This window comes from Diaphorobacter sp. (genome assembly GCF_050251835.1).
Classification (GTDB): domain Bacteria; phylum Pseudomonadota; class Gammaproteobacteria; order Burkholderiales; family Burkholderiaceae_C; genus JBFXIE01.
The window spans coordinates 1-55,748 of record NZ_JBFWLZ010000014.1; the positions used below are offsets into that span (position 1 = coordinate 1).

Annotated in this window: 54 protein-coding genes (1 of these 54 running past the window's edge); 31 read left to right on the plus strand and 23 right to left on the minus strand. The window is 67.8% G+C overall.

Annotated elements, in window-relative coordinates; translation table 11 throughout:
• Positions 1-168 precede the first annotated feature (168 nt).
• Genes AB7E35_RS06855 through AB7E35_RS06865 form a run of 3 tightly spaced genes read right to left on the minus strand, consistent with a single transcriptional unit; the run spans position 169 to position 4,030 of the window.
• Complete coding sequence (locus tag AB7E35_RS06855) at positions 169-1,509, minus strand: UDP-glucose dehydrogenase family protein (RefSeq protein WP_428162219.1); 1,341 nt, start codon at positions 1,507-1,509, stop codon at positions 169-171.
• Complete coding sequence (locus AB7E35_RS06860) at positions 1,506-2,516, minus strand: NAD-dependent epimerase (RefSeq protein ID WP_428162220.1); 1,011 nt, start codon at positions 2,514-2,516, stop codon at positions 1,506-1,508. The genes AB7E35_RS06855 and AB7E35_RS06860 overlap by 4 nt, the downstream gene beginning before the upstream one ends.
• Positions 2,513-4,030 carry an ArnT family glycosyltransferase gene (locus tag AB7E35_RS06865; RefSeq protein ID WP_428162221.1) on the minus strand — a complete coding sequence of 506 codons (1,518 nt, stop codon included), beginning with the start codon at positions 4,028-4,030 and terminating at the stop codon, positions 2,513-2,515. The genes AB7E35_RS06860 and AB7E35_RS06865 overlap by 4 nt, the downstream gene beginning before the upstream one ends.
• A 117-nt stretch (positions 4,031-4,147) precedes the next feature.
• Here AB7E35_RS06865 and AB7E35_RS06870 point away from each other — a divergent pair, with 117 nt between their 5' ends.
• Entirely contained in the window at positions 4,148-5,179 is a 1,032-nt protein-coding gene (locus tag AB7E35_RS06870; RefSeq protein WP_428162222.1) for a glycosyltransferase family 2 protein, read from the plus strand.
• Positions 5,176-6,132, plus strand: a complete 957-nt coding sequence (locus AB7E35_RS06875) for a lysylphosphatidylglycerol synthase transmembrane domain-containing protein (RefSeq protein WP_428162223.1) — start codon at positions 5,176-5,178, stop codon at positions 6,130-6,132. Before AB7E35_RS06870 ends, AB7E35_RS06875 begins: the two co-directional genes overlap by 4 nt.
• A gap of 49 nt (positions 6,133-6,181) precedes the next feature.
• On the opposite strand, the gene AB7E35_RS06880 is transcribed toward AB7E35_RS06875, so the two are convergent.
• The 5 genes from AB7E35_RS06880 to rsmI all read right to left on the minus strand — a co-directional run bounded on the left by AB7E35_RS06880 (position 6,182) and on the right by rsmI (position 11,273).
• The gene (locus AB7E35_RS06880; RefSeq protein WP_284465184.1) at positions 6,182-6,550 is read right to left on the minus strand and encodes a response regulator; all 369 of its coding nucleotides are present in this window, start codon (positions 6,548-6,550) and stop codon (positions 6,182-6,184) included.
• 44 nt (positions 6,551-6,594) lie between these two features.
• Positions 6,595-7,161 carry a chemotaxis protein CheX gene (locus AB7E35_RS06885; protein WP_428162224.1) on the minus strand — a complete coding sequence of 189 codons (567 nt, stop codon included), beginning with the start codon at positions 7,159-7,161 and terminating at the stop codon, positions 6,595-6,597.
• The gene (locus tag AB7E35_RS06890; protein WP_428162225.1) at positions 7,158-7,865 is read right to left on the minus strand and encodes a methyl-accepting chemotaxis protein; all 708 of its coding nucleotides are present in this window, start codon (positions 7,863-7,865) and stop codon (positions 7,158-7,160) included. Before AB7E35_RS06890 ends, AB7E35_RS06885 begins: the two co-directional genes overlap by 4 nt.
• A gap of 20 nt (positions 7,866-7,885) precedes the next feature.
• A complete protein-coding gene (locus AB7E35_RS06895) occupies positions 7,886-10,225 on the minus strand; it encodes an ATP-binding protein (RefSeq protein WP_428162226.1) in 2,340 nt (779 codons plus the stop codon).
• A 109-nt stretch (positions 10,226-10,334) separates the two neighbouring features.
• Positions 10,335-11,273 (minus strand): 16S rRNA (cytidine(1402)-2'-O)-methyltransferase, encoded by a 939-nt coding sequence (gene rsmI, locus AB7E35_RS06900; RefSeq protein ID WP_428162227.1) that lies wholly within the window; start codon positions 11,271-11,273, stop codon positions 10,335-10,337.
• Here rsmI and AB7E35_RS06905 point away from each other — a divergent pair.
• The 3 genes from AB7E35_RS06905 (at position 11,273) to AB7E35_RS06915 (ending at position 13,005) form a co-directional block, all read left to right on the plus strand.
• Positions 11,273-11,671 (plus strand): YraN family protein, encoded by a 399-nt coding sequence (locus tag AB7E35_RS06905; protein ID WP_428162228.1) that lies wholly within the window; start codon positions 11,273-11,275, stop codon positions 11,669-11,671. The two genes, rsmI and AB7E35_RS06905, sit on opposite strands and share 1 nt — an antisense overlap.
• 84 nt (positions 11,672-11,755) lie before the next feature.
• Positions 11,756-12,352, plus strand: a complete 597-nt coding sequence (locus AB7E35_RS06910; protein WP_428162229.1) for an SIS domain-containing protein — start codon at positions 11,756-11,758, stop codon at positions 12,350-12,352.
• The gene (locus tag AB7E35_RS06915; protein WP_428162230.1) at positions 12,349-13,005 is read left to right on the plus strand and encodes a BON domain-containing protein; all 657 of its coding nucleotides are present in this window, start codon (positions 12,349-12,351) and stop codon (positions 13,003-13,005) included. Before AB7E35_RS06910 ends, AB7E35_RS06915 begins: the two co-directional genes overlap by 4 nt.
• 20 nt (positions 13,006-13,025) lie before the next feature.
• On the opposite strand, the gene AB7E35_RS06920 is transcribed toward AB7E35_RS06915, so the two are convergent.
• From AB7E35_RS06920 to AB7E35_RS06935, 4 genes are all read right to left on the minus strand, one after another.
• Positions 13,026-13,964 (minus strand): NAD(P)-dependent oxidoreductase, encoded by a 939-nt coding sequence (locus tag AB7E35_RS06920; protein ID WP_428162231.1) that lies wholly within the window; start codon positions 13,962-13,964, stop codon positions 13,026-13,028.
• A gap of 90 nt (positions 13,965-14,054) precedes the next feature.
• The gene (locus AB7E35_RS06925) at positions 14,055-15,191 is read right to left on the minus strand and encodes a PilT/PilU family type 4a pilus ATPase (RefSeq protein ID WP_428162232.1); all 1,137 of its coding nucleotides are present in this window, start codon (positions 15,189-15,191) and stop codon (positions 14,055-14,057) included.
• Positions 15,192-15,236: 45 nt separating this feature from the next.
• Positions 15,237-15,866 (minus strand): cyclic nucleotide-binding domain-containing protein, encoded by a 630-nt coding sequence (locus AB7E35_RS06930; protein WP_428162233.1) that lies wholly within the window; start codon positions 15,864-15,866, stop codon positions 15,237-15,239.
• A gap of 75 nt (positions 15,867-15,941) precedes the next feature.
• Positions 15,942-16,985, minus strand: coding sequence for a type IV pilus twitching motility protein PilT (locus AB7E35_RS06935; protein ID WP_428162234.1), 1,044 nt, complete (start codon positions 16,983-16,985; stop codon positions 15,942-15,944).
• A gap of 40 nt (positions 16,986-17,025) precedes the next feature.
• Between AB7E35_RS06935 and AB7E35_RS06940 the strand changes: the two genes are divergently transcribed.
• From AB7E35_RS06940 to AB7E35_RS06950, 3 genes are all read left to right on the plus strand, one after another.
• Positions 17,026-17,742: a YggS family pyridoxal phosphate-dependent enzyme gene (locus AB7E35_RS06940; protein WP_428162235.1), complete on the plus strand. Its 717-nt coding sequence runs from the start codon at positions 17,026-17,028 to the stop codon at positions 17,740-17,742.
• A gap of 41 nt (positions 17,743-17,783) precedes the next feature.
• Entirely contained in the window at positions 17,784-18,920 is a 1,137-nt protein-coding gene (locus tag AB7E35_RS06945) for an aminotransferase class V-fold PLP-dependent enzyme (RefSeq protein ID WP_428162236.1), read from the plus strand.
• A gap of 72 nt (positions 18,921-18,992) precedes the next feature.
• Positions 18,993-20,375, plus strand: coding sequence for a DUF445 domain-containing protein (locus AB7E35_RS06950; protein ID WP_428162237.1), 1,383 nt, complete (start codon positions 18,993-18,995; stop codon positions 20,373-20,375).
• 111 nt (positions 20,376-20,486) lie between these two features.
• Here AB7E35_RS06950 and AB7E35_RS06955 read toward each other — a convergent pair whose 3' ends face one another.
• Positions 20,487-22,715, minus strand: coding sequence for a malate synthase G (locus tag AB7E35_RS06955; protein ID WP_428162238.1), 2,229 nt, complete (start codon positions 22,713-22,715; stop codon positions 20,487-20,489).
• Between the two features lie 231 nt (positions 22,716-22,946).
• Here AB7E35_RS06955 and AB7E35_RS06960 point away from each other — a divergent pair, with 231 nt between their 5' ends.
• Both AB7E35_RS06960 and AB7E35_RS06965 read left to right on the plus strand, forming a co-directional pair.
• Positions 22,947-23,888: a LysR family transcriptional regulator gene (locus tag AB7E35_RS06960; protein ID WP_428162239.1), complete on the plus strand. Its 942-nt coding sequence runs from the start codon at positions 22,947-22,949 to the stop codon at positions 23,886-23,888.
• Positions 23,889-23,931: 43 nt separating this feature from the next.
• On the plus strand, positions 23,932-24,387 hold the full coding sequence (locus tag AB7E35_RS06965; RefSeq protein WP_428162240.1) for a DUF2214 family protein: 456 nt from the start codon (positions 23,932-23,934) through the stop codon (positions 24,385-24,387).
• A gap of 84 nt (positions 24,388-24,471) precedes the next feature.
• On the opposite strand, the gene AB7E35_RS06970 is transcribed toward AB7E35_RS06965, so the two are convergent.
• A complete protein-coding gene (locus tag AB7E35_RS06970) occupies positions 24,472-24,804 on the minus strand; it encodes a PsiF family protein (protein WP_428162241.1) in 333 nt (110 codons plus the stop codon).
• A 124-nt stretch (positions 24,805-24,928) separates the two neighbouring features.
• Here AB7E35_RS06970 and argS point away from each other — a divergent pair, with 124 nt between their 5' ends.
• The 10 genes from argS to AB7E35_RS07020 all read left to right on the plus strand — a co-directional run bounded on the left by argS (position 24,929) and on the right by AB7E35_RS07020 (position 34,604).
• On the plus strand, positions 24,929-26,632 hold the full coding sequence (argS, locus tag AB7E35_RS06975; RefSeq protein WP_428162242.1) for an arginine--tRNA ligase: 1,704 nt from the start codon (positions 24,929-24,931) through the stop codon (positions 26,630-26,632).
• Between the two features lie 12 nt (positions 26,633-26,644).
• A complete protein-coding gene (locus tag AB7E35_RS06980) occupies positions 26,645-27,292 on the plus strand; it encodes an SPOR domain-containing protein (RefSeq protein ID WP_428167290.1) in 648 nt (215 codons plus the stop codon).
• A 60-nt stretch (positions 27,293-27,352) separates the two neighbouring features.
• Positions 27,353-28,009: a thiol:disulfide interchange protein DsbA/DsbL gene (locus tag AB7E35_RS06985; RefSeq protein WP_428167291.1), complete on the plus strand. Its 657-nt coding sequence runs from the start codon at positions 27,353-27,355 to the stop codon at positions 28,007-28,009.
• A gap of 149 nt (positions 28,010-28,158) precedes the next feature.
• Entirely contained in the window at positions 28,159-28,821 is a 663-nt protein-coding gene (lptA, locus tag AB7E35_RS06990; protein WP_428162245.1) for a lipopolysaccharide transport periplasmic protein LptA, read from the plus strand.
• A gap of 83 nt (positions 28,822-28,904) precedes the next feature.
• A complete protein-coding gene (lptB, locus tag AB7E35_RS06995; RefSeq protein WP_428162252.1) occupies positions 28,905-29,636 on the plus strand; it encodes an LPS export ABC transporter ATP-binding protein in 732 nt (243 codons plus the stop codon).
• Positions 29,637-29,698: 62 nt separating this feature from the next.
• Positions 29,699-31,288: an RNA polymerase factor sigma-54 gene (locus AB7E35_RS07000; RefSeq protein WP_428167292.1), complete on the plus strand. Its 1,590-nt coding sequence runs from the start codon at positions 29,699-29,701 to the stop codon at positions 31,286-31,288.
• A gap of 18 nt (positions 31,289-31,306) precedes the next feature.
• Entirely contained in the window at positions 31,307-31,750 is a 444-nt protein-coding gene (locus AB7E35_RS07005; RefSeq protein WP_428162247.1) for an acyl-CoA thioesterase, read from the plus strand.
• The gene (locus AB7E35_RS07010) at positions 31,747-33,069 is read left to right on the plus strand and encodes a THUMP domain-containing class I SAM-dependent RNA methyltransferase (protein ID WP_428162248.1); all 1,323 of its coding nucleotides are present in this window, start codon (positions 31,747-31,749) and stop codon (positions 33,067-33,069) included. The genes AB7E35_RS07005 and AB7E35_RS07010 overlap by 4 nt, the downstream gene beginning before the upstream one ends.
• A complete protein-coding gene (locus tag AB7E35_RS07015; RefSeq protein WP_428167293.1) occupies positions 33,059-33,544 on the plus strand; it encodes a putative toxin-antitoxin system toxin component, PIN family in 486 nt (161 codons plus the stop codon). The genes AB7E35_RS07010 and AB7E35_RS07015 overlap by 11 nt, the downstream gene beginning before the upstream one ends.
• A gap of 229 nt (positions 33,545-33,773) precedes the next feature.
• Positions 33,774-34,604: a UPF0149 family protein gene (locus AB7E35_RS07020; RefSeq protein ID WP_428167294.1), complete on the plus strand. Its 831-nt coding sequence runs from the start codon at positions 33,774-33,776 to the stop codon at positions 34,602-34,604.
• A 32-nt stretch (positions 34,605-34,636) separates the two neighbouring features.
• Here AB7E35_RS07020 and AB7E35_RS07025 read toward each other — a convergent pair whose 3' ends face one another.
• The 7 genes from AB7E35_RS07025 to apaG form a co-directional block, all read right to left on the minus strand.
• Positions 34,637-35,200, minus strand: coding sequence for a CinA family protein (locus AB7E35_RS07025; protein ID WP_428167295.1), 564 nt, complete (start codon positions 35,198-35,200; stop codon positions 34,637-34,639).
• Between the two features lie 5 nt (positions 35,201-35,205).
• A complete protein-coding gene (locus AB7E35_RS07030) occupies positions 35,206-35,775 on the minus strand; it encodes a phosphatidylglycerophosphatase A family protein (protein WP_428167296.1) in 570 nt (189 codons plus the stop codon).
• A 142-nt stretch (positions 35,776-35,917) separates the two neighbouring features.
• Positions 35,918-36,892 carry a thiamine-phosphate kinase gene (gene thiL, locus AB7E35_RS07035; RefSeq protein ID WP_428167297.1) on the minus strand — a complete coding sequence of 325 codons (975 nt, stop codon included), beginning with the start codon at positions 36,890-36,892 and terminating at the stop codon, positions 35,918-35,920.
• An 18-nt stretch (positions 36,893-36,910) separates the two neighbouring features.
• Positions 36,911-38,035: a YbdK family carboxylate-amine ligase gene (locus tag AB7E35_RS07040; RefSeq protein ID WP_428167298.1), complete on the minus strand. Its 1,125-nt coding sequence runs from the start codon at positions 38,033-38,035 to the stop codon at positions 36,911-36,913.
• A complete protein-coding gene (locus tag AB7E35_RS07045) occupies positions 38,025-39,275 on the minus strand; it encodes a cation:proton antiporter (protein WP_428167299.1) in 1,251 nt (416 codons plus the stop codon). The genes AB7E35_RS07040 and AB7E35_RS07045 overlap by 11 nt, the downstream gene beginning before the upstream one ends.
• Positions 39,276-39,490: 215 nt before the next feature.
• On the minus strand, positions 39,491-41,473 hold the full coding sequence (locus AB7E35_RS07050; protein WP_428167300.1) for a site-specific recombinase: 1,983 nt from the start codon (positions 41,471-41,473) through the stop codon (positions 39,491-39,493).
• On the minus strand, positions 41,470-41,877 hold the full coding sequence (gene apaG, locus AB7E35_RS07055; RefSeq protein ID WP_428162997.1) for a Co2+/Mg2+ efflux protein ApaG: 408 nt from the start codon (positions 41,875-41,877) through the stop codon (positions 41,470-41,472). Before apaG ends, AB7E35_RS07050 begins: the two co-directional genes overlap by 4 nt.
• 42 nt (positions 41,878-41,919) lie before the next feature.
• On the opposite strand from apaG, the gene rpe reads away from it, so the two are divergent.
• Positions 41,920-42,603: a ribulose-phosphate 3-epimerase gene (gene rpe, locus AB7E35_RS07060; protein ID WP_428162998.1), complete on the plus strand. Its 684-nt coding sequence runs from the start codon at positions 41,920-41,922 to the stop codon at positions 42,601-42,603.
• 23 nt (positions 42,604-42,626) lie between these two features.
• Positions 42,627-43,352, plus strand: coding sequence for a phosphoglycolate phosphatase (gene gph / locus AB7E35_RS07065; RefSeq protein WP_428162999.1), 726 nt, complete (start codon positions 42,627-42,629; stop codon positions 43,350-43,352).
• Between the two features lie 42 nt (positions 43,353-43,394).
• On the opposite strand, the gene AB7E35_RS07070 is transcribed toward gph, so the two are convergent.
• A complete protein-coding gene (locus tag AB7E35_RS07070; RefSeq protein WP_428163000.1) occupies positions 43,395-45,143 on the minus strand; it encodes a methyl-accepting chemotaxis protein in 1,749 nt (582 codons plus the stop codon).
• A 418-nt stretch (positions 45,144-45,561) separates the two neighbouring features.
• On the opposite strand from AB7E35_RS07070, the gene trpE reads away from it, so the two are divergent.
• The 9 genes from trpE to AB7E35_RS07115 all read left to right on the plus strand — a co-directional run bounded on the left by trpE (position 45,562) and on the right by AB7E35_RS07115 (position 54,981).
• Complete coding sequence (gene trpE, locus AB7E35_RS07075) at positions 45,562-47,061, plus strand: anthranilate synthase component I (RefSeq protein WP_428167301.1); 1,500 nt, start codon at positions 45,562-45,564, stop codon at positions 47,059-47,061.
• Positions 47,058-47,402: a chorismate mutase gene (locus tag AB7E35_RS07080; protein ID WP_428167302.1), complete on the plus strand. Its 345-nt coding sequence runs from the start codon at positions 47,058-47,060 to the stop codon at positions 47,400-47,402. Before trpE ends, AB7E35_RS07080 begins: the two co-directional genes overlap by 4 nt.
• On the plus strand, positions 47,399-47,980 hold the full coding sequence (locus AB7E35_RS07085; protein WP_428167303.1) for an anthranilate synthase component II: 582 nt from the start codon (positions 47,399-47,401) through the stop codon (positions 47,978-47,980). Before AB7E35_RS07080 ends, AB7E35_RS07085 begins: the two co-directional genes overlap by 4 nt.
• A 94-nt stretch (positions 47,981-48,074) precedes the next feature.
• Positions 48,075-49,109 (plus strand): anthranilate phosphoribosyltransferase, encoded by a 1,035-nt coding sequence (trpD, locus tag AB7E35_RS07090; RefSeq protein ID WP_428167304.1) that lies wholly within the window; start codon positions 48,075-48,077, stop codon positions 49,107-49,109.
• A 45-nt stretch (positions 49,110-49,154) separates the two neighbouring features.
• Entirely contained in the window at positions 49,155-49,955 is an 801-nt protein-coding gene (gene trpC, locus AB7E35_RS07095; protein ID WP_428167305.1) for an indole-3-glycerol phosphate synthase TrpC, read from the plus strand.
• Positions 49,956-50,150: 195 nt separating this feature from the next.
• Positions 50,151-52,832: a diguanylate cyclase domain-containing protein gene (locus AB7E35_RS07100; protein ID WP_428167306.1), complete on the plus strand. Its 2,682-nt coding sequence runs from the start codon at positions 50,151-50,153 to the stop codon at positions 52,830-52,832.
• Positions 52,833-52,880: 48 nt separating this feature from the next.
• On the plus strand, positions 52,881-53,639 hold the full coding sequence (locus tag AB7E35_RS07105) for a uracil-DNA glycosylase (protein WP_428167307.1): 759 nt from the start codon (positions 52,881-52,883) through the stop codon (positions 53,637-53,639).
• 27 nt (positions 53,640-53,666) lie between these two features.
• Positions 53,667-53,936: a DUF2798 domain-containing protein gene (locus AB7E35_RS07110; protein WP_428167308.1), complete on the plus strand. Its 270-nt coding sequence runs from the start codon at positions 53,667-53,669 to the stop codon at positions 53,934-53,936.
• A gap of 145 nt (positions 53,937-54,081) precedes the next feature.
• Positions 54,082-54,981: an alpha/beta fold hydrolase gene (locus AB7E35_RS07115; protein WP_428167309.1), complete on the plus strand. Its 900-nt coding sequence runs from the start codon at positions 54,082-54,084 to the stop codon at positions 54,979-54,981.
• Between the two features lie 44 nt (positions 54,982-55,025).
• Here AB7E35_RS07115 and AB7E35_RS07120 read toward each other — a convergent pair whose 3' ends face one another.
• Positions 55,026-55,748: the 3' portion of an AraC family transcriptional regulator gene (locus AB7E35_RS07120; protein WP_428167310.1), read on the minus strand. 291 nt of this gene lie beyond the right edge of the window; only the last 723 of its 1,014 coding nucleotides appear in the window; its start codon lies beyond the right edge, outside the window; it ends in the stop codon at positions 55,026-55,028.

Genomic DNA, 55,748 nt, shown 5'->3' on the forward strand with positions numbered 1-55,748 from the left:
GGTGGGCTTGCGCGACTGCTCGAATCCGTTGTTTTGATCTGCGGCCATTGCCAGGGTCTGCTGCTTCATCTGCGGATAACGTTTGAGAAGCGACAACGGTGGACCTTGATCAGCATTGCCTTAACGTCTGACCTTGCGCGGGCGACCGCCTGCGCGGCGGTCGGCGGTTCAGGCGGTCGGCTTCAGCGCAGGCCGGCCGATCGACACGTAGCCCAGACCATGCCGGGTCACAGTGGCGGGATCGTACAGGTTGCGGCCGTCGAACACCAGGCGGTCCTTGAGCAACTGCGCCATTTGCTCGAAGTCGGGAACGCGAAAGATTTTCCATTCGGTGACGATGGCCAGCACATCCGCGCCCTGCAGTGCCTCAGCGGGGCTGGCGCACAAGGTCAGGTCGGGGCGCGGGCCGAAGATGCGGTGCGCCTCGTCCATGGCCACCGGGTCGTGCGCGCGCACCTGCGCGCCCGCCGCCCACAGCGCGTGCAGCAGGGTGCGGCTGGGCGCCTCGCGCATGTCGTCGGTCTCGGGCTTGAAGGCCAGGCCCCACACGGCAATGGTCTTGCCCTGCAGGCTGCCGCCGTAGTGGGCAATGATGCGGTCGGCCAGCACCTGGCGCTGGGCATCGTTGCGGCGCTCTACGGCCAGCAACACCTCGGGTGCAAAGCCGATGGACTGCGCGGTGTGGATCAGCGCCTTGACGTCCTTGGGAAAGCAGCTGCCGCCGTAACCCACGCCGGGGTAGATGAAGTGGTAGCCGATGCGCGGGTCGCTGCCAATGCCGCGGCGCACGGCCTCAATGTCGGCTCCCAGCCGTTCGGCCAGGTTGGCCATCTCGTTGATGAAGCTGATCTTGGTGGCCAGCATGGCGTTGGCCGCGTACTTGGTCAGTTCGGCGCTTTTCACGTCCATCAGCACGATGCGGTCGTGGTTGCGGTTGAACGGCGCGTACAGCTCGCGCAGCTGGCGCTCGGCCTGCGGGCTGCTGGTGCCGATGATGATGCGGTCGGGCCGTTTGCAGTCGGCCACCGCCGCGCCTTCCTTGAGGAATTCAGGGTTGGAGACCACCTCGAAGGCGATGTCGGCGCCGCGCCCTGCCAGCACCGCACGCACCGTGTCGGCCACCTTGTCGGCGGTGCCCACCGGCACGGTGGACTTGTTGACGATGATCTTGGGCGCGGCCATGTGCGTGGCAATGGTGCGCGCCACGGCCAGCACATGCTGCAGGTCGGCGCTGCCGTCTTCGTCCGGCGGCGTGCCGACGGCCAGGAAGATCAGCGCGCCGTGGGCCACGCCTTGTGCGGCGTCGGTGGTGAAGCGCAGGCGCCCGGCGGCCTGGTTGGCCTGCACCATGGGTTGCAGCCCCGGCTCGTGGATGGGCACCTGCCCGGCCTGCAGCGCGGCCACCTTGGACTGGTCGATGTCAACGCACACCACGTCGTGGCCTACGTCGGCCAGTACCGCGCCCTGTACCAGACCGACGTAGCCGGTGCCAAAAACTGTGACTTTCATGGCTTGTAGAAATCCTTGTACCAGTGGACGAAGTGCGCCACGCCTTCCTGCACGGGCGTGGCCGGCGCAAAACCGGTCCACGCCGCCAGGGCCGACGTGTCGGCGGCCGTGCTGTGCATGTCGCCGGGCTGTATCGGCATCATGTTCTTGCGCGCCGTGATGCCCAGGGCCGACTCCAGCGCGGTGATGTAGTCCATCAGCACCGTGGGGGTGCTGTTGCCGATGTTGAAGATGCGATACGGCGCGCTGCTGGTGCCGGGGTGGGGCACCAGCGGGTCGTGGTCGGCAGCCGGGGTGGCGGGCTTGTCCAGCACGCGCAGCACGCCCTCCACGATGTCGTCGATGTAGGTGAAGTCACGCACCAGCTGGCCCTGGCCGTACACGTCGATGGGCTCGCCCGCCAGCATGGCGCGTGTGAACTTGAACAGCGCCATGTCTGGCCGCCCCCAGGGGCCGTACACCGTGAAAAAGCGCAGGCCGGTGGTGGGCAGGCCGTACAGGTGGGCGTAGCTGTGGGCCATCACCTCGTTGGCTTTCTTGGTGGCGGCGTAGTAGCTGATGGGGTGATCCACCGCGTCGCGCTCGCTGTAGGGCAGTCGGGCATTGCCGCCATAGACGCTGGAGCTGCTGGCAAACACCAGGTGCGCCACCTGCTGCGCGCGGCAGCCCTGCAGGATGTTGCCAAAGCCCAGCAGGTTGGAGTCGGTGTAGTCGTCGGGCTGGTCGATGGAGTAGCGCACGCCTGCCTGCGCCGCCAGGTGCAGCACGCGGGTGGGGCGCACGCGTTCAAACAGCGCGCGCATGGCCTGCCTGTCGGCCACGTCGGTGCGCTCGAAGGTGAAACCGGGGTGCTGCAGCAGACGCGCCAGGCGTGCTTCTTTCAGGCTGACCTCGTAATAGGCGTTGAGGTTGTCTATGCCCACCACCTGCTCGCCGCGCGCCAGCAGCGCCTGCGCGCAGTGCATTCCGATGAAGCCGGCGCAGCCGGTGACCAGGGTGACGCTCATGGTTGCCTTTGCGGGGGTTGCCAGATGTATTCGTAGTGCGCGGGGGGCGTGCCTTCGCGCACCATGCGAAATGGTAGCCGGATGGACTGTACCGGCTGCGGCGCAATGCCTGCCTGCGCCTTGGTCCACCAGTCGGGCTCCACGCGGTCGGTGCGCGAGATGAGCAGCATGCCGGCGCCGGCACGCTGGCTGCGCGCGGCGTGGCCGGCCACGCAGGTGGCCACGTCTTCTTCGGCTGATGTGCAGGCATCCACCGGGGCATCGGGAAAGCGCAGACGCAGCATGCCGGCCATCATGTGATCCGCCGCGATGATGGGGCTGGTACCGTCGTACCCGGCCTGGCGCAGTGCGTCGGCCAGCTGCAGGGCGGGGTGGTTCAGCTCGTCCACATCGCCGCGCAGGCCGCTGATCCAGGGCCTGGCGCCGGCCGCGATGAGGATGGCCACCGCCACCACTGCAATGGCGGCGCTGTAGCGCCCGCCGCGCGCGTGGCGCTGCAGCTCGGGGCGCGCCGCAAAGGCCGCCAGGGGCAGCACGCACAGCAGCGGCACCACCCAGCGCCCCTTGAAGCTGCTGACCCCCGCAAACACCACCATGCCCAGCAGCGCCAGCATGACCAGCAGCAGGTAGCGCATGAACACCCGGTGCATGGGCGCGGACGCGGGCGCCAGCGGCGGGCGCCACCAGGCCGAGCGAAAAGCCCACAGCGCAATCAACGCCCACAGCGCCACGGTGCCCGCCACGCCCTGGCCCAGCATCTGCCCCAGGCCGCTGACCATGCTGCCTTGCGGCTGAATGTTCATCTTGCCGATGGTCTCAGCCGTGGCTTCGGCCAGGTGCGATGCCAGCCAGACGGCATGCGGCAGCACCACGGCCAGCCCCACCACGGGCGCCCACCACCAGCCGGGCGACAGCAGCGCGCGGCGGGTCTCTGGCACGGACAGCGCCGCCACCAGCATGGCGGCGGCCACGAGCGCAAAGCTGTACTTGGCCAGCAGCCCGCAGCCGCACACCAGCCCCAGCAGGGCAAAGTCGCGCTGGCGGGGCTGGCGGGCGATGCGCAGCAGCAGCCACCAGGCGCCGCAGGTCATGGCCGTGACCAGGATGGTGTGGGTCTGGTCGCGCACCGAGGCCCAGCCCAGCGGCGGCAGCAGCAGCATGCCGGCCGATGCCCAGAACGCGCCGCGCTCGTCCAGCAGCTCGCGCCCGGCCAGGTACATCAGCGCAAAAGCCAGCGCCAGCAGCGAATGTTTGAGCGCCGACAGCGCCAGCACGCTGGGCCCCAGCACTTGGTTGGCCAGCCACTGCAGCCAGGTGTAGAGCGGCGGCTGCGCGCCATAGCCCAGCGCCAGCTGCTGCGACCACAGCATCTGTTCGGCCTCGTCCCACTTCAGTGCGGGCGACACGGCTACCCGCACCGCCACATGGGCCAGTGCCATGGCCAGCAGCCAATACAGCGGGTGGGCGGACGGCAGGCGCGAGGCAGGCGCGCTGGGCAACGGGGAGCTATTCATGGACAGGCAGCAGGTGGCAGGCGTTGCCAGGCGCTTCGCAGCGTGGCGGGGTGGTTGCGGCAACGGCGCAAGGCACAATCGGGGCCGCCGATTATCCCGCCACATTCTGCTCCATCCATGACCACCGCCCGAACCGCTGCGCCCGATGTTTCCATCGTGGTGCCCATCTACAACGAGGTCGAAAACCTGCCCGATCTGGTCGAGCGCATCGCCCAGGCGATGGCGGCGCAGCCGCTCAGTTTCGAGCTGCTGGCCGTGGACGACGGATCCAAAGACGGCAGCGCCGACCGCCTGCGCGAGCTGGCCGCCACCCGCCCCTGGCTGCGCCCGGTGTTCCTGGCGCGCAACTACGGCCAGTCCAGCGCGCTGCAGGCCGGCTTTGACCGCGTGCGCGGCCGCTATGTGGTGACGCTGGACGCCGACCTGCAAAACGAGCCCGGCGACATCCCGCTGCTGCTGCAGCGCCTGGAGAGCGACCCCGGCGTGGACATGGTCAGTGGCTGGCGCAAGGACCGCCAGGATGCCGAGCTGTCGCGCAAGCTGCCCTCGCGCATTGCCAACAAGCTCATTTCCAACGCCACCGGTGTGCACCTGCACGACTACGGCTGCGCGCTCAAGGCCTACCGCCGCCCCATCATCGACCGCATCCGCCTGTATGGCGAGCTGCACCGCTTCATTCCCTCGCTGGCCAAGGAGGCCGGCGCGCGCATCACCGAAGTGCCGGTGCGCCACCATGCGCGTACGCGCGGTGTCTCCAAGTACGGCATCGACCGCACTTTCCGCGTCATCCTCGATCTGATCCTGATGGTGTTTCTGATGCGCTACCGCCAGCGCCCGCTGCACGCCTTTGGCGGGCTGGGGCTGTGGATGGCCGCGCCCGGCGCGCTGATCCTGACATGGCTGCTGGTGCAAAAGCTGATGGGCGAGGACATCGGCGGGCGCCCGCTGCTGATGGCCGGCATGATGCTGGTGCTGATTGGCGCGCAGTTCATCGCCGCCGGGCTCATTGGCGAGCTGCTCACCCGCATCTACCACGAGGCTGGCGGCGCGCCGCAGTTCCATGCGCAGGAGTATGTGGTGGAAGATGAGTCAAAACAGCCCGCAGCGATTGATTTGCAAGCGCAAGCAGCTACACAAAAAATAGCGTGAAACGCGCTCGCAAGGCCTTGATCCGCGGCCTGCTGGGCCTGGCGCTGCTGGTTGTCGTGCTGGTGCTGGCCGACCCCGCGCGTGTGGCCAGCCAGTTGCGGCAGGCGCAACCGGGCTGGCTGCTGGCGGGGCTGGCGGCGGCCATTGCGTCCAACCTGGTGTCGGCCCTGCGCTGGCGCGCGCTGGCGCATTGGCTGGGCGCGCCGGTGGCCGCGCGCGACGCCTGCCGCTGGTACTTCCAGGCGATCGGGCTGAATGCGCTGCTGCCCGGCGCCGTGGTGGGCGGTGACCTGTACCGCGCCGTGGTGTTGCGCCGCGCCAGCCATGCAACGGCGGCGGCCCTGGCCCCCGGCTGGTCCGTGGTACTGGACCGCGCCAGCGGCCTGTGGATGTTGTGCGCCATCGGCGGCCTGGGCGCCGCGGCCTGCGCTGGCGTGCTGGCGCCCTGGCTGCGGCTGCCTGCCGGCGCCTTTGCCGCGCTGATGCTGGCGGGCACGCTGCTGTGGCTGGCGCTGCCCTGGGCGTTGCCCTGGCTGCTGGCGCGCAGCCGCGGCGGCTGGCTGGCGCCGTTGCGCGCAGCGGCGGCGCGGCCTGACTGGCGCCGTCAACTGGTCTGGCAGGCGCTGGCATCGGCCGCGGTGCAGGTGCTGTCGGCGCTGGCGCTGGCCTGTGGCGGCCTGGCGCTGGGCGTGGCGCTGCCTGCCGCGGTATGGGCCTGGGCGATTGCGCCGGTGTTCCTGATGGCGGCGCTGCCCGTCAGCGTGGGCGGCTGGGGCACGCGCGAGGCCGCCGCCGTGGCTGCGCTGGCGCCTTTTGCCGTGGCGGCGCCCGCCGCCGTGGGCGTGGGCGTGATCTATGGCGTGTACGGCCTGGCACAGGGCGCGCTAGGCGCGCTGGCATTTGGCCTGCCGCGCGGCGCGGACGGGCAGGCCGCCGGCAATGATCAGTACTGATTTGATAGCTGCCAGCGCTTGATAGGCAAGCGCTGTAGGCCGATTTGGCTTAAACCCCTGCCAGCGTCTTGAACGTGTTGAGCACCGCAGGCCCGTTGAACGGCTTGACGATCCAGCCGCGAATGCCTGCGGCCTTGCCGCGTTCCTTCATGGCGGGCGAGTTCTCGGTGGTCAGCATGACGATGTTCACGCTGGTGTTGCGCAGCTCGCCGCGCACTTTCTCGGCCATGGTCAGGCCGTCCATGTTGGGCATGTTCACGTCGCACACGATCAGCTTGATGCCGGGGTCCTGGCGCAGTTTGGCCAGTCCGTCCATGCCATCGACGGCCAGGGCCACCTTGAAGCCGTTTTTGGTGAGAAAGTCGCCGAGTTCGTTGCGCACGGTGCTCGAATCATCGACAACGAGTACGTTTGCCATGTCAGTCCTTGGGTGTGGTTGGTTGCGGGCGCAAGCCCGCGCGGTCAGAAAAGTTCCAGCTCGCCGGCGCCCACGGCGGGCTCCTGGGCGTGCCAGTCAAAGTCCATGGGTTCGTAGGCCCGCACGCACAGCGAGGCGTGCAGCCGCAGATCAGGCGCCAGGTCGATGCGCAAGTGCTGCAGGTGCTGCGCGCCCAGCCGCTGCATGTGCGGCAGGCTGCGGATGTCCAGAATCTGCGGTGTGGACAGGCCCAGGCCGTTGTAGAACGCGCCCAGCTCGCGGTTGATGGCGCCGCAGCACATGTTGCCCGCCTCGCACACTGCGTCGATGAAGTCCTGGTGCGTCATCGCATCGGGCGAGCGCTGGCCCAGCTGCGCCATGTGGGCTTTGAGCTGCGGCGATTCGTCGAAATGCAGCGCGGTGATGATGCGGAACGTGTACGACGCAATCGACAGCACCACCATGCGCGTGGCGTGTTGGCGCGCGGGCAGCTCGGCTGTGGCGATGTCGGCGTCCGGCGCGTCGGCCGCAATGCCGTGGCGCAGGCCCAGCACCATCATGCGGTCCAGGCTGGCGCGGGCGCGGTCTGTGATGTGAGGAGTCTGGCTCATGCCTGCAGCGCTGCCTGTACCTTGCGGTTGGTGATCTCCAGGCCCGTGGCGGCGTTGATGACCATCTTGCCGCCAGCCTGCATGTCCTGGAACACCGTGGTGGCGATCAGGTCGTTCTGGTAGAGGTTGTCGCGGTAGTGTTTGGACAGCGTCTCGGCGCGCACGGACAGCGTGCGCATCTCGTTGGCCACCACGGCAAAGCCCTGGCCGGTGCTGCCGGCGCGCGCGGCCTCGATCGAGGCGTTGAGCGCCACGATGATCATCTGCGACACGATGCGCGCAAATTCATCGTTCTTCTCGTGCATGTCCTTGTTGTGGGCGACCAGCTGGCTCATGTCGGCATGCCAGCGATCAAAGGTCTTGCTGATGCCCTGTAGCTCGGCCAGCGATGCCGACAGCGCGTTGGTGTGCGTCAGGGCTCCGTTCACCAGGCTTTGTGTTTTGGCCTGCGCGCTGAATTCCAGCGACTGCAGCTCCATCGGCAGGCGCTGCTGCTCTTGCTCGATCTGCTGGCGCGCCTGCTGCAGCTCGTGCTGCAGCAGCTCAACCTGCGCCTGCAGCTGCTGATGCGCGGCCAGCAGCTCAGGGTCTTGCTTTGGTGCGGCAGGCGGTGTTGCCAGCCGGCGCTGCAGGCGGCTGATCCACCAGCCCAGTACCAGGGCGCACGCCGCGGCGCCGCCCGCAAATGACAAAAAGAGTTCCATGTGATGGCTGTCTGCAGGCTTCAGGCCTGCGTGCGCAGCGCAAAGTGCGCCGGCAGGTGAATCAGGATGTCAAAGGCGCGGTGGGCGCCGGCCGATGCGGCGCCGCGCAGGCGCAGTGCCACATCGCCGCCGTGGGCTGCCACAAAGGCCTTGACCGCGTCCATGCCCACGCCGCGGCCCGACACTGCGGTGACGGCCGACGCGGTGGAAAAGCCCGGCTCGAAGATGAGTTGTGCCAGTGCCTCGTCGTCATGCCCGTGGTGCTCCTCGATCAGGCCAGCCTCGACGGCCTTGGCGCGGATGCGCTCCAGGTTCAGGCCGCGGCCGTCGTCGGCCATGCGCAGCTGCAGCGTTTCGGGGTGCAGGGTCATGTCGATGACGATACGGCCGGCCGCAGGTTTGCCCTCGCGCACGCGGGCTTCGGATTCTTCGATGCCGTGGTCCATCGCATTGCGCAGCAGGTGCGTGAACACATTGCGCAGCGTGCCTGCCACTTCGTGGTGCAGGGCGATGCCGGCGTCGTCAATGTGCACCGAAGGGGTTTCCTTGTTCAGGTCGGCAGCAAGAGACGGCAGGGAGGCGATGGCACCGCTCAGTGTGTCCGTCAGGCGCACGCTGGCGCCCAGTTGCAGCGCGTGGGCGACTTCGGCGGTGGCCGCCTGCAGCGTTGGCGCTTCGCCCGACTGGACGGCCTCCCGCAGGCGCGTGGCCAGCGCCTGCAGCTGGGCGGGCTCCATTGCTGCGTTGCTGGCGCCGGCGGCGGTATCCGTGCCAGCGCCGCGTCCGCGCAGTTTGGTGGATTCGATGGTCTGGTAGCGCTGCAGCATGTCCCGCGTGGCGGCCAGATCGGCCAGCAGGGCGGGGGTGTCCCAGGCAGCGGGGTCCTGGCGTAGCGCGTCGTAGCGTTGCTCGGCAACGTGTGCCACGTCAGACAGCCGCAGCATGCCGTAGGTGCGCGCGTTGCCCTTGAGGGTGTGCATGTTGCGAAACAGCTCGGTGACCACGGCCGTGCGGGCGTCGGGCTGGTCTGCGGCACTGCGCACCAGGCGCTCGTTGGTTTCGATGAAGTCCGCAGCGCTGTCTGCGAAGGCCTCGAACTTGAGGTGATCCACGGCGACGATCTCGCCGATGATGGCCAGCTCTTCCTGCTGCTGCTGTGCGGCATGTGCCAGCTGGCGCAGCTCGGTCACGTCACGAATGCACAGCAGCAGCCGTGCGATGGTGCCGTGCTCGTCGGTGATGGGCGACCAGCTCAGCTCCCAGGTGCGGATGCCGCCATCGGGTTGCTGGCGCAGGATTTCGCGCGGCAACAGGTGGGCGTTGAAGTCGAAGTTCATCCCGTCTTCGCCAATGCACGCGTCAATGGCGGTCAGCGCCTGGTCCGTGGCGTCGGCGCCCAGGGTGGCACCCGCGAAGACCACCTCGCTGACCGGGCGGCCGGCGATGTCGCGTGTGTCCAGCAGCGTGGCCAGGTGGTCCGAGAACTCGGGGTGAATGCGCCCGCCCGCCTCCAGGGTCAGGATGCCCTGCGGGATGTATTGCAGCATGGCATGGATGTCGGCGCTTTTCTGGCGCACCAGCTCGCTGCTTTCCTGGATTTTCTCGATCATGGCGTTGAAGGCCATGATGGACTTGCCGATCTCGTCGTTGCGCGTCACGGGCACGCGGTGCGTGAAGTCCTGGCTGGTGGCAATGGCGGTCATCTTGGCCTCCATCTCGCCGATGGGGTGGATGATCTGCCGGTACAGCAGCAGGCCGATGAACGCGAGGCCTAGCACTGAAGCCACGGTGACGATGGCCAGCGTGGCGCTGGCGTTTGTCAGGTTCTGGTTGAGCGTGTCGATGGCCTGGTCCTTGCTACGGCGCTTTTCCAGCTGCACGGCGTCGATCAGCAGGCCCTGCTCGCGCAGGTATTGATCCACGGTGGCCGCCATGGTGGCCTCGGCGGCCTCTTGCTGGCCGGCGAGCTTGAACCGGGCGGTGTCGTCAATGGACGCAAAGTAGTTGTCCAGGCTTTGCTGCGCTTCTTGAATCAGGCCGCGCTGCGCCTGGCTGTCGGCCTGTTTCAGCTGCATCGCCAGAGCGTCCTGCAGTGTGGTCTTGCGCGCGACGAGCTCCCCATGCAGTTGCTGGGCGGTGGCCGCGTCGGGCGCGCTGAGCATCGAGAGGGTGGCGATCTGGATATCCTTGAGCTGCCCCATCAGTTCCACTGACTGAATGGTGCTGGGCACCACCCCTTCGGTCACTGACTTGACCTCTTTGGCACCCAGGTATGAGTGGTAGAGCGCGTAACCGCCAATGCCGCCCAGCGCCGCGAAGGTGAGGGCGATGAGCAACACAATACGTTGCCGTACAGTCATGGGTGAAACCCTAAATGTTAACAATTTGATGCAAATTGTTTGGCAATGAGGTTTCATTTTCGTGACGAGTCCTGATTTTCAGGGCGGTCTTGCCGCCGGTGGCACTGCGTCAGTCGTGCTCGGGCGGGGTGTCGGGCAGGTGTTTGAGTGCCAGCGCCCGCTCGTAAAGCGCATTGCGCGGCGCGCCAGTGATGTCGGCCGCAAGCCTCACTGCGGTTTTGGTGGGCAGCTCGGCCAACAGCAGGCGCAGCACTCGCTGTGAGGCGGCGCCGTCCTGCGCTTGGGCAGCGGCGGGATGGATCAGCACGACGAACTCGCCCTTGACACGCTGGGGCGCAGCCTGCAGCCAGGCGGTAACGTCCTGGGCGGCGTGCTCGGTGACTTCCTCGAACTGTTTGGTGAGCTCGCGCGCCAGCGTCACGCGCCGCTCGCCCAGCACCGCCAGGGCGCCTCCCAGCTCCTGGATGCGGTGGGGCGCCTCCAGCAGCACCACGCAGCGCGGCTCAGCGGCCAGTTGCTGCACGGCAGCCGCGCGTTCCGCGCTTTTGGTGGGCAGGAAGCCGGCGAACACAAAGCCGCTGGCGCCAGGCGCATGGGCGACTGCGCCGGTCACGCTCAGGGCGCTGGTCACGCTGCTGGCGCCGGGCAGCGGAATGCAGCGCAGGCCTGCCGCCTGCACCGCGGCGACCAGGCGCGCGCCGGGGTCGCTCACGCCGGGCGTTCCCGCATCGCTGGCGTAGGCGACACGCTCGCCCGCCTGCAGGCGTTGCACCACGGTCTGCGCCGCCTGCGCTTCGTTGTGCTGGTGCACCGCCAGCAGGCGATCGGACGGCTTGTCGATGCCATAGGCGCGCAGCAGCGACTGCGTGTGGCGCGTGTCTTCGCAGGCAATGGTGTCAGCCAGTTGCAGCACGTGCAGGGCCCGTAGCGTGATGTCGGCCAGGTTGCCGATGGGCGTGGCCACTACGTACAAGGCGCCCTGGGGATAATGCTGCGCTGCCGCCGCATCGCGCGCGGCAGACAGGGCATTGGCAAAGGATGCGCTCAATGGGTTTCCTCGGCAAAAAAGACAACAGCAGTGCGCCCGTGCGCACCACGCGCGCCGCGGGCCAGGCGGCAGAAGATCAGGCACTGGCCCATCTGGCGGCTGCGGGGCTGGTGCTGGTGGAGCGCAATTATCGGACGCCTGGGCGTGGCGGCGGGGAGATCGACCTCGTCATGCGCGAGCGCGGCGGCACGCTGGTGTTCGTGGAGGTGCGCAGCCGCCGCGGCGCGGGCTTTGGCGGCGCCGGGGGCAGCATTGGCGCCACCAAGCAGCGGCGCATCATCCTGGCGGCGCGGCACTATCTGATGCGCTGGCCAGCGCCGCCGCCGTGCCGCTTTGATGCGGTGCTGATCGAAGATGGCCGCGTGCAATGGCTGCGTGGCGCCTTCGATGCGACGTAGCAGCCACGGCAAGTCACAGCACGCCCGCCGCGGCCTACGGTTTGCTACAGAAAATGCAACACCGGCAGGTATCATCCACGGCCCATGCTTGAGCAACGCATCCAACAGCATTTCATCGACAGCGCAGACCTGAAGTACCAGGCGGCGCAGGCCCTCAGCCACCCCATCAGCGCCGCCGTGCAGGCCGTTCTGGCCTGCGTGACCAGCGGCGCCAAAGTGCTTGCCTGCGGCAGCGGCCCGTGTGCGGCACTGGCGCAGCAGTTTGCCGCTTTCTGCGTGGCAGGCTTTGAGCGCGATCGCCCCGAGCTGGCCGCCCTGGCCCTGACGCCGGACGCAGCGTGGCTGGCTTCTTCCTCGGCCGTTGGCGACAGCGGTGCGCTGGCGCGGCAGGTGCGCGCGCTGGGTCAGGCGGGCGACCTGCTGCTGATCATTACCGTCGGTGGCAATGAGCCCGCCCTGCTGCAGGCCGTACAGGCGGCCCACGAGCGCGACATGACCGTAGTGGCCCTCACGGGGCGCGACGGCGGCGCATTGGCGGCGCTGCTGCGCGAGACCGATGTGCACATCGGTGTGCCGCATGACCGCGCTGCCCGCGTGCGCGAGGTGCATGCCCTGGTGCTGCACTGCCTGTGCGACGGTGTGGATGCCCAGTTACTTGGAGAACAGGAACCCCCTCTATGAAAAATTCTCTGTTGCGACTCTCTTGTGCAGTGCTGGCAGCCGCCGCGCTGGCGGGCAGTCTGGTGGGCTGCGCACCGCTGCTCATCGGCGGTGGCGCCGTGGTGGGATCGATGATGGCCACCGACCGGCGCACGACGGGCACACAGGTCGAGGACGAGGGCATCGAGCTGCGCACCGCCAACCGTATCCGCGAGGCCCTGGGCGATCGCGTGCACGTCAACGTCACCAGCTACAACCGCCAGGTTTTGCTGACCGGCGAAGCGCCGACGGCCGCCGATGTGCAGCAGGTCGAGCAGATCGCGCTGGGCGTGGACAACGTGCGCTCGGTGGTCAACGACCTGGGCGTCATGCCCCATTCGTCGCTGGGGCAGCGCTCGCGCGACACCCTCATCTCGACCAAGGTGCGGGCCAGCCTGGTGGATGCCAAAGACCTGTCGGCCAACTGGTTCAAGGTGGTGACCGAGCGCAACGTGGTCTATCTGATGGGCATCGTCACCCCGCGCGAGGCCAAGCGATCTGCCGAGATTGCGCGCGGCGTGGACGGTGTGCGCAAGGTGGTGCGCGTGTTCGAGGTCATCAGCGAGGATGAGCTGACCCGCAAGGCCGCCCAGACGGCGGCACCCGTGTCGCAAGACCCTGCCGTCAAGCCCTGACGCTGCCCGCCACCATGGCGTCAGGCTTTGCCGGGTTTGCCGGGCGCCAGCCGCGTGATCAGGCTGGAGGTGTCCCAGCGGCCGCCGCCCGCTTGCTGCACGTCGGCATAAAACTGATCCACCAGCGCCGTCACCGGCAGCCGCGCGCCATTGCGATTGGCTTCCTGCAGCACCAGCCCCAGGTCTTTGCGCATCCAGTCCACGGCAAAGCCGAAGTCAAAGCGTCCCTGCACCATGGTCTTGCCGCGGTTGTCCAGCTGCCAGCTTTGGGCGGCGCCCTTGCCAATCACGTCAAGCACCAGCGGCATGTCCAGGCCGGCATGCTGGCCGAAGGCAACGGCCTCCGCCAGCCCCTGCACCAGCCCGGCAATGCAAATCTGGTTGACCATCTTGGCCAGCTGGCCGGCGCCGCTGTCGCCAATGCGCGTGAAGGCGCGCGAAAACGCCATGGCCGTGGTCCGCACGGCATCGAAAGCCGCCTGGTCGCCGCCACACATCACCGTCAACTGGCCGTTCTGGGCGCCTGCCTGACCGCCGGAGACGGGCGCGTCGATGAAGTGCAGGCCCAGCGTGCGCGCCGCGCCATACAGCTCGCGCGCCACCGCGGCAGAGGCCGTTGTGTGATCGACAAAGATGGCGCCCGGCAGCATGCCGGCAAAGGCGCCGTCTGCCCCCAGCACCACGGAGCGCAGATCGTCGTCGTTGCCCACGCAGCAAAAGACGATGTCGGCGCCCAGGGCAGCCTCGCGCGGGGTTGCTGCGCTCTTGACGGTGCTGGCGTCCTTGAAATCTGCGCACCACGCTTGTGATTTCGTAGCGGTGCGGTTATAGACGGTAACCGAATGGCCGGCACAGGCCAGGTGGCCCGCCATGGGGTAGCCCATGACGCCCAGACCCAGAAAGGTCACGCGACGTGCGGGTGTCGGCTCGTAAGTGCGCGGATTGATGCTGCTGCTCATGTGCGGGATTCCATCGGAAAACAAGCCCGCTGCCGGGGGCGGCAGGGCGGGCGGGACTTTGGGGGGTAGAAGCCGGCAGGCAGGCGCCGGTCAGACAATGGCGAAGTGCTCGGTGCCAGAGGCCAGATCGGTGGTCTTGGCGCGCTGGCTGCTCAGCTTGATCTGCAGGCGCAAATCGTTCACCGAGTCGGCATTACGCAGGGCGTCTTCGTAGCTGATCATGTTGGCCTCAAACAGGTCGAACAGCGCCTGGTCGAAGGTCTGCATGCCCAGGTTGCGGCTCTTTTTCATGATCTCTTTGATCTCTGGCACCTCGCCCTTGAAGATCAGGTCGGCGATCAGGGGGGTGTTGAGCATCACCTCGACGGCCGCGCAGCGGCCCTTGCCGTCCTGCTTGGGAATCAGTCGCTGCGACACCATTGCCTTGAGGTTCAGCGACAGGTCCATTAGCAGCTGGGCGCGGCGTTCTTCCGGGAAGAAGTTGATGATGCGGTCCAGCGCCTGGTTGGCACTGTTGGCGTGCAGCGTGGCCAGGCACAGGTGACCGGTTTCGGCGAAGGCCACGGCATGCTCCATGGTCTCGCGGTCGCGGATCTCACCCATCAAAATCACGTCGGGTGCCTGGCGCAGGGTGTTCTTCAGGGCGGCTTCCCAGCTCTCGGTGTCCAGGCCTACCTCGCGCTGGGTCACCACGCAGTTCTTGTGCGGGTGTACGAACTCGATGGGGTCTTCGACGGTGATGATGTGGCCAAAGGAGTTCTCATTGCGCCAGTCCACCATGGCCGCCAGCGTGGTGGACTTGCCCGAGCCCGTGGCGCCCACCATGATGCACAGCCCGCGCTTGGTCATGGTGATTTCTTTGAGCACCTGGGGCAGGCCCAGCCCGTCAATGGTAGGTAGCGACAACGGAATGGTGCGCAGCACCAGACCCACGCGCCCCTGCTGGATGAACGCGTTGACGCGAAAACGCCCCACGCCGGAAGGCGCGATGGCGAAGTTGCATTCTTTGGTGCGTTCGAAATCCGCCACCTGCTTGTCGCTCATGATGGAGCGCGCCAGGGTGATCGTGTGATTGGGCGTCAGCGGCTGGGGCGACACTTTGGTCACCTTGCCATCGACCTTGATCGCGGGCGGGAAGTCGGCCGTGATGAAAAGATCGCTGCCGCCGCGGCTGACCATCAGCTTGAGCAGATCGTTGATGAATTTGCTCGCCTGATCACGTTCCATGGCTATACCTTCCTGGGGCTTTCCGTTGATGTAGTACCTGGCGGCTCACAGCTGGCTCTCGCTCAGGCGGGCGCTGACGGCGCGCAGCCGCAGCGACAGTTTTCGCGCCAGCAGCGCCACAAGGCTGGCTGCCAGCTGCGGGTCTTGGGACATCATCTCGTCCAGGGCCTCGGCGCGCAACACCGCCACCTCGCAGTCGGTCAGCGAAGTGCAGGCGGAAAAGCGAGCGCCGCTGTCCAGAAGCGACATTTCGCCGATGAAGTCGCCGGGCCGGGTTTCGGCCAGGCGCAGGTGCTCGCCCCAGGGCTGAATGCGGTCCACTGCGATGGTGCCCGTCAGCAGCACCACCATGAAGTTGCTGTACTCGCCCTGCCGAATGACGTCCCGGTTGGGAGCAATGGCCGCAAACTCGAAAAAGCGCTCCATGCGCTCTACAGCGTCCTGTTGCATGTGCGCCATGTATTTGTCTTTGGCCCACAGCGCCTGCAGCAGCTTGCCGCCGCGGCTTTTGGGCAGGCGCTTGGCGCCCACTTCCACCGCGCGCGCCTCCCAGGGAATGATCTGCGATGGATCCACCCCCTGGCTGGCGAACGCCGAGGTGAAGAACACCGAGTCATGGCCTTCGTCGCCGGTTTTCTGGCTCTTGGACTTGAGCAGTCCGAGAATTCCCTTCATGTTGAGTCTCCGTTGCATGCGGCTGCCATGTGGATGAGCCGCAGGCTGTGGGCATGACCTGCGCCCCGCGAACGATCAGCCGGGGAAATTCTCCGGAATCTTGGCCTTGCTGCGGGCTTCGGCTGCGGTGATGACGTTGCGGCGCACCAGATCCGCCAGATTTTGATCCAGCGTCTGCATGCCCACGCTGTTGCCGGTCTGGATGGTGGAGTACATCTGCGCCACCTTGGCCTCGCGGATCAGGTTGCGGATGGCGCTGGTGCCGAGCATGATCTCGTGCGCGGCCACGCGGCCCGAGCCGTCCTTGAGCTTGCACAGCGTCTGCGAGATGACGGCCTGCAGTGACTCGGACAGCATGGCGCGCACCATCTCCTTTTCTTCGGCCGGGAACACGTCGATCACGCGGTCGATGGTCTTGGCAGCGCTGGAGGTGTGCAGCGTGCCAAAAACCAGGTGACCGGTTTCGGCGGCCGTCATGGCCAGGCGGATGGTCTCCAGGTCGCGCATTTCACCCACCAGGATGGCGTCGGGGTCTTCGCGCAGGGCAGAGCGCAGGGCTGCCGAGAACGACAGCGTCATGGGTCCCACCTCGCGCTGGTTGATCAGGCATTTCTTGGACTCATGCACGAATTCGATGGGGTCTTCGATGGTCAGGATGTGACCGTACTCGCTTTCGTTGAGGTGGTTCACCATGGCCGCCAGCGTGGTGGACTTGCCCGAACCCGTGGGGCCGGTCACCAGCACCAGGCCACGCGGCTTGAGCGCCAGGTCGGCGAAGATCTTGGGCGCGTTGAGCTGCTCCAGCGTCAGGATCTTGCTGGGAATGGTACGGAACACCGCGGCCGCTCCGCGGTTCTGATTGAAGGCGTTGACACGAAAACGCGCCAGGCCGTCGATCTCGAAGGAAAAGTCCACCTCCAGAAATTCTTCGTAGGCCTTGCGCTGGGCGTCGCTCATGATGTCGTACACCATGGCATGCACCGTCTTGTGGTCCAGCGCATCGACATTGATGCGCCGCACATCCCCATGAACACGGATCATCGGCGGCAGCCCGGCGGACAGGTGCAGGTCGGATGCCTTGTTCTTCACGCTGAAGGCCAGCAGTTGGGTGATGTCCACGAGATCCCTCTCATCGTTTGATACGCTTCGGGCTTGCATTATGACGACGATTAATTGCAACCTCCAGCAGGTGCGGGCGCGCATCGCGCAGGCCTGCGCCGCCGCCGGCCGGCCGGCCGATGCCGTGGCCTTGCTGGCCGTATCCAAGACTTTCGGCCCCGAAGCGGTGCGTGAGGCAGCGCTGGCAGGCCAGCGCTGCTTTGGCGAAAACTACATCCAGGAGGCCGTCGAAAAAATGGCTCTGGTGGACGCGCTGGGCGTGCCGGCGCCGCTTGAGTGGCACTGCATTGGCCCGGTGCAAAGCAACAAGACACGGCTGGTGGCCGAGCATTTCGATTGGGTGCACACGCTGGACCGGATCAAGACGGCGCAGCGCCTGTCGGACCAGCGCCCCGAGCACCTGCCGCCGCTGCAGGTGTGCATCCAGGTGAACGTGGACGGCGGCGCCACCAAGGGCGGCGTGCCGCCTGACGAAGCCCTGAAACTGGCCCGCACCGTCGCCCTGCTGCCACGGCTGCGATTGCGCGGCGTCATGAGCATCCCGGACGAGGCGCCCGATGCGCAGACCCAGTGGGCCGTGCTGCAGCGTGTGCGCCAGGTGTTTGACCTGCTGCGCACGCAGGGCGGCCCGGGGTTCGAGGACTTCGACACGCTGTCGCTGGGCATGACCGGCGATCTGGAGGCCGCCATCCGCGCCGGCAGCACCATGGTGCGCGTGGGCAGCGGCATCTTCGGCGCGCGCCACTATCCGGCCTGATAAGCTGGCCATCACAACAATGCACTGAAGGAGATTGCCCCATGCCCGGCTTGCTGCCCGAGATCGACCCCGATGGCCTGCTTGAATTTTCGGTGGTTTATACCGACCGCGCGCTCAACCACATGTCTCGCCGCTTCACCGGCGTGATGCAGGACATTCTGGGCACGCTCAAAGAGGTCTATCACGCCCGCACCGCCGTGCTGGTGCCCGGCAGCGGCACCTTCGGCATGGAGGCCGTGGCGCGCCAGTTTGCCAACCGCGAGAAGGTGCTCATTGTGCGCAACGGCTGGTTCAGCTACCGCTGGAGCCAGATCTTCGACGCCGGCGCACTGGGCGGCGGCGCGGTGGTCTGCCAGGCGCGCCCGCAGGGCGACGGCCCGCAGGCGCCCTGGGCGCCGTGCCCCGCAAACGAAGTGGCCGCCGCCATCCGCGCCGAGCGCCCCAAGGTGGTCTTTGCGCCGCATGTCGAGACGGCCAGCGGCGTCATGCTGCCGGGCGACTACATCCGCACCGTGAGCGATGCCGCGCACGAGGTGGGCGCCCTGTTCGTGCTGGACTGCGTAGCCTCCGGCGCCATGTGGGTGGACATGGAAAAGACGGGCGTGGATGTGCTGATTTCCGCGCCGCAAAAGGGCTGGAGCAGCACGCCTTGCTGCGCCATGGTGATGCTGTCGCAGCGCGCCCGCGAGGCCATCGAGCACACGCAAAGCTCCAGCTTCGCGTGCGACCTGAAAAAATGGATGCAAATCGCCGAGGGCTACGAAAAAGGCCAGCACGCCTACCACACCACCATGCCCACCGACGCGCTGGTGCAATTGCGCGATGTGATGCAGGAGATGCGCGGCTACGGCTTCGACAAGCTGCGTGACGAGCAGCTCGCGCTGGGCGGGCGGGTGCGAGCGCTGCTCGCGGCGCGCGGCTTTCCCAGCGTGGCGGCGCCGGGCTTTGAGGCGCCGGGCGTGGTGGTGAGCTACACCACGGACGCCGGCATCCAGAGCGGCAAGAAATTCATCGAGGCCGGCCTGCAGACGGCCTCCGGGGTGCCGCTGCAATGCGGCGAGGGGCCTGACTTCCAGACCTTCCGCATCGGCCTGTTCGGCCTGGACAAGTGGCACCACCTGGAGCGCACCGTGGCCCACCTGACGGCTGCGCTGGACCGGGTGGCGCCGGCGCGCTGACCTGCGCGCCTGCTGCGCGAAAGCGCCCGCCTCCTACAGCGCCGCAGTGGACTGGCGCTGCGCCGCGCGGCTATGCTTGGCTGCATGCAAGCCACTCCCCCGCAGCCGGGCGCGCAGGGCGCTACGCCGGCTGAAGCTGCCGTGCCCACTGCAACCACAGCGCCCGACGCACTCTTGGACCGTGCCGGCCAGCTGGCCCGCGCCAAGCGCCAGGCCACCGGCCTGCTGCTGGCGGTGGTGCTGGTCTTTGCCCTGACCCATTTTTTTGAACCCGGCCTGGGCGTGCGCTGCGTGCGTGCCGTGGCCGAAGCCGCCATGGTGGGCGCGCTGGCCGACTGGTTTGCGGTGTCGGCGCTGTTTCGGCGCATACCGCTGCCGCTGCTGCAGCGCCACACCGACATCATTGCCCGCAACAAAGACCGCATCGGCGGCAACCTGGCGCTGTTCGTGCGCGACAAGTTTCTGGACGCGCCCTCGCTGGTGATCATGATCCGCCGCCACGACCCGGCCGGCATGCTGGCGCAGTGGCTCACCGCGCCCGCCAACGCGGGGCTGCTGGGGCGCCAGGTGGCGCGGCTGGCGCTCACGGCGCTGGACACGGTGGAGGACGCCCGCATCCAGGCTTTTTTGAGCCACGCCGCGCGCACCCTGCTGGGGCGCATCGACCTGTCGCGCTCCATGGCGTCGGCGCTGGGCGCGCTCACCCACGAGGGGCGCCACCAGGCGCTGCTGGACGACCTTCTGGAGCGCCTGGGCGACATGGTGCGCGCGCAGGACACGCGTGACTTTGTTGCCGACACGCTGGTGCAATGGATCAGGCGCGAGCACCCGCTCAAACGCCGGGTGCTGCCCACCGAATGGCTCTCGGGCAAGGGCGCGCAGGCCATCACGCATGCGGTGGACACGCTGCTCAAGGCCGTCGCCGAAGACCCGCAGCACGAGCTGCGCCAGGCGCTGGACGGCGCGCTGCAGCGCCTGATCGAGCGCCTGCAGACCGACCCCGACTGGGCGCGCCGCGGCGAGGAGGTGCGCAGCTACCTGCAAAACGACGAGGTGCTGGGCCGCTATGTGCGCGAGCTGTGGGCCGACACCCGCGGCAAGCTGCGCGCCGACCTGGCCAACGAAGACTCGCAGCTGTCGCGCCGCGTGGCCGCTCTGGGCCAGTGGCTGGGCCTGTCGCTGGCGGGCGACGCCGCGCTGCGCGTGCGCCTGAACGTGCGCCTGGAGCTGTGGGCAGCCACCTTCGCGCCCGACGTGGCGCAGTCCGTGGCCGAGCACATCCGCGCCACGGTGCAGCGCTGGGACGCGCAGGAGATGGCGCGGCTGGTGGAGCTGCACATCGGCAGCGACCTGCAGTACATCCGCATCAACGGCACGGTGGTGGGCGGCAGCATCGGGCTGCTGCTGTTTGCGGTGTCCAACGCCGGCGCGCTGTGGGCGCTGGCGGCGGGGTGATTGAGCGTGAGCGTTTTTTTCCGTGCGCGCGTTTTTGCTTCTGAATTAATAGCTGTCAGCGCTTGTTGAACAACGGCAGAAAGCCAAAAACCATCATCCCCGCGCAGGTCGTCAACCGGCGCCCTGGGCCGCCTTGACCTTCAGGCGCCAGGCGTGCAGCAGCGGCTCGGTGTAGCCGCTGGGCTGCTCCTTGCCCTTGAACACCAGATCCAGCGCCGCCTGGTAGGCCATGCTGGTGTCAAAGTGTCCGGCCATCGGCTGGTACAGCGCGTCGCCTGCGTTTTGCTGATCCACCTTGGCGGCCATGCGCTCGAAGGTGGCGCGCACCTGCTGCTCGGTGACGATGCCGTGGTGCAGCCAGTTGGCCACGTGCTGGCTGCTGATGCGCAGCGTGGCGCGGTCTTCCATCAGGCCGATGTCGTTGATGTCGGGCACCTTGGAGCAGCCCACGCCCTGGTCCACCCAGCGCACCACGTAGCCCAGGATGCCCTGGATGTTGTTGTCCAGCTCTTGCTGCTTCTCGGCGTCGGTCCAGTTCGGGTTGCTGCTGACGGGCACGGTGAGCAGGCCGGTCAGCAGGTTGTCGCGTTCGGCCTCAAAGTCCACCTTGAGTAGCTCGGCCTGCACGGCGGCCACGTTGACCTGGTGGTAGTGCAGCGCATGCAGCGTGGCGCCCGTGGGGTTGGGCACCCAGGCGGTGTTGGCGCCGGCCCTGGGGTGCGCGATTTTTTGCTCCAGCATGGCCTTCATCAGGTCGGGCGCCGCCCACATGCCCTTGCCGATCTGCGCGCGGCCGGCCAGGCCCATGGACAGGCCCACCAGCACGTTGCTGCGCTCGTAGGCGGCAATCCAGGCGCTGGTCTTCATGTCGCCCTTGCGGATCATGGGGCCGGCCAGCATGGCGGTGTGCATCTCGTCGCCGGTGCGATCCAGAAAGCCGGTGTTGATGAAGGCCACGCGCGCCGGTGCCGCGGCAATGCAGGCCTTCAGGTTGACGCTGGTGCGGCGCTCCTCGTCCATGATGCCCAGCTTGACGGTGTGGGCGGGCAGGCCCAGCACCTGCTCCACGCGGCCGAACAGCTCGTTGGCAAAGGCCACTTCGGCCGGGCCGTGCATCTTGGGCTTGACGATGTACACGCTGCCCGTGCGGCTGTTGCGCAGCCCGCCCGCGCCATGCCCGCGCAGGTCGTGGATGGCGATGGCCGTGGTGACCATGGCATCCATGATGCCCTCGGGGATTTCGCGCTGCTGGCCCTGCGCGTCGGTCCAGAGGATGGCCGGGTTGGTCATCAGGTGGCCCACGTTGCGCACAAACATCAGGCTGCGGCCGTGCAGGCGCACCTCGCCCGTGCCGCTGGCGGCGGTGTAGATGCGGTCGGGGTTCAGGCCGCGCGTGACCTGCCTGCCGCCCTTGTCGAAGGTGTCGGTCAGCGTGCCCTTGAGGATGCCCAGCCAGTTGCTGTAGCCCAGCACCTTGTCCTCGGCATCGACGGCGGCCACGGAGTCTTCCAGGTCCAGGATGGTGGACAGCGCTGCCTCGATCACCACGTCGGACACGCCGGCGGCGTCGCTCTTGCCGATGGGGGTGCTGCGGTCGATGCGGATGTCGATGTGCAGGCCGTTGTTGACCAGCAGCACCGACGACGGCGCGGCCGCGTCGCCCTGCCAGCCGACAAACTGGGCGGCATTCTTCAGGCCTGTGGTGGTGCCGCTTTTCAGCGTCACCGCAAGCTGGCCACCTTGCACGCAGTAGCCTGCCGAGTCCTGGTGCGAGCCGCTGGCCAGCGGCGCTGCCTGGTCGAGGAAGTTGCGCGCAAACGCGATGACTCTGGCGCCTCGCACGGGGTTGTAGCTCTTGCCCCCTTCAGCCACTTTGCCTGCGCCGCCGTCTTCGCCGATCACGTCGGTGCCATACAGCGCGTCGTACAAAGAGCCCCAGCGCGCGTTGGCGGCGTTGAGGGCGTAGCGCGCGTTCAGGATGGGCACCACCAGCTGCGGGCCGGCCTGCTGCGCCAGCTCGGCATCGACATGGGTGGTGGTGGCCTGCACGCCCTGCGGCGGCTCGACCAGGTAGCCGATGCGCGTCAGAAAGGCGCGGTAGCCCGCCATGTCCTGGATGGGGCCGGGGTGGGCCTGGTGCCAGGTGTCCAGTTCGGCTTGCAGGCGATCGCGCTCGGCCAGCAGGGCGATGTTGCGCGGCGCCAGGTCGGCCACCACGGCGTCAAAGCCTTTCCAGAAGGCAGCCGGCTCGACACCGGTGCCGGGCAGCACCTGCTCGTTGATGAAGGTGTGCAAAACGCTGGCCACCTGCAGGCCGTGGACTTGGATACGTGCGGTCATGAAAAATCCCCCTGGCGGTAATGATGGAACGGGTGAACCCCTGTCGAGGCCTTGGCAGCCACTGTATTGCAAATGTTTAAGTAGATAAATCGCGCCAATATCTCTTGACTGATGACTTTTTTGCAAAGGTTGGCACACTCGGGGCTGTGTGTGCGGCACGGTGGAAATATCTAAAACGATAGCTGCGAGCGCACGTTTTATAAGGGCTACAGCCCTATTTGGCTTGTATTCATGGACAAACTCAAAGCGTTCGAGTCATTCGTGTCGGTGGCAACGCGCGGCAGCCTCACGGCTGCTGCCAAGGTCGAGGGCGTGGCGCCCGCCATCGTGGGGCGGCGCCTGGACGCGCTGGAAGAGCATCTGGGCGTCAAGCTGTTGGTGCGCACCACGCGGCGCATCACCCTCACGCACGAGGGCAGCGCCTTTCTGGAGGACTGCCAGCGCCTGCTGTCCGACGTGGCCAACGCCGAGGCCAGCGTGTCGGCCGGCGGCGTCAAGGCCACGGGGCATTTGCGCATCACCGCGCCGGCGGGCTTTGGCCGGCGGCATGTGGCGCCGCTGGTGCCGCGGTTCCACGACCTGCACCCGGAAGTGAAAATCTCTTTGAACCTGAGTGACCGCGTGGTGGATCTGGCGGGCGAGGGCTATGACTGCGCCGTGCGCGTGGGGGATTTGCCCGACTCCTCCCTGGTCAGCGTGCGCATGGCCGACAACCGCCGCCTGTGCGTGGCCACACCGCAGTACCTGCAGCGCCGCGGCACGCCCCGCCACCCTGCCGAGCTGGCGCAGCACGACTGCCTGACCCTGTCCAGCGATGCCTCGCAAACGCGCGGCTGGGCGTTCCTGGTGCCGGTGCCGGGTGGTGGCGGCGCAGCCGAGGTGGTGCACTTCAAGCCCGACGGTCCGCTGGACTGCTCCGACGGCCAGGTGCTGCACGACTGGTGTCTGGACGGCTGGGGCATCGCCTGGCGCAGCACCTGGGAGGTCGAGTCCGAGATTGCGAACGGGCGCCTGGTGGCCGTGCTGGAAGACTTTGCCGCGCCGCCCAATGGCATTTACGTGGTCTTTCCGCAACGCAAGCACCTGCCGCTGCGCGTGCGGCTGTGGATCGAGTACCTCAAGCTGCATTACGCGCAGCCCGACTTCTGGGCGCGGCCGGCGGGTGCTGCGTGAGCCTTTGAAGCCGTCATTCAACAACCTACCCCAAGGAAGCCTCATGACCACCGAAGCCCTGCTGGCCTATGCCCACATCCTGTCCATCCTCATGGCAGCCACCTTTCTGGCCAGCGAAGCCGCGCTGTGCCGCAAGGAATGGATGAACGCCGCCGTGGTCGAGCGGCTGGCGCGCGTGGACATGCTGTACGGCATCTCTGCGCTGCTGGTGCTGGCCACGGGGCTGGCGCGCAGCGGGTGGGGCCTGAAGGGCGCGGCCTGGTACTGGTCGCAGCCGCTGCTGCACGCCAAGGTCACGCTGTTTGTGGTGATCGGGCTGATGTCCATCGTCCCGACCCTGCGGTTCCTGCGCTGGCGCCGCGCGCTGCGTGCCAGCGGCGCGTTGCCGTCCGAAGAGCAGGTGCGCGGCACGCGCCGCCTGGTGATGATCGAGGCCCACCTGATGGTGCTGATCCCGCTGCTGGCGGTTTTTCTGGCCCGCGGCGTGGGCACGCGCTGAGAGGCTGAGAGGCTGAGCGCAAAAAACCCCGCGCTGCCGGGGCAGGGCGCGGGGTTTCGGGCGTTTGCAGGCTAATCGTGCGGATCAGGCAGCCGGCTTGTTGCTCAGACACTCTTTCATGAAGGCCTTGCGGGCGTCGCCCTTGAGGTTCTTGGCACCGGCATCGGCGTTGCAGGACTTCATCTTGTCTTGCTGGGTGGCCTGCTTGTTGCCGCCCAGGCAGTCTTTCATGAAGGCCTTGCGCTCGTCGCCCTTGAGGTTTTTGGCGCCGGCGTCGGCGTTGCAGGTCTTCATGCGGGTTTGCTGCGCGGTGGGCGCCTTGGGGGCCGATGCGCCGGCTGCGGGGGCGTCTGCCGCGTGAGCTGCAAACGAAAAGGCAAAGCCGGCGGCCGCCAGCAGGGAAAGCAGTTTCTTCATAGGATGCTCTCTGCAAGTTGGAATAAGTCGAACTCGCCCGCCTGCACGCACGGCCTGCGGGCAAGCCAGCATAACGCGGCGGGCGCATAAATCGATGACGGGGTGGCCCGTAGAATCCGCCCCCATGCTCTCCGTCAAACAGGAATTGCTCGCGGCCCTGGCCGACGAGCTGGAAAAAGTGTCGCCCGGCGCAGGCAGCCGCGCGGCTTTCGAATCGCCCAAGGTTGCCGCGCACGGCGACTTTGCATGCACCGCTGCCATGCAGCTGGCCAAGCCCCTCGGGCAAAACCCGCGCGCGCTGGGCGAGCAGCTGCAGGCCGCGCTGCGGGCCACGCCCGCCTTTCAGCATTGGGTGGACGCCATCGAGATCGCCGGCCCCGGTTTTCTGAACATCCGCCTCAAGCCCGCAGCCAAGCAGCAGGTGGTGCGTGAAGTGCTGGCTGAAGGCGCGCGTTTTGGCTTTCAGCCCGAGCGCGGCGAGAAGGTGCTGGTGGAGTTCGTCTCCGCCAACCCCACCGGGCCGCTGCACGTCGGCCACGGCCGCCAGGCCGCCATTGGCGACGCCATCAGCAACCTGTACGCCACCCAGGGCTGGAGCGTGCACCGCGAGTTTTATTACAACGACGCGGGCGTGCAGATCGACACGCTGACCAAAAGCACCCAGCTGCGCGCCAAGGGCTTCAAGCCGGGCGACGACTGCTGGCCCACCGACGCGGACAACCCGCTGGCCAAGAACTTCTACAACGGCGACTACATCCAGGACATCGCCGACGCATTCCTTGCCAAGGCCAGCATCAAGGCCGACGACCGCGAATTCACGGCCAATGGCGACGTGGAGGACTACGACAACATCCGCCAGTTCGCCGTGGCCTACCTGCGCAACGAGCAGGACAAAGACCTGCAGGCGTTCAACCTGCGGTTTGACCAGTACTACCTGGAGTCCAGCCTGTACACCAGCGGCCGCGTCGAGGCCACCGTCAAGCGCCTGATCGCCAACGGCAAAACGTATGAGCAGGACGGCGCCTTGTGGCTCAAAAGCACCGACTACGGCGACGACAAGGACCGCGTCATGCGCAAGCAGGACGGCAGCTACACCTATTTCGTGCCCGACGTGGCCTACCACATCGCCAAGTGGGAGCGCGGCTTCACGCGCGTGGTCAATATCCAGGGCACGGATCACCACGGCACCATCGCCCGCGTGCGCGCCGGCCTGCAGGCAGCCGACGTGGGCATTCCGCAGGGCTACCCCGACTATGTGCTGCACACCATGGTGCGCGTGGTGCGCAACGGCGAAGAGGTCAAGATCAGCAAGCGCGCGGGCAGCTACGTCACGCTGCGCGACCTGATCGAGTGGACCAGCAAGGATGCGGTGCGCTTCTTCCTGCTGAGCCGCAAGCCCGACACCGAGTACACCTTTGACGTCGATCTGGCCGTGGCGCAGAACAACGACAACCCGGTGTACTACGTGCAGTACGCACATGCGCGCATCTGCTCGGTGCTGCGCGGCTGGCGCGAGGATTACGACGTGGCCGCACTGCAGGGCGTGGACCTGTCCCCGCTGCAGGGCCCTCAGGCCCAGGCGCTGATGCTGCAGCTGGCCAAGTACCCCGAGATGCTCGCGGCTGCGGCCGCAGGCAACGCGCCGCACGACGTCACTTTCTACCTGCGCGACCTGGCAGCCAGCTATCACAGCTACTACGACGCCGAGCGCATCCTGGTGGACGACGAGGCCGTCAAGCTCGCACGCCTGGCGCTCGTCGCCGCCACCGCCCAGGTGTTGCACAATGGTCTGGCGGTGCTGGGCGTGTCTGCGCCAGCCAGAATGTAAGCAAGCACTGATATGAAAAAACAGCAACGCGGCGGCACCATCGTTGGCTTCATCCTCGGGATCATTGTGGGCCTGGGGTGCGCGCTGGCCGTGGCCGTCTATGTGACCAAGGTTCCGGTGCCCTTCTTGAGCAAGCCCACCTTGCGCTCTACCGACCAGGACGAGGCGCAGCGCAACAAAAACTGGGACCCCAACGCCCCTCTGTACGGCAAAACCCCGGTAAAACCCGTGGCGCAGCCCGCTGATGCGCCCGCTGCCGATGCGCCTGCAGTGTCCGCTCCTGCTGCGCAGCAGGCGGCCTCGGCTGCGGCGGTTGCACCCACGGCGCGGGCTTCGGCCGCACGGCCGGCCCCGGCGTCGGCCGACCCGCTGGGCGATCTGGCGCGCGCCAGGGCCAATGCCGCGCCACCGGTGGGCGCAGACCCGTTTGAATACTTCGTGCAGGCCGGCGCGTTTCGCACGCAGCAAGATGCCGACGCGCAGCGCGCCAAGCTGGCCATGCTGGGCTGGGAGGCCCGCGTGAGCGAGCGCGAGCAAAACGGCCGCACGGTGTTTCGCGTGCGCGTAGGCCCGTTTGCCAAGCGCGACGATGCAGAATCGCTGAAGGAAAAACTCGACGGCGCCGGCCTGGATTCCGCACTGGTGCGCGTGCAGCGCTGAACTTTTGCCACCTGGCCACGCTCACAACCATCTCCATCGTCACCCAAGCCATACCCACCTATGAAACGCCGTGAGTTTTCCCTCTCCGCCGCATCGGCGGCCACCGCCGCCACGCTGGGCCTGCCCCTTGCCACACCCGCCTTGGCGCAGCCGCGCCAGTTCAAGGAAGGCAAGGACTACGCCAAGCTGAGCAAGCCCGCAGCCTCTGAAGCGCCCGCCGGCAAGATCGATGTGATCGAGTTCTTCTGGTACAGCTGCCCGCACTGCAATACCTTCGAGCCCAGCTTTGAAGCGTGGAGCAAGGCCGCGCCCAAGGATCTGCACATCCGCCGCGTGCCGGTGGCCTTCAACTCCAGTTTTGTGCCGCAGCAAAAGCTGTACTACACGCTGGAAGGCATGGGCAAGCTGCCCGAGCTGCACGCCCGGGTGTTCCGCGCTGTGCATGTGGAGCGCCAGCCGCTCAACAAAGACGAGCTGATCTTTGACTGGGTGGCCAAGCAAGGCGTGGACGTGGCCAAGTTCAAGGAGGTCTATGCCTCCTTCACCGTGGCTAACCAGGTGCGCAAGGCCTCGCAACTGCAAGAGGCCTACCAGGTGGAGGGTGTGCCCTCGATGGGCGTGGCGGGCCGCTACTACACCGACGGCACTATGGCCGGCAGCATGCAAAGCGTGCTGCAGGTGGTGGAATACCTGGCCGGGCTGGCGCGCAAGGGCTGACGGGGCCTCTGGCTTTCCCATTCAAGACGCGCCCCAGTGGCGCGTTTTTTGTTGTGATTTGCCGCATCCGGCGTGCCCGCCAGCGGATCGCTAAAACTGCTGCTTGCTTTTCCAGCGCGTCAGTACAATGCCCGCAAGAATCGTGCCCTATGAATACCCGCCTGCCCACCCTCTCAATGCGTAAAGCTTTGGCCCTGGCCTTGACCCTTGCGCTGGCCTTTGCGCCCGGCGCACATGCTGAAAAAGCCGACCGCGGTAAGCCCATGAACATCGAGGCCGATGCGCTGCGCCATGACGAGCTCAAGCAGACCAGCGTTTTCACCGGCCGCGTGGTCATGACCAAGGGCACCATCGTGCTGCGCGGCGCGCAGCTGGAGGTGCGCCAGGATGCCGACGGCTTTCAGTACGGCGTGGTGACGGCCGAGGCGGGCAAGCGTGCCTTCTTCCGGCAAAAGCGCGATACGCCGCCGGGCGCGCCCGATGAATTCGTCGAGGGCGAGGGCGAGGTCATCGAATACGACGGGCGCGCCGACAACGTAAAGCTCATCCGCCGCGCCGAGCTGCGCCGCTATCGCGAGGCCACGCTGACCGACGAGCTGACCGGCGCGCTCATCGTCTATAACAACCTTACCGACGTGTTCACGGTGGACGGGCAGAAAACCGCGCCCGCCGGCACCGCCGCGGGCACGCCTGGCGGGCGGGTGCGCGCCGTGCTCGCGCCCAAGGAGCCCGCACCGGGCGCTGCAACGCCGCCTGCGCGTACCGAGCCGCCGGTGCTGCGCGCCAGCCCCCGCCTGGACGGCGCCAAGTGAGCGCGGCCGTGAGCGAAGTCCGCGCCCCTTCAGCGTCCACGGCAACCCCTGCCGGCCAAGCGCCTGCGCCGGCAACCAGCCGCCTGCAGGCGCTGCACCTGCAAAAGTCCTACGGCAGCCGCAAGGTGGTCAAGGACGTGTCGCTGTCCGTGCAAAAAGGCGAGGTGGTCGGCTTGCTGGGCCCCAACGGCGCAGGCAAGACCACGTCGTTTTACATGATCGTGGGCCTGGTGCCCTGCGACGGCGGGCAGATCAGCATCGATGGGCAGGACGTGACCAACATGCCCATCCACCGGCGCTCGCGCCTGGGGCTGTCGTATCTGCCGCAAGAGGCATCCATCTTCCGCAAGCTCAACGTCGAGGACAACGTGCGCGCGGTGCTGGAGTTGCAGACCGACCAGGCCGGCCAGACGCTGCCGCGCGCCGAAGTGGAGCGCCGCCTCACCGCGCTGCTGCAGGAGCTGCGCGTGGATCACCTGCGCAAGTCACCCGCGCTGGCACTGTCGGGCGGCGAGCGCCGGCGCGTGGAGATTGCCCGCGCGCTGGCCACGCAGCCGCGCTTCATCCTGCTGGACGAGCCTTTTGCCGGCATCGACCCGATCGCGGTGATCGAGATCCAGCGCATCATCGGTTTTTTGAAAGAGCGCGGCATCGGTGTCTTGATCACCGACCACAACGTGCGCGAAACGCTGGGCATCTGCGACCACGCCTTCATCATCAGCGATGGCCAGGTGCTGGCGCGGGGCACGCCGTCGGACATTGTGGACAACGCGGAAGTGCGCCGGGTCTATCTGGGCGAGCACTTCCGCATGTGAAGGCCGCAAGTGAAGCCCATGGGCCGCAGCAACCGCAGTGACCCGGCGACGGGCGCGCAGCCATGAAGCCCGGCCTGTCCCTGCGCGTCTCGCAGCACCTGGCGCTCACGCCGCAGCTGCAGCAGTCCATTCGCCTGTTGCAACTGTCCACGCTGGAGCTGTCGCAGGAAGTCGAGCAGATGCTCGACGACAACCCCTTTCTGGAGCGCGCGCTCGATGAGGCACCGCGCGAAGAGTTCGGCCTGCCGCAGTCCGACACGCCCGTGAGCGAGGATGACCGCCAGTCCGAAGATGCTACATATTCAATAGCTGGTAGCGCTGACAAGACAAGCGCTGAAGGCCAAAATGATGCTGAACCCGCAGCCCCCGACGCCGCTGACGCCATGGCCGACGAGCCCGCAGACTGGGAAGGCGACGGCGCCCTGGACATGGCGCCCGACGACGCCGAATGGGGCGGCGATGCCCCCACGCGCAACGGCGCCAGCGCTGCAGACGGCGACGAGGCCGACGCCGCAGATTTTGCCCACGGCCACGAGACGCTCACCGCCCACCTGCACCGCCAGGCGCTGTCGCTGCGCCTGTCCGAGCTGGACATGGCGGCGCTGCGCTTTCTCATCGAATCCCTCAACGACGACGGCTACCTGGACGAGCCGCTCGAATCCCTGGCCGCCAGCCTGGCGGGCAGCGACGACCCCGGGCAGCTCGATGAACTGGTGCACCGCTTCACGGTGGCGCTGCGCCTTTTGCAAAGCCTGGAGCCCGCCGGCGTGGGCGCGCGCAGCCTGGCCGAATGCCTGACGCTGCAGCTGCACGCCATGGACCAGGACGAGCAGGGCGACCCGCAGGTCGTCCGGGCCGCGCTGGCCATCTGCCGCCAGCCGCTGGACCTGCTGGCCAGGCGCGACGTGCGCCGTCTGTCGCAGGCCTGCGGCTGCGGCGAAGACTGCACCCGCGCCGCCATGGCGCTGATCGCCCGGCTGGAGCCGCGCCCCGGCCGGCGCTTTGCCGATGTGGACCGCCACATCATCGTGCCCGACGTGATCGTCAAAAAGACCGGCCGCGGCGCGCAGCAAAGCTTCAGCGTGCAGCTCAACCCCGACGTGATGCCGCGCCTGCGCGTGCACGACGTGTACGCCAGCGCCCTGCGCGGTGGCCGGGGCGAAGGCCACCAGGCGCTGCAGCAGCGCCTGCAGGAGGCGCGCTGGTTCATCAAGAACATCCAGCAGCGGTTTGACACCATCTTGCGCGTGTCGCGCGCCATCGTTGAGCGGCAGAAAAACTTCTTCACCCACGGCGAGCTGGCCATGCGCCCGCTGGTGCTGCGCGACATTGCCGACGAGCTGGGCCTGCACGAGTCCACCATCAGCCGCGTGACCACCGCCAAATACATGGCCACGCCCCAGGGCACGTACGAGCTGAAATACTTCTTCGGCTCGGGCCTGGGCACCGAGACGGGCGGCAATGCCTCCAGCACGGCGGTGCGCGCGCTGATCAAGCAGCTGGTCACCGCCGAAGACCCGCACAAGCCGCTGTCGGACAGCCAGATCGCCGAGATGCTCAAGGAGCAAGGCATCGAGTGCGCGCGCCGCACCGTGGCCAAATACCGCGAGGCGCTCAAGATCGCCCCGGCCAACCTGCGCAAAGCCCTCTAAAAAAGTAGCAAAAAACCCATGGCACGCATTGTTTTCGATCTTCCCGCCCATTTCGGCTTCAGCACCGAGCTGCAGGTGTACATCAGCCACGTCAACCAGGGCGGTCACCTGGACAACGCGCAGCTGCTCAGCCTGGTGTCCGAGGCGCGGGTGCGCTTTTTCAAGTCGCTGGGCTACACCGAGGCCGACGTGGCCGGCCTGGCCACCGTGGTCGGCGACATGCTGGCGCAGTACAAGTCCGAGGCCTTTCACGGCGAGACGCTGCGCGTGCAGATGACGCCGCAGGACTTCAACCGCTACGGCTTCGACCTGGTGTTTTGCCTGACCGAAAAAACCCAGGGCCGCGAAGTGGCGCGCGGCAAGACCGGCATCGTCTTTATCGACCGCGCGGCGCGCAAGCCCGCGCCCATCCCAGAACCCGTGCGCCAGCTGCTGCTGCAGCGCGCTGCACCGCCCCAATGAACCAACTGCAACTGTTTCTGCCCTGCGCCGCCGGCGTCGAGGGCTATCTGGCCGACGAAGTGCACGGCCTCACCGGCCTGGCCGGGCAAGACCTGCTGGTCGGCCGCGCTGGCGTGCTGCTGCGCGCCTCCTGGCGCGACGCGCTGCGCCTGAACCTGCACAGCCGCCTGGCGCAGCGCGTGCTGGTGCAACTGGCCGAGCGCCCCTACCGCGGCGAGGACGACATCTACGCCGCCGCCGCCGACGTGGCCTGGGAGATCTGGTTCACCCCGCGCCAGAGCTTCAAGGTGGAGGTGACGGCCCAGCACAGCCCGCTCAAGAGCCTGAACTTTGCCGCGCTGCGCGTCAAAGACGCCGTGGCCGACCGTTTTCGCGCCAAGACGGGCGTGCGCCCCAACGTGGAGACACAGTGGCCTGACGTGCGCGTGCACCTGCACCTGACCAGCGACCGCGCGCAAATCTACATCGACACCTCGGGCGAGCCGCTGTTCAAGCGCGGCTGGCGCGAAGACAAGGGCGACGCGCCGCTCAAGGAAACGCTGGCCGCCGCCATGATCGCCGCCACTGGCTGGGACCCGCATGGCGAGCAGCCGCTGCCGCTGTACGACCCCTGCTGCGGCAGCGGCACCGTGGTGATCGAGGCCGCGCAGATCGCCTGCCGCATCGCGCCGGGCCTGCTGCGGCGCTTTGCCTTCGAGAAGCTGTTGCCGCACCAGGCCCATGTCTGGGCTGCTATCAAAGAAGAAGCTGCCAGCGCAGTCACCACAACCGCTGTGCCCCTATTTGGCAGCGACGTGTCGCACCGCATGGTGGACTTTGCCCAGCGCAACGCCGAGCGCGCGGGCGTGGCCGCCGCGGTGCAACTGCGCGGCGGCGACGCGCTGCAGCGCATGCCGCCGTGCGCGCAGCCCGGCGTGATGCTGCTGAACCCGCCGTATGGCGAGCGCATTGCCGCGGCGGGCACGGCCGGCCAGAACGCGCAGGCCCGCGCCAGCGCGCGGACGCACGATCGCATGGCGCCGCCCGAGCGCCTGGGCCGCGAGACCGCGCAGACCGAAGAAGGCGTGGACTTCTTTGCCCAGCTGGCCACCCACTGGAAGCGCCACTACGCCGGCTGGCAGGCCTGGCTGCTCACGCCCGACCTGAAGCTGCCGGGCAAGATGCGCCTGAAAGAATCGCGCCGCGTACCGCTGTGGAACGGCCCCATCGAATGCCGGCTGTTTCGCTTCGACCTGGTGGCCGGAGCGGTGCGCGAGCGCCCGCGCGCGCAAGAGGCGCCCGGTTCAGCGGACTCCGCCGGAGCGCCCGATGCGCCCTGAGCTGCGCCTGCCCGCCGTGGCGCCAGCGGGCGAGGCCGCGCGCGCCGCGGTGCTGGACACCAACATCGTGCTCGACCTGTTCATCTTTGCCGACCCTGCCGTGGCCGGCGTGCGCACGCTGCTGCAGGCCCGGCGGCTGGACTGGATCGCCACCCCGCGAATGCGCGACGAGCTGGAGCGCGTGCTGCAATACGCCCACCTGCAGCCGCGTCTGGACTACTACGGCCTGTGCGCGGCCAACGTGCTGACCGCATTTGACGCGGGCGCCCGCCTGGTGGACGCCGCGCCGCGCGCGCCCTGGGCCTGCAAGGATGCGGACGACCAGCCCTTCATCGACCTGGCCGTGGCGCACCGCGCCATTCTGGTGTCCAAGGACAAGGCCGTGCTGTGCATGCGAAAAAGGCTGCTGGCCCAGGACACGCAAGCGGTGGCAGCTATTGTTTTGGAAGAGTGTGCCGCGTTGGCGGCTGCTTGAACCGCAAGTCCGCCGCAGGCGCCGGTATTAGCTCCCTCTCCCTCTGGGAGAGGGTTGGGGTGAGGGCTGGCGGCCTGATCTGAGACATGTCGCCAATCAGGTCAAAACAGGCTCTGGCCCTTTCATTGCAAGCGCTAGCAGCTATTTAATCAATAGCAAATAACGCCCCGCAGGCGCTACACTGGCCAGCCCTGCAACCCCTTCTTGCGGCCCGCCCGCCCGCCACACCATGACCGCACCCACCGACACTGCATCCCCCGGCCCTGTTAATCCAGCCTTGGGCCCGGACGAACTGGACGAACTCGACAACCTGCTCGACGCCCTGCGCGTGCACGAGGAAGACGTGCCGCAGTGGGAGTTTTGCGACGGCTTCCTGACCGCCCTGGTCTGCACCCGCCGCGCCGTGCCCGTCACCGAATGGCTGCCCATGCTGCTGGGCGACGGCCTGCCGCTGGAGGTGGAAGACGGGCAGCCCCTGCCGCTGATGCCCGGTTTTGAAACGCAGGCGCAGCAAGAGCGCTTTTTGCAGCTGTGGCAGCTGCGCGCCGACGAGGTGGCGCGCCAGCTGGACGCCCAGGCCGAGTCGCTGGACGCCGACGACGCCTTCCAGCCCGAGGTGATCGACATGCGCGGCGCCATCGCCAGCCTGCCCGAAGAAGACCGCGCCGAGATGGAAGGCCAGGAGATTCCGTCCTTTGGCCAGGTGTGGGCGCTGGGCTTCATGTTTGCCGTCGAAAACTGGCCCGACGACTGGGATGCCCCGCGCGACAAAGAGGCCGCGCAGTGGCTGGACAGCGCGCTGGACGCCATCGTCGCCCTGACCGAGGACGACACCGGCACGCCCGAAATCTGCATGTACGACGAAGACGGCCCGCCCAGCACCAGCCGCCAGCGGCTGGAGGACTTTGGCGAGGCGATCTGGGCGGTGTACGACCTGCGCCAGCTCTGGCGCAGCCTGGGCCCGCGCGTGGAGACCATCGTCAAGGGCGAGCAGCCCGGCCGCAACGACCTGTGCCCCTGCGGCAGCGGCAAGAAATACAAGAAGTGCTGCGGGGCGTAAGCGGCTAGCCGACCAGCCCCATCACCCCATAGTCATTCCTGCGAAAGCGGGGATCCAGCGCCCACTGCGCCCGGAGGATGCCCGCCCAGCAACTGCGCCAGCCGCCCCAGCGCGTGGAGCACGGTGGCGGCGCGCACGGCGGAGCGGTCGCCGGCAAAGTGCTGCAGCTCGGAATGCGTGGCGCCATTGACCTGCCAGCCAAACCACACCGTGCCCACCGGCTTGTCGGGCGACCCGCCGGTGGGGCCGGCCACGCCGGTCACCGCCACAGCCACCTGCGCGGCGCTGCGGCGCACGGCGCCCTCGGCCATGGCGCGGGCCACGGGCTCGCTGACGGCGCCGTGGGCGGCGATGAGATCGGCGGGCACGTCCAGGCACTGCACCTTGGCATCGTTGGAATAGGTGACAAAGCCGCGTTCAAACCACTGGCTGGAGCCCGCCAGGTCGGTGCAGGCCGCGGCGATCAGGCCGCCGGTGCAGCTTTCGGCCGTGGCCAGCATCCAGCCGCGCGCCAGCAGCGTGTTGCAAATAGATGCCAGATCGGCACCCAGCCCTTTGTTTCCGGGCGTGGAAAGCTCATTTTTTGATAGTGTCATAAGCCTCACCAGAACGCATGGCGCCACAGCGCAATCACCAGCAGCGCGCAAAAAGCGGCCACCAGATCGTCCAGCATGATGCCCAGGCCGCCGCGCCAGCCAAAGCCCTTGAACAGCTGGTCGGCCCAGGCCACGGGGCCGGGCTTGGCCGCATCAAAGTAGCGAAACAGCGCAAACGCCACCAGCTGGCCCGCAAACCCCATCGGCATGGCCAGCCACAGCACGATCCAGATGGCGACGATCTCGTCCCACACGATATGGCCGGGGTCTGCCACGCGCATGTTGCGCGCCGCCACCGTGCAGGCCCACCAGCCCAGCGCCAGCCCCAGCGCAATCACCAGGCCCAGCCCCAGCGGCGTCAGCCACAGCTGCAGCACCAAAAACGCCAGCCAGCCCCACAGCGTGCCCACGGTGCCCGGCGCCACGCGCGACAGGCCGCTGCCACAGCCCAGGGCAATGAAGTGCGCCGGGTGCGCCAGCAAAAAATGCACGCCGGGGTGGGGTGACGGCGGTGCAGGTGACGGCGGGGCGGATGGTGGCAGCGGGGAGGGCGGCGGCGGGGGCGTGTCGGTCATGGGCGGGCATGAATGCAAGGCCGGGCGATGCTACCAGTGACGTGAGCGGCAGCTTGGCGGGCGGGTGGTGCCAGGCCGTAGCCCAGCTGGTTCGAGGTCGTCAGGTGACCAGGCCGCCAGGCAGGCGCGGCGCAGCGGTCTGTCACGCAAAGTGGTCAAACGACGCAAAGCGCTGCGCCAGCGCCTGGCCCGCGCCGTCCACCACGCGCAGGCCGGGCGCCGCCTCGATGCGGCCGATGCGCGTGGCGCGGGTGCCGCTGGCCTGCGCGGCAGCCTGCACCGCGTCGCGCTGCGTGGGCGCGGCGGTGAAGACCAGCTCGTAGTCGTCGCCTCCGGCCAGCGCGCACTGCATCAGGGTTTGAGTATCAAAAGTGCCCGTATCCCTTATGCTGTGTGCGCTGGCAGCTAGTAAATCAGTAGCGGCGCTGGCATCCACGCAGGCGCCCACGCCCGACGCCTTCAGGATATGCCCCAGGTCGCCCAGCAGCCCGTCGCTGACGTCAATGGCGCTGCTGGCCACGCCGCGCAGCTGCAGGCCCAGGGCCACGCGCGGGGTGGGCTGCTCCAGCCGCGGGCGCAGCTGCGCCAGGCCGGCGGGCGGCAGCGCCACGCGCCCGCGCAGCGCGTCCAGCGCCAGGCGGGCCTCGCCCGGCGTGCCGCTCACGTAGATGTCGTCGCCCACGCGCGCGCCGCTGCGCAGCAGCGCCTGGCCCGCGGGCACCTCGCCAAAGACGGTGACGCAGATGTTCAGCGGCCCGCCCGTGGTGTCGCCTCCCACCAGTTCGCAGCCATGCGCGTCCGCCAGGGCGAGCAGTCCGCCGGCAAAGGCCTGCAGCCAGGGCTCATCCACCCGCGCCAGCGCCAGCGCCAGCGTAAAGGCCAGCGGCTTGGCGCCGCAGGCGGCCAGGTCCGACAGGTTGACGGCCAGCGCCTTGTGGCCCAGGTGGGCGGGGTTCACGTCGGCAAAAAAGTGCCGGCCTTCCACCAGCATGTCGCTGGACACGGCCAATTGCATGCCCGGCGTGACGGACAGCAGCGCGCAGTCGTCGCCCACGCCCAGCGCGGCGCGGCGCACGGGGCGCGTGAAGAAGCGTGCAATCAGGTCGAATTCACCCATGGTCGTCCTGGAGTGTGTTCAAGCGGCCTGCCCCCTCAACCGCAGCGCCGCCTGCCGGCTGACCTCGGCCAGCAGCTGCTCTTCGCGCTGGCGATCGCGCAGCCAGCGGGCGTCGTTCTGGCCCAGGGCGGTTTCGCTGTGCAGGATGTGCAGCGCGCTTGATGCGCCGTGCGCGCCTGCGTGGCGGGCGATGTGGTCCAGGGTTTGCAGGACGTGGTCGCGCAGGGGCATGTGGCCGCCGGTGGCAGGATCGACATACACCGCATCCAGCCCGAAGCGGCAGGCCTGGAAGCGGTTGTAGGTATAGACCAGGTAGTCGTCTTCTTGCGGCGTGAAGGGCTGTTCGGCCAGGAACCAGGCGGCCAGCGACTGCACGAAGCCGGCCAATGCGGCGGCGCGTTCGATGGTCAGGGGCGTGTCGAACACGCGGATTTCGATGGTGCCGAACTCGGGCTTGGGGCGGATGTCCCAGTAGAAGTCCTTCATGCTCTTGACCACGCCGGTGCGCGTCATTTTGTTGAAGTACTGCTCAAAATCCGCCCAGGTCAGCACGCAGGGCGCGCGCCCCGACAGCGGAAACGCAAACACCGAGTTGAGCCGGGCCGAGTCAAACGCCGTGTCCTGCCCCTGCACGTAGGGGCTGGAGGCAGACAGCGCGATGAAGTGCGGGATGTAGCGGCTCATGCGGTGCAGCATGAGCAGCGCCGCGTCGGCGTCGGGGCAACCGATGTGCACGTGCTGGCCGAAGATGGTGAACTGCTTGCTCAGGTAGCCGTACAGCTGCGACAGCTCCTGAAAGCGCGGCTTGTCGTAGATGCGCCGCTCGTGCCATTGCTGGAAGGGGTGGGTGCCGCCGCCGACCACGGCAATGTTGAGCTTGTCGGCGCTCTTGACCAGCGCGTCGCGGATCTGCGCCAGCTGGCCCAGCACTTCGCTGCTGCTGTGGCAGATGCCGGTGGACACTTCGATCATGCTGTTGGTCATCTCCGGCACCACGCTGCCGGGCAGGGGCACTTTGTGCATCAGGCGCAGCATGTCTTCGGCGTAGGGCGCCAGGTCGTAGTCGTGCGTGCTGACGAGCTGCAGCTCCAGCTCCACGCCCAGCGTCAGCGGTTCGGAATGGTGAAAGGCTTCAAGACTCACGGCGGGTGTCTCCGTTGTTGCTGCGCTGCCAGGGCTTGGAGCTCTCCCCTGCGCGGTAGATGGCCACGGTGGCGATTACGGCGCCCAGCACCTCCATCACCAGGATGGCCGGCAGGGCGATACGGGCGATCAGGTGCCCGGTGGAGGCCGATGCCACCACGAACTGCGACGCCACCAGCAGCGCGATGGCCGACATGGGCGCCATGGCGCAGCTGACCCACAGGGCCTGGCGCCAGCTGGCGCCGCTGCCCACGTTGCCCAGGCCCACGCCCACGGCCTTGGCCAGCAGGCGCACGACGACCAGCGCCACGGCGGCGCCAGCCACGGGGCCGCTCCAGTTGGCCTGTGCGGCCACGGTGGACACCAGCACGAACATCAGTATGGTCAGCAGCGACGAGGCCGTGCCCATTTGCCGCGGCCAGCCCCAGGGGCGCGGGTGCAGTTGCTTGAGCAGCATGCCGCCCAACAGTGCGGCCAGCGGCGCCGAACCGCCCATGTGCGCGGTGACGGCGGTGCTGGCGGCAATCAGCGCCAGCAGCAAGATGGTGGTGTTTTCGCTCGTCGGGCTCATCACGCGCAGCGCCAGACGCATCAGCATCGACAGCAGCGCCCCCACGGCGACGGACATGCCCAGCACCACCAGCACCGGATACACGGTGTCGATCAGGCCGGCGGCGGGGCGGTTGATGACTTCGGCGTGCGCGCTGCCCAGCGCCAGTGCGTACAGCGACGACAGCGTGGCCAGCACGATGGCGCGGTCGGTCACGGGGCCGGCTGCGCGGGTGTCGACCACCACGCGCGTCAGCACCGTGGGCGATGCGGCCACGGCCACCAGGGCCAGCGGGCCGGCAGCGCGCTCGGGCACGTCCAGCCACAGCATGACCCAGTACACCGCGAAGTAGGTAAAAGCCGATTCGGCAATGCTTTGCACCAGCACCATGGGGTTGTGCCTGAACCAGCGCAGCGGTATGCGCCCGCCGGCCTCAAACAGCACCACGGCCACGCCCAGCTCTACCAGAAACAGCCCTATGCCCTGCAGCGGCCAGATGGCGCCGCTGAAGCCTGCCAGCCCGACGGCGGTGCCCACCAGCGTGTAGCCCACCACTTTGGGCAGGCCGCTGTAGCGCTGCAACAGGTAGCCGGTCACCGAGGCCACCGCCAGCAGCAGCGCCCACTGCACCGTGGGCAGTCCCGCCGATGGACGCAGCCACTGCGCCCAAAAGCTCATCAGCTCATTCATTGTTGCGTGTCCTTGTGTTTGCTTGTGACGGTGATGCGCCTGAACGCTGAAGCAGCCCGTTGCCTGCGCCGCCGGCGAACAGGCATGAAGGCAAGGAAAGGCACCGGGCGGGGCGCAGCAAGTGCCCACGAATGTATCCGGTGGTGACACGCCGCCCTGTAGGACGGTGCGCGTACCTTGTCAAAGGCAAGGGGTCTGCAAATGCGGCAAGCCAGTCAGGTGCTGTGCCGCGGCGGCACGAAGAAGCTCAGCGGCGCGCTGCGCAGTCGCGCGAGCAGCGCGCGGTAGATGCGCGAGCGGTCCACGCGGCCCACGTTGTGCGCGCGCAGTGCCAGGCGGAAAGCCAGGTAGAAGCTGACGATGACGTTGATCGCGCCGTTGAACGGGATCATGGCCACGGCCCACCAGAACGCCGGCTGGTGCAGCACCTCCCAGCCCAGCGCGGCGCTGGCCACGCCCATCTGGCCGGCGGACAGCGTGACGTGGCGCACTTCCAGCCCCAGGCCGAAGAAGTCCGCAAAGGCGGGCGTCAGCCCCAGCATGAAGCCCAGCGAGATATTGGCCGCAAAGCCCGAGATGTTGCTGCGCAAAAACTGCGCCCAGCGCTGGGCCCGGCGCTCGCCCAGCACGCCGGTGATGCGCGGGTTGAACCGAATGGCCGAGTCCAGGCGGTGAAGCACGAACCAGTTTTCCACCCAGCCGGCCAGGATGCTTGATGCAAACAGCAGCACGCCGGTGAAGGCGGCAAACAGCAGCGATGGGCCCAGCAGGTGCAGCGAATCCAGCGTGTGCGCGGCGTCGGCCGCGTCGATGGCGGGCTGCCCCAGCAGCTGTGCGACGAGCAGCGCCAGGCCCAGCGCCGCGGGAAAGACCAGCAGCACGTTGCCCAGCACCGCCGCCACCTGCGAGCGCGCCAGGTGCGAGACCTCGTCCACGAACGATTGCACGCTTTGCTCGTCGCCCAGCTCCTTGAGCTTGGCAGCCATGGCGGGGGCCGTCATGGCGGGTTGCTTGGTGGCCACCGTGAAGTGCAGCAGCTGGACCAGCACGAAGCTGACGGCGTAGTTGACCCCCGCCATGAAACCGCTCCAGAAGGCCGACAGCGCCAGCGCGTACAGCCCGAACTTGGCCAGCGTGGTAAAGGCCATCACCATGCCGCCACCCGCCGCCTTGCGCACCATGGTCAGGTACTCGCCGCGGGTGCGGGTGATGTAGTGCTCGCCGGTCTCGGCGCTGCGCTCGGCCACCTTGGCCGCCAGCATCGATGAGTTGGCGGCCACCAGGGCGCGCACGCTGCGCCGGTCGCGGCCCACGGTGACCAGGTGCGACATCAGCTGCAGCGCGGCCACGGCGGGGCGCGGCGACAGCAGGCATTCCAGCAGCTCGCGCACGCGCAGGATGCGCTCGCGCAGCTGGCGCAGGCGAAACACCAGTCCCACCGAGATGCCGTTGTCCTCGAAGTGCGCATAGACGTTGTTGGCGGCGGCGCGGCAGGCGTCCAGCCGGTCGCGCAGGCGCTGCACCGCCTCCTGCAGTCGGTCGCCGGTGCGCAGCGGGTGCAGCACCTCCACGCGCAGGCTCTCCGCATCACGGATCAGCGCATGAAACGGCCGCTGATCGCGTACTTCCTGGCTCATGCGCAGGCGCAGCTCGGGCGCAAAGCCGGTCGACAGAATCTGCCCGGCGCAGTAGGTGATGGCGTCCAGCAGCGCGCACTGCCACGCGCTGGCGCCGCCTTGCTCTTGCACCGGCACCAGCAGGGCCAGCAGCCGATCAAGCAGGGGTTCGTCAAGCGCGGCCAGCCAGCGCGCATCAAACTCGCTGGGTAGCGCCAGCATGAACAGCTCGGAGGCATCCAGCGTTTCAGGACTGGCGGGCAGCAGCTTGTGGCGCACGCGCTCTGCCAGCTCGCTGGCCATGGAGGTGCGCTGGGCAAAGCCGAAGTCGGCCAGCAGCGTGGTGATGTCCAGCTGCTGCGTCAGCGCTGCCCACCAGGCCTGCATCCGCGTGCGCAGCTCGGGCGCGCGCTCGGCCGATTCCACCAGCTGGGCCAGGCGGCCGCATGCGGCCTCTACAGATCGGGCGTCGCCGCGTACCCAGTCCAGCAGGGCAATGAGTTGCAGATGCCGCTGCGCCAGGGGTGCCTGTGCATCGATGCTGGCCAGCACACTGGCCAGATCAGTCGTGCGCCGACTCAATGCAGCACCCTGCCGGCAAGCGGTTGATCGGGGTCGTGGGCGGACACTGCCTCCAGCACGAACAGATCCACGGGGCAGGTGAACTGCTCGCCATCGGCGGCCACGCAGAAATAGCTGCCGTGCATGCTGCCGCTGGCGGTGCGCAGGCTGCAGCCGCTGGTGTACTGAAAGGCCTCGCCGGGCCGCAGCAGCGGCTGCTGGCCCACCACGCCCAGGCCCTTGACCTCTTCCACGCGGCCGCTGGCGTCGCAGATGACCCAGTGGCGCGAGATCAGCTGTGCGGCCACCTCGCCGGTATTGGTGACGGTGATGGTGTAGGCAAAGCTGTACACGCCGCTGTCGGGCGTGGACTGGTCGGGCAGGTACTGGGGCCGCACTTCGGCCTGAAACTGGTATTTCGGCATCGCGCGATGGTAGCGGTAAAGCTGCTGCGACAATTCGCCCCCATGAGCCGCAACTACCGCATCGCCCCCTCCATTTTGTCCGCCGACTTCGCCCGCCTGGGCGAAGAAGTGCGCAACGTCATCGCCGCCGGCGCCGACTGGATTCACTTTGACGTGATGGACAACCACTACGTGCCCAACCTCACCTTCGGCCCCATGGTGTGCCAGGCCCTCAAGCCCCACGCCGTGACGCCCGATGGCCGGCCCGTGCCCATCGACGTGCACCTGATGGTGCAGCCCGTGGACGCGCTGGCCAGCGCCTTTGCGCAGGCTGGCGCCGACGTGATCAGCTTTCACCCCGATGCGTCGGCGCATGTGCACCGCAGCATCCAGAACATCAAGGCCCAGGGTTGCCAGGCGGGCCTGACCTTCAACCCCGCCACGCCGCTGGACGTGCTGGACTGGGTGATCGAAGACATCGACCTGATCCTGCTGATGAGCGTCAACCCTGGCTTTGGCGGGCAAAGCTTTATTGATAGCACCCTGCGCAAGGTAGAGGCGGCCCGCAGGCGAATTGAGGCCTCGGGCAAGGACATTCGCCTGGAGGTGGACGGCGGCATCAAGCAAGACAACATCCGCCGCGTGGCCGATGCGGGCGCCGACACTTTCGTGGCCGGCAGCGCCATTTTTGGCAAGCCCGACTACAAGGCGGTGATCGACGCCATGCGCGCTGCGCTGGCGGCCTGAACCCTCGTGCAACCCGCACCAAGATGGTGATGACGCACAACGCCCTGGCCGCGCTGCTGGCGCGCGCCGATGCCGCAATCGTGGACCTGGACGGCACCATGGTCGATACCCTGGGTGACTTCGTGCAGGCGCTGGGCCGCATGCTGCACGACCTGGGCCTGCCGCCCATTGCGCCCGCGCAGGTCGAGCACATGGTGGGCAAGGGATCGGAGCATTTGCTGCGCTCAGTGCTAAAACACGTCCTGAACCAGGCGGAACAAGCGCAGGCAGCTATTGAAATAGAAGCAAAAGTCGAAGCGCTTTACCCTCGCGCCTGGGAGAGCTATCAGCACCACTACCTGGCTGTCAACGGCCAGTACGCCCGTACCTACGCGGGTGTGGCCGAAGGGCTGCAGGCGCTGCGCCGCGCCGGTCTGCCGCTGGCCTGCCTGACCAACAAGCCCACCAGCTTTGCGCGCCCCCTGCTGCGCGCCAAGGGGCTGGACGGTTTTTTTGACCACGTGTTCGGCGGCGACGCCTTCGAGCGCAAGAAGCCCGATCCCCTGCCGCTGCTGAAAACCTGCCAGGCGCTGGGCACCACCGCGGCGCGCACGCTGATGATTGGCGACTCCAGCAACGACGCCCTGGCCGCGCGGGCCGCGGGTTGCCCGGTGGTGCTGGTGACCTATGGCTACAACCACGGCCAGCCGGTGCGGTCGGTGGATGCGGATGGCTACCTGGACGCGCTGACAGACATCACCGCGGCCTGACGCAGGCCCCGGGGGCATCGGCCCGGGGCCGGCCCACGGACCTCAGAAGCTTTCCCAGTCGTCGTTGTCCTGCGTGGCGCTTGCGCGTGGCGCCGCGCTGGCGGGGGTCGCGGGTGGTGCGGACAGCTTGCGCGCGGGCGCTGCGGCTGCCGGTTTGGCGACCGGTGCCGGGCGTGGGGCTGGCGCCGGGACTGCCACGGATGTGTGCGGTGCGGGCATGGGCGCTGCGGCGCGTGGGGCGGCAGTGCCGCCCTGCGCCAGGCGGAACACGGCCATGGCGGTCACCAGATCGCGCGCCTGGCCGCTCAGGCTGTTGGCGGCGGCGGCCATTTCCTCGACCAGGGCGGCGTTTTGCTGGGTGGCATGGTCCATCTGGGTGACGGCCTCGCCCACCTGGGCCACGCCAGCGCTTTGCTCGCTGCTGGCGGCGCTGATCTCGCCCATGATGTCGGTCACGCGGCGGATGGAGTGAACCACCTCGGTCATGGTGGTGCCGGCCCTGTCCACCAGGTGCGAGCCTTGTTCCACGCGCTCGACGCTGGCGGTGATCAGCTGCTTGATTTCCTTGGCTGCCTCGGCGCTGCGCTGCGCCAGGCTGCGCACCTCGCCGGCCACCACGGCAAAGCCGCGGCCCTGCTCGCCGGCGCGCGCCGCCTCCACGGCGGCGTTGAGCGCCAGGATGTTGGTCTGGAAGGCAATGCCGTCGATCACGCCGATGATGTCGGCAATCTTGCGGCTGCTGTCGTTGATGCCCTTCATGGTGTGCACCACCTCGGACACCACCTCGCCGCCCTGGATGGCCACGGTGCTGGCGCTTTGCGCCAGCTGGTTGGCCTGGCGGGCGTTGTCGGCGTTCTGGCGCACGGTGGCGCCCAGCTGTTCCATGGACGCGGCGGTTTCCTCCAGCGCGCTGGCCTGGGCCTCGGTGCGCGCGGACAGGTCGCTGTTGCCCTGTGATATCTCGGCGCTGGCCGTGGCCACGCTCTCGGCGTTGCCGCGCACGCCGGCCACCACGCTGGCCAGGTTGTCCTGCATGTGGCGCAGGGCATCCAGCAAGGCGGCGGTTTCATCGCGTCCATGCGCTTCGATGGGTTGGGTCAGGTCGCCCTCGGCGATCTGGCCCGCGCGGCGCACGGCCAGATGCAGCGGCGCGGTGATGGAGCGGCCCAGCACCCAGGCCGCGCCCGCGCCCGTCAGCAGCGCCAGCAGGGCAGCGACGATGATCACCAGGCGCCCCTGATCCGCAGCGGCGTTGGCTTCGGCCAGGGTGTGCTCGTAGAGCATCCGCTGGCGCTGCTCCAGCGTCTGGATGGTCTGGGTGTAGGCGTCGGCCAGCGGCTTGAGCTGGCTTTGCACCAGGGCGCTCACATCCTCGCCTGCCGCCTTGCGCTTGAACAATTCGGCGCGCGGCGCGCGATAGGCTTCGCGGGCCTTGTCGATGTCGGCCAGCATCCGGCGCCCCTCGTCAGACACAACCAGCCGCTCCACCGACTTGCGCGATTCATTCACGCCTGCCGAGCCCTGCTCGATCTCGGCCTGCCAGGCGGCCAGGTGGCTGGTGTCCGCGTCCAGCAGGACGGCGCGCGTGCGCACCCAGTTCAGGTCAATGCCCTGGCGCCAGTGCAGCACTGCCCGCAGGCGTTCGTTGTCGGTGGTGGCCAGTTGCTGGGTAACGCTGGCCAACTCTTGCAGCCGCCACACGCCGATGCCGGCAATGATGACGGTGATGAGCAAGACCAGGCCAAAGGCCAGGCCCAGGCGGGTGCCTACCTTGATGTCGTTGAGATGCATGTGTGCCCCTTTGCCGCGCGGATTGCAAAAAAATGTATGTCGCAAGCATGCCACGCCGTGCGCTGGCCTGGTCGGCAAAAGTAACCCTGGATGGTAGGTTTTGGGGTGCCGCTGGTGTGGCGCGTCATGAGCACCTTGCGCAGCAGCCTGCCCCCGGGCTTCCTGTACGCAGGCGGGTGCTTTGCTACACTTTGCCGCCATGTTCATTCACCGCACGTTCATTGCAGGTCGCAGCGACCGGGGAGCCTGGCCCTGGCGCAAGCCTGCGTCCTTGAACTCCTGACCGGCACCTGGGGCACATTCCAGCGTGCCCCCCGTGGCCCCGCCTGCTGTCCGTGCGGGGCCGACTTGTCTGAATGATCCCGCGGCGCCTGGGCTTGCACACGCAGCCGCGCCGCACGCGCTGGGAACCTCTCTTGTGATCACTGAACTGGAATTCAAAAGCCTGGCCCTGGAGGGCTACAACCGCATCCCGCTGATCGCCGAAGCCTTTGCGGACCTGGAAACCCCGCTGTCGCTGTACCTCAAGCTGGCCCACGGCAAGGGCGATGGCACCAACAGCTTTTTGCTCGAATCGGTGGTGGGCGGCGAGCGCTTCGGGCGCTACAGCTTCATCGGCCTGCCCGCGCGCACGCTTTTGCGCGCCAGCGGTTTTGGCGACGCGGCGCGCACCGAGGTGGTGACCGACGGCCAGGTGGTGGAAACGCACCCGGGCAACCCGCTGGACTTCATCGCCGCCTACCAAAAGCGCTTCAAGGTGGCGCTGCGCCCGGGCCTGCCGCGCTTTTGCGGCGGCCTGGCGGGCTACTTTGGCTATGACGCGGTGCGCTACATCGAGAAAAAGCTCGAAAAATCCTGCCCGCCCGACACGCTGGGCTGCCCCGACATCCTGCTGCTGCAGTGCGAGGAGCTGGCGGTCATCGACAACCTGTCGGGCAAGCTGTACCTGATCGTCTATGCCGACCCGGCGCAGCCCGAGGCTTATGCCCGCGGCAAGAGGCGGCTGCGCGACCTGAGGGACCAGCTCAAATATTCGGTCAGCGCGCCGCAGGTCGGGCCCGGCGAGAGCCACCCCGCGCAGCGCAGCTTTGCCAAGGCCGACTACCTGGCCGCCGTGGCGCGGGCCAAGGATTTGATCGCCGCGGGCGACTTCATGCAGGTGCAGGTGGGCCAGCGCATCCACAAGCGCTACACCGAAAGCCCCTTGAGCCTGTACCGCGCGCTGCGTTCGCTCAACCCCTCGCCCTACATGTATTTCTACAACTTTGGCGACTTCCAGGTGGTGGGCTCCAGCCCCGAGATCCTGGTGCGCCAGGAAAAGACGGATGGCGGTGAGAAGATCACCATCCGCCCCCTGGCCGGCACCCGTGCGCGCGGCGCCACCCCCGAGGCCGACAAGGCCGCCGAGACCGAGCTCATCAACGACCCCAAGGAGCGCGCCGAGCATGTCATGCTGATCGACCTGGCGCGCAACGACATCGGCCGCATCGCCAAGACCGGCAGCGTGAAGGTGACCGAGGCTTTCGTGGTGGAACGCTACAGCCATGTCATGCACATCGTGAGCAACGTGGAGGGCATCCTCAACGACGGCATGACCAGCATGGACGTGCTGCGCGCCACCTTCCCCGCGGGCACGCTCACCGGCGCGCCCAAGGTGCACGCCATGGAGCTGATCGACCAGCTGGAGCCCACCAAGCGCGGCTTGTATGGCGGCGCCTGCGGCTATCTGAGCTACGCGGGCGACATGGACGTGGCCATTGCGATTCGCACCGGCATCATCAAGGACGGCGTGCTGTACGTGCAGGCGGCGGCCGGCGTGGTGGCCGATTCGGTGCCCGAGCTGGAATGGAAAGAAACCGAACACAAGGCGCGCGCGCTGTTGCGGGCGGCCGAGCTCGTCGAGGAGGGTCTGGAATGACGACCCGCGCCATCGACAAGGTGAACCACTGCCGCACCATGGCCGAGGTGCGCGCCGGCGTGGACGCGCTGGACGACATCCTGGTGCCCCTGCTGGTGCAGCGCAGCGGCTACATGACGCAGGCCGCACGGGTGAAGAACAGCGAGGCCCTGGTGCGCGACGAGGCGCGCATCCAGGCCATCATCGACCGCGTGCGCCCGCTGGCCGCGGCCCACGGCGGCGACCCCGGCCTCATCGAGCGCATCTACCGCGCCATGATGGAGTGCTACATCGACTATGAACACCAGGAGCTGGCGCGCCTGCGCGCTGCAGGCCTGCAGCCCCAAGGAGAGCAGCCATGAAGCTCTTGATGATCGACAACTACGACAGCTTCACCTACAACATCGTGCAGTACCTGGGCGAGCTGGGCGCCGACGTGACCGTGGTGCGCAACGACGAGGCCACGCTGGACGAGGTGATTGCGCTGGTGGCCGAGCAGGGTATCGAGCGCATCGTGATCTCGCCCGGGCCGTGCTCGCCGGCAGAGGCGGGCATCTCGGTGGCGGCCATCCGGCACTTTGCGGGCAAGCTGCCGCTGCTGGGTGTGTGCCTGGGCCACCAGGCCATTGGTGCGGCCTTTGGCGGCGACATCATCCGCGCGGGCCAGCAGATGCATGGCAAGACCAGCGTCATCACCACCGACCAGCAAGGCGTGTTTGCCAACCTGCCCCGGCAGTTCACCGTGAACCGCTACCACTCGCTGGTGATCGACCGCAAGACCCTGCCCGACTGCCTGGAGGTCACCGCCACCAGCGAGGACGGCGAAATCCAGGGCGTGCGCCACAAGACCTTGGCGGTGGAGGGCGTGCAGTTCCACCCCGAGAGCATCCTGACCGAACACGGCCACGCCATGCTCAAGAACTTTCTGGACCAGAAATAAGCCGCAACCAGCGCAGCGCGAACGGCTTGAAGCAAAAAGTGGCTTCAGCCCTTGTAAATAAAGCGCTGAAAGCTATTAAAAACAGAGTAAATCCATGACTACCATCACCCCTCAGGAAGCGCTGCAGCGCACCATCGAGCACCGCGAAATCTTCCATGACGAGATGCTGCACCTGATGCGCATGATCATGAGCGGCGAGCTCTCGCCCGTCATGACCGCGGCCATCACCACCGGCCTGCGCGTGAAGAAGGAAACCATTGGCGAGATCACCGCCGCCGCGCAGGTGATGCGCGAGTTTTCCACCAAGGTCAGCGTGGCCAACACCCATCATCTGGTGGACATCGTGGGCACGGGTGGCGACGGCGCCAACACCTTCAACATCTCCACCTGCGCCACCTTCGTCATCGCCGCCGCGGGCGGCAAGGTCAGCAAGCATGGCGGGCGCAGCGTCAGCAGCAAGTCTGGCAGCGCCGACGCCATGGAGGCGCTGGGCGTCAACATCAACCTGCAGCCCGTGCAGATCGCGCAGTGCATTGCCGACGTGGGCATCGGCTTCATGTTTGCGCCCAACCACCACCCGGCCATGAAAAACGTGGCGGCGGTGCGCAAAGAGCTGGGCGTGCGCACCCTCTTCAACATCCTGGGGCCGCTCACCAACCCGGCGGGCGCGCCCAATATTTTGATGGGCGTGTTCCACGAAGACCTGGTGGGCATCCAGGTGCGCGCGCTGCAGCGCCTGGGCGCCGAGCACGCGCTGGTGGTCTATGGCCGCGATGGCCTGGACGAGATCAGCCTGGGCGCCGGCACGCTGGTGGGTGAGCTGAAAGACGGCGTGGTGCGCGAGTACGAAGTCCACCCCGAGGACTTCGGCCTGCGCATGGCGGGCACGCGCTCGCTGCGCGTGGAAAACCCCGCCGAGTCCAAAGCCATGCTGATGGGCGTGCTGCAGGGCGACGAAGGCCCGGCGCGCGACATCGTCTGCCTGAACGCCGGCGCCGCGCTGTATGCGGGCAACATCGCCGAATCGCTGGAAGACGGCCTGCGCCGCGCCCAGCAGGCACTGGCCAGCGGCGCGGCCCTGGCCAAGCTGCACGAGCTGGTCGCCTACACCCAGAAGTTTGCGGCCTGAGACTACCCACACACAGCGCCCAAACAGTCCCCAAGGAGCCCCACCGTGTCCGACATCCTGAAAAAAATCTGCGACGTGAAGGCTGAAGAAGTGGCCGCCGCCAAGCAGCGTGTGCCTTTTGCCGACATGCGCCGCGACGCCGAGAGCCGCGTGCTCACGCGCGACTTCGTGGGCGCGCTGCGCGCAAAAATCGCCAAGGGCCAGGCCGGCGTGATCGCCGAGATCAAGAAGGCCAGCCCCAGCAAGGGCGTGATCCGCGAGGACTTCGTGCCCGCCGACATCGCGCAGAGCTACGCCGAGGGCGACGGCAAGGTCAGCGCGGCCTGCCTTTCGGTGCTGACCGACCGCCAGTTCTTCCAGGGCCAGCCCGACTACCTCAAGCAGGCGCGCGCCAGCTGCCAGCTGCCGGTGCTGCGCAAGGATTTCATGGTCGATCCCTACCAGATCTACGAGTCCCGGGCTTTTGGAGCGGACTGCGTGCTGCTGATTGCCGCCTGCCTTGAGGATGGCCTGATGGCCGAGATGGAGCAGATTGCCCGCAGCCTGGACATGGCCGTGCTGGTCGAGGTGCACGACGGCGCCGAGCTGGAGCGCGCGCTGCGCCTTGCGACGCCGCTGGTGGGCATCAACAACCGCAACCTGCGCAACTTCGAAGTCAGCCTGCAGACCACGCTGGAGCTGCGCAAAGATGTACCCGCCGACCGCCTGCTGGTGACCGAGTCCGGCATTACCGGCCCTGCGGACGTGCGCACCATGCGCGACGCGGGCGTCAACGCTTTTCTTGTGGGAGAGGCCTTCATGCGCGAGAGCGACCCGGGCCGGGCGCTGGCGCGGCTGTTTGCCTGACGGCAGGCTCCGCAAAGCCGCGGGCAGGGCGGGCAAACTGCGGGGCGCCGGGCGCGAATCTGGCGCTATGCGGCGCGGCATGTGCGGGCGCATACTATGGCGCGGCAAGCCCGATAGCGCCGGGGCTGCCAGGTGACCGCAGGCCGGGCTTGATGCGCGGCACTGGTGCACATACGGCCCACCCCAGGAGTTGTCTTGACCCCCAGCCCGACCTTGCCCGACACGGTTTTCCGCAAGGAATGGCGCTGGCTCGTCTTGCTGTGGCTGGCGGCTGGCGTCTTGATGGCCACGATCATGTGGCACGAGCGCAGCAACATGCAAGCCATTGAGCGCCAGCGTTTGGTGCATCAGGTGCGTGTCATTCACGACAACCTGGGGCGCCAGCTGGAGGCCATCCACCGCAGTCTGTCCGCCATTGCAGGCGACGTGCTGCAGTTGCGCGGGCAGGCTCTGGGGACTGACACGCTGGATGACCGGCTGCGCACGCTGCACGGCGCCATGTCCGGCATCAGCTCCCTGAACGTTCTGGACGAGCACGGCACGGTGATTGCTTCCAGCCAGGACGGGCTGCGCGGCGAGAGTCTGGCGCACCGTGCTTACTTTCAGACGGCGCGTCAGCTGGCCGCAACAGCTCCGCACACCCTGGTCGTCGGCGCGCCGGCACGCACGCTGCTGGGTTCGTGGGCCATCACCCTGGCGCGTCCGGTGCGGGGCGTGCAAGGCCGGCTGGAGGGCGTGGCCATCGCCACGCTGGACTCCGCGGCGTTCGAGACCCTGCTCGACTCCGTGCGCTACACCCCCGATGTGGTCAGCACGCTGGTGCATGGTGATGGGCTGCGTTTTTTGGCGGTGCCGGACAGCGAGCAGCAGCCCGGCGCCAGCGTGGCGCAGCCGGGCACGCTGTTCAGTGACCACATGCAAGGCGGGCAGCCGGTCAGCCTGGCCGTGGGCCTGCTGGAGCCGGGCCAGCCGCAGCGCCTGATGGCCCTGCACACCATCCGCCCGGACGGGCTGCACATGGACAAGCCCCTGGTGGTGGGCGTGGGGCGCGACTGGCGTCTGGTGCTGGCCGGGTGGTACAGCCGCGCCCTGTGGCTGGGTGCGGCCTGGCTGCTGGCCGCAGGCGCGTCCGCCTGGTGGCTGGGCCGCTCGCACCGGCGGCGGCGCAGGCTGTGGCGGCGCGAGCAGGACCTGGCCGCACAGCAAGCCGCGCTGCAGGCGCGCTGGCGCGTGGTGCTGCAGGCCACGCAGCAGGGCGTGTGGGACTGGGACATTGCTGGCGGCGCGGTGTATTTCTCGCCGGTCTGGAAGTCCATCCTGGGCTACGAGGACGCCGACATTGCCGCCACGCTGACCGAGCGCGAAAACCGCATTCACCCCGATGACGTGGCGCTGGTGCAGGCCGACCTGCAGCGCCACCTGCGCGGCGAGACGCCTTGCTACGACAACGTGCACCGCATGCGCTGCAAGGACGGCAGCTACAAATGGGTGCACGAACGCGGGCAGGCCACCGAGCGCGATGCCGACGGCCGGCCGCTGCGGCTGATCGGCACCCACACCGACGTGACCGCGCAGCGCCAGCACCAGGAAACGCTGGACCGGCTGGCCGAGAACGTGCCCGGCGTGCTGTACCAGTACCAGCGCGAGCCCGACGGGCGCAGCCACCTGCCCTACGTCAGCCGCGGCGTGCAAGACCTCTACGGCCTGAGCGCCGAGCAGTTGCGCGCTAACGCGCAGTCGATGCTCGAGTGCATCCACCCCGACGACCTGCCCGCGCTGCAGGGCAGCGTGCTGCAGTCGGCGCAGACGCTGCAACTGTGGCGCGCGGAGTTTCGCGTGACGCTGCCCGGGCGGGGCGAGCGCTGGCTCAGCGGCCAGGCGCGGCCGTCACGCACGGCCTCTGGGGCGGTGCTGTGGCACGGCTACGTGCAGGACGTCACGGCGGCCAAACAGCAGACCTTGCAGCTACAGGAGACCGAGCGCCTGCTCAAGCACCTGATGCAGGAAATGCCCATCGGCCTGTGCATGACCGACGGCGCCGGGCGCATCTACTTTCGCAATCGGCGCTTTCAGGAACTGTTTGGCTACACCGACGCCGAGGTGGGCACGCTGCAGCAGTGGCGCCTGCGCGCCTACCCCGACGCCGCCTATCGCTCGCAGATCATTGCCTCATGGAGCGCCGCGCTGGCGCAGGCCGCAAAGCGTGGCGGCGAGATAGCAGGCCGCGAGGTGCGCGTGACCGACCGCGACGGCCGCATGCGCACCATGGTCGTCGGCGGGCGGGTGTTCGGCGACCACTACATGACCACCTTCATGGACCTGACCGAGCAGCGCGCGCAAAACGAGCTGCTGCGCAAGCTGGCCTACCGCGACGGCCTGACCGGGCTGGCCAACCGCCGCCAGTTTGACCGCAGCCTCAAGGCCGAATGGCGCCGCTGCCGCCGCAGCAGCAAGCCGCTGGCGCTGGTGATGATCGACATCGACCACTTCAAGCAGTTCAACGACCTGTACGGCCACCAGAAGGGTGACGACTGCCTGCGCTGCGTGGCTGCGGCGCTGCGCTCGGCCCTGGGGCGCCCGTTTGATCTGGTGGCGCGCTACGGCGGCGAGGAGTTTGTGTGCCTGCTGCCCGAGTGCGACACACAGGGCGCACGCGCCATCGCCCAGTCGCTGTGCCACGCGGTGCAGGCGCTGTGCATAGAACACCGCGGCTCGCAGGTGGCGCAGGTGGTCACCGTCAGCGCCGGCGTTGCCAGCGAGGTGCCCACCGCCCAGACTTCGCCCGAAGACCTGCTGGCCCGTGCCGATGCCTGTCTGTACCGCGCCAAAACCACCGGCCGCAACCGGGTCAGCGACGAGGTGGTGGTGCTACTATAAAAATAGCTTCCAGCGCTTGTTGTAAAAGGGCTGGAACCATATTTGACAATGAAAAACTCAGGCTCTTTCACCGCACCCTTCCCATTTACTGATGCCGTCACCTGCACCGCCGCCACGCAGCTGCAAAGCGCCTGCGCGGCCGACTGGCCGATAGCGCCAGGCTGGCAGCCGCTGGTCAGTGAATTTTTTGCCAGCCAGCGCGGTAGGCAATTGCTGGACTTTTTGCACGATCGCCTGCAGGCCGGCGCCGTCATCTTCCCGCAGCAGCCGCTGCGTGCGCTGCAGCTCACGCCGCCCGATGCGGTGCGCGTGGTCATCCTGGGGCAAGACCCCTACCACGGCCGCGGCCAGGCCGAGGGGCTGGCGTTCTCGGTCGCGCCGGGCGTGCGCCTGCCGCCGTCGCTGCGCAACATTTTCAAGGAAATGCAGCGCGACCTGGGCGTGCCGTTTCCGCCGTTCCCCAACCCCGGCGGCAGTCTGGTGCAGTGGGCGCGCGGCGGCGTGCTGCTGCTCAACACCTGCCTTACCGTGGAAGAAGGCCTGCCCGCCAGCCACGCCGGCCGCGGCTGGGAGCTGCTGACCGACGCCGTCATCCGCCATGTGGCCGAGCAGGGGCGCCCCACGGTCTTCATGCTCTGGGGCAGCCATGCCCAGTCCAAGCGCGCGCTGATTCCCGAGGGCCGCGGCCATCTGGTGCTGATGAGCAATCACCCTTCGCCCCTGTCGGCGCTGCGCCCGCCCGTGCCCTTCATTGGCAACGGCCATTTCAGCCGGGCCAAGGCGTTTCGCCAGCAGCACGGTTATTGAACTCCTGATTTCTCGCTCTTTTTCTGTATGTCCGCTTCCGCCTCTCCCTACATCATCGGGCGCATCCCCAAGCTGCCGCCCAAGTACGCCCTGATCGTCATGCCGTTGCTGATGTCCGGGATGATGTCCGGCATCATCTGCCTGGTGAATCTGGTGCGCGCGCTGGGCCTGAGCCGCGCAGCCCTGGAGGCTTGGCCCAGCACCTGGCTGCTGGCCTGGGCCGTGGCGTTTCCGACCGTGATGCTGGTGATGCCGTTGGTCAAGCGCATCACGTTGCGGCTGGTGCGACTGTCCTGACCTCCGGACGGCCACGGGGTGTGGCGCCTGCGGGCATTCATTGAAGCTGTCGCGCAGGGTCAAGACTCTGGCGCCCGCGGTCATCGCGGCGACGGGCGCGGTGCGGCACATTGGATGCCTGCCCGACTACAGAGGAACGTGACCCATGAATGCCCTGTCCCGGATTTTGATTGCCGCCTCTATGGCGACCGGCTTCTCTTTTGCGGCCCAGGGTGCTGCAAAAGCCCCCCCGGCTACGGACACCCGCTTTCTGGCGGTTGGTGAAGGCCGTATTGCCTACGACGACACGGGTGGCGGCGGCCCGCTGGTGCTGGCCATTCCGGGGATGGGCGATCTGCGCTCGGAATACCGCGCGCTGCGCCCGCTGCTGCAACAGGCCGGATACCGCGTCGTCACCATGGATGTGCGCGGACACGGTGAAACGACGGCGCTGTGGAGTGACTACTCCGCCCACGCCGTCGGCCGTGACGCACTGGCGCTGATCGAGCACCTGAACGCAGGCCCGGCCGTGGTGCTGGGCAATTCGTTTGCCGCCGGGTCTGCGCTGTGGGCGGCGCACGATGCGCCGGCGCGGGTGCGTGGCGTCGTGCTGCTGGGGCCGGTGGTGCGGGACGGCCATCCGTCGTGGTTTGCAAGGACTGCGGTGGCGGTCGGCTTTGCCGGGCCCTGGCGCGTGGCGTTCTGGATGGCTTTCTGGAACAGCCTTTTTCCGTCACACAAACCGTTGGACCACGCCCAGGCCAAGGCAGCGCTGGCTGCCAACCTGCGCGAGCCCGGCCGGATGGACGCGTTGCGCACCATGATCGGCCTGTCCAAGGCGGACACGGCGGCCATCGTTGCGCGCAGCCGGGTGCCGGCGCTCGTGGTGATGGGAACGCAGGACCCCGATTTTCCCGACCCCGCCGCCGAGGCCCGCTGGCTGGGCCAGGCGCTGGCCACCGAGCCGCTGATCGTGGACGGGGCGGGCCATTACCCGCACCTGGAGATGCCGGAGCGCGTGGCGCCCACCGTGCTGAACTTTCTGGCGCGTCTGGGCGCGGCGTGATGCGCGGGGATGCCTGGCACCGCTGGCCTGGCCGGCGCTGGGGTTCAGTGCCGCGCGGCCGCGGGCGTCGTGCCGGTCCAGCGCTTGAAGGCGCGGTGAAAGGCGCTGTGGTCGGAAAAGCCCAGCAGGTACGCCACCTCGCCCAGCGCCAGGCGTTCATCGGCGATGTAGCGCGTGGCCAGCTCACGCCGCACCTCGTCCACCAGGTCGGCAAAGCAGGTGCCCTCATCGCCGAGCCGGCGCTGCAGGCTGCGCTCGCTCAGGTTCAGGTGCCGCGCCACGGCGCGCAGCGACATCACCCCGTGGGCCATGCCTTGGGCCAGCTGTTGCCGCACCTGCATGGTGATGCTCTCGTGGGGCTGGTTGCGGGTTGCAAGCAATTGCTCGGCATGGGCGGTGACGATGCGCGACAGACCCGGATCGGCCGCAGGAACCGGACGGTCCAGCAATTCGCTGGCCAGCACCACGCAGGACGCCGGCGCACCGAAGCGGGGAACCACGCCCAAGACCTGGCGGTAGGTTTCCACGTTGTCCAGCGGCGCATGCATGAACGCCACCTCCAGCGCCTGCACCGGCTCGCCGGCAAGCTGGGACGCCACCACCACCAGCGAGGCCAGGGTGAACTCGGCAGCCTGCGGACAGGGTTGAACGCCCGCCCTCTCGAAGTGGTGTTCGATGCGCGTTGCAGTGCCCATCGGGATGATCTTGAAGCTTGCCAGGTCGTGCAGCAGCCGGTTGTAGCGCGCCAGCCGCTGCAGCGCTGTGCG

Coding starts and splice junctions, on each gene's coding strand:
- apaG (WP_428162997.1), bottom strand. CDS start 41,877: ATGCCGAAATACCAGTTTCAGGCCGAAGTGCGGCCCCAGTACCTGCCC.
- AB7E35_RS07070 (WP_428163000.1), bottom strand. CDS start 45,143: ATGCATCTCAACGACATCAAGGTAGGCACCCGCCTGGGCCTGGCCTTT.
- AB7E35_RS06980 (WP_428167290.1), top strand. CDS start 26,645: ATGAAAAAACAGCAACGCGGCGGCACCATCGTTGGCTTCATCCTCGGG.
- AB7E35_RS07000 (WP_428167292.1), top strand. CDS start 29,699: ATGAAGCCCGGCCTGTCCCTGCGCGTCTCGCAGCACCTGGCGCTCACG.
- AB7E35_RS06945 (WP_428162236.1), top strand. CDS start 17,784: ATGCCCGGCTTGCTGCCCGAGATCGACCCCGATGGCCTGCTTGAATTT.
- AB7E35_RS06885 (WP_428162224.1), bottom strand. CDS start 7,161: ATGAGCCAGACTCCTCACATCACAGACCGCGCCCGCGCCAGCCTGGAC.
- AB7E35_RS06865 (WP_428162221.1), bottom strand. CDS start 4,030: ATGAATAGCTCCCCGTTGCCCAGCGCGCCTGCCTCGCGCCTGCCGTCC.
- AB7E35_RS06855 (WP_428162219.1), bottom strand. CDS start 1,509: ATGAAAGTCACAGTTTTTGGCACCGGCTACGTCGGTCTGGTACAGGGC.
- AB7E35_RS07005 (WP_428162247.1), top strand. CDS start 31,307: ATGGCACGCATTGTTTTCGATCTTCCCGCCCATTTCGGCTTCAGCACC.
- argS (WP_428162242.1), top strand. CDS start 24,929: ATGCTCTCCGTCAAACAGGAATTGCTCGCGGCCCTGGCCGACGAGCTG.
- AB7E35_RS07025 (WP_428167295.1), bottom strand. CDS start 35,200: ATGACACTATCAAAAAATGAGCTTTCCACGCCCGGAAACAAAGGGCTG.
- thiL (WP_428167297.1), bottom strand. CDS start 36,892: ATGGGTGAATTCGACCTGATTGCACGCTTCTTCACGCGCCCCGTGCGC.
- AB7E35_RS06905 (WP_428162228.1), top strand. CDS start 11,273: ATGGGTTTCCTCGGCAAAAAAGACAACAGCAGTGCGCCCGTGCGCACC.
- AB7E35_RS06960 (WP_428162239.1), top strand. CDS start 22,947: ATGGACAAACTCAAAGCGTTCGAGTCATTCGTGTCGGTGGCAACGCGC.
- AB7E35_RS07115 (WP_428167309.1), top strand. CDS start 54,082: ATGAATGCCCTGTCCCGGATTTTGATTGCCGCCTCTATGGCGACCGGC.
- AB7E35_RS07045 (WP_428167299.1), bottom strand. CDS start 39,275: ATGAATGAGCTGATGAGCTTTTGGGCGCAGTGGCTGCGTCCATCGGCG.
- AB7E35_RS06890 (WP_428162225.1), bottom strand. CDS start 7,865: ATGGAACTCTTTTTGTCATTTGCGGGCGGCGCCGCGGCGTGCGCCCTG.
- AB7E35_RS06940 (WP_428162235.1), top strand. CDS start 17,026: ATGACGACGATTAATTGCAACCTCCAGCAGGTGCGGGCGCGCATCGCG.
- AB7E35_RS07010 (WP_428162248.1), top strand. CDS start 31,747: ATGAACCAACTGCAACTGTTTCTGCCCTGCGCCGCCGGCGTCGAGGGC.
- AB7E35_RS06860 (WP_428162220.1), bottom strand. CDS start 2,516: ATGAGCGTCACCCTGGTCACCGGCTGCGCCGGCTTCATCGGAATGCAC.
- gph (WP_428162999.1), top strand. CDS start 42,627: ATGGTGATGACGCACAACGCCCTGGCCGCGCTGCTGGCGCGCGCCGAT.
- AB7E35_RS06930 (WP_428162233.1), bottom strand. CDS start 15,866: ATGAAGGGAATTCTCGGACTGCTCAAGTCCAAGAGCCAGAAAACCGGC.
- AB7E35_RS06910 (WP_428162229.1), top strand. CDS start 11,756: ATGCTTGAGCAACGCATCCAACAGCATTTCATCGACAGCGCAGACCTG.
- rpe (WP_428162998.1), top strand. CDS start 41,920: ATGAGCCGCAACTACCGCATCGCCCCCTCCATTTTGTCCGCCGACTTC.
- AB7E35_RS07030 (WP_428167296.1), bottom strand. CDS start 35,775: ATGACCGACACGCCCCCGCCGCCGCCCTCCCCGCTGCCACCATCCGCC.
- AB7E35_RS06920 (WP_428162231.1), bottom strand. CDS start 13,964: ATGAGCAGCAGCATCAATCCGCGCACTTACGAGCCGACACCCGCACGT.
- AB7E35_RS07105 (WP_428167307.1), top strand. CDS start 52,881: ATGAAAAACTCAGGCTCTTTCACCGCACCCTTCCCATTTACTGATGCC.
- AB7E35_RS07080 (WP_428167302.1), top strand. CDS start 47,058: ATGACGACCCGCGCCATCGACAAGGTGAACCACTGCCGCACCATGGCC.
- AB7E35_RS06880 (WP_284465184.1), bottom strand. CDS start 6,550: ATGGCAAACGTACTCGTTGTCGATGATTCGAGCACCGTGCGCAACGAA.
- AB7E35_RS06970 (WP_428162241.1), bottom strand. CDS start 24,804: ATGAAGAAACTGCTTTCCCTGCTGGCGGCCGCCGGCTTTGCCTTTTCG.
- AB7E35_RS06925 (WP_428162232.1), bottom strand. CDS start 15,191: ATGGAACGTGATCAGGCGAGCAAATTCATCAACGATCTGCTCAAGCTG.
- AB7E35_RS06965 (WP_428162240.1), top strand. CDS start 23,932: ATGACCACCGAAGCCCTGCTGGCCTATGCCCACATCCTGTCCATCCTC.
- trpD (WP_428167304.1), top strand. CDS start 48,075: ATGACTACCATCACCCCTCAGGAAGCGCTGCAGCGCACCATCGAGCAC.
- AB7E35_RS06950 (WP_428162237.1), top strand. CDS start 18,993: ATGCTTGGCTGCATGCAAGCCACTCCCCCGCAGCCGGGCGCGCAGGGC.
- AB7E35_RS07015 (WP_428167293.1), top strand. CDS start 33,059: ATGCGCCCTGAGCTGCGCCTGCCCGCCGTGGCGCCAGCGGGCGAGGCC.
- AB7E35_RS07020 (WP_428167294.1), top strand. CDS start 33,774: ATGACCGCACCCACCGACACTGCATCCCCCGGCCCTGTTAATCCAGCC.
- AB7E35_RS07085 (WP_428167303.1), top strand. CDS start 47,399: ATGAAGCTCTTGATGATCGACAACTACGACAGCTTCACCTACAACATC.
- AB7E35_RS06870 (WP_428162222.1), top strand. CDS start 4,148: ATGACCACCGCCCGAACCGCTGCGCCCGATGTTTCCATCGTGGTGCCC.
- AB7E35_RS06895 (WP_428162226.1), bottom strand. CDS start 10,225: ATGACTGTACGGCAACGTATTGTGTTGCTCATCGCCCTCACCTTCGCG.
- AB7E35_RS07110 (WP_428167308.1), top strand. CDS start 53,667: ATGTCCGCTTCCGCCTCTCCCTACATCATCGGGCGCATCCCCAAGCTG.
- AB7E35_RS06915 (WP_428162230.1), top strand. CDS start 12,349: ATGAAAAATTCTCTGTTGCGACTCTCTTGTGCAGTGCTGGCAGCCGCC.
- lptA (WP_428162245.1), top strand. CDS start 28,159: ATGAATACCCGCCTGCCCACCCTCTCAATGCGTAAAGCTTTGGCCCTG.
- AB7E35_RS06955 (WP_428162238.1), bottom strand. CDS start 22,715: ATGACCGCACGTATCCAAGTCCACGGCCTGCAGGTGGCCAGCGTTTTG.
- AB7E35_RS06985 (WP_428167291.1), top strand. CDS start 27,353: ATGAAACGCCGTGAGTTTTCCCTCTCCGCCGCATCGGCGGCCACCGCC.